Source organism: Pseudomonas boreofloridensis (assembly GCF_030580795.1).
In the GTDB taxonomy this organism is placed as follows: Bacteria; Pseudomonadota; Gammaproteobacteria; order Pseudomonadales; family Pseudomonadaceae; genus Aquipseudomonas; species Aquipseudomonas boreofloridensis.
In genome coordinates this window covers 1-56,089 of the sequence record NZ_JAUQOQ010000007.1, presented here as the reverse complement: position 1 = coordinate 56,089, position 56,089 = coordinate 1, and the positions used below count along the sequence as shown (strand labels likewise).

At 62.5% G+C, this 56,089-nt stretch carries 53 protein-coding genes, 1 rRNA gene and 1 pseudogene (1 of these 55 cut by a window edge); 29 read left to right on the top strand and 26 right to left on the bottom strand.

The genetic code is table 11. From position 1 onward, the window contains the following. Window positions 1-1,727: the 5' portion of a threonine--tRNA ligase gene (gene thrS, locus Q6A47_RS10535; protein WP_039576902.1), read on the bottom strand. It extends 196 nt beyond the left edge of the window; only the first 1,727 of its 1,923 coding nucleotides appear in the window; the start codon lies at window positions 1,725-1,727; its stop codon lies beyond the left edge, outside the window. A gap of 327 nt (window positions 1,728-2,054) precedes the next feature. Here thrS and Q6A47_RS10530 point away from each other — a divergent pair, with 327 nt between their 5' ends. Both Q6A47_RS10530 and Q6A47_RS10525 read left to right on the top strand, forming a co-directional pair. Next, entirely contained in the window at window positions 2,055-2,363 is a 309-nt protein-coding gene (locus Q6A47_RS10530) for a hypothetical protein (RefSeq protein ID WP_029613139.1), read from the top strand. A 159-nt stretch (window positions 2,364-2,522) separates the two neighbouring features. After that, window positions 2,523-2,735, top strand: coding sequence for a cold-shock protein (locus Q6A47_RS10525; RefSeq protein WP_012313861.1), 213 nt, complete (start codon window positions 2,523-2,525; stop codon window positions 2,733-2,735). Between the two features lie 61 nt (window positions 2,736-2,796). On the opposite strand, the gene Q6A47_RS10520 is transcribed toward Q6A47_RS10525, so the two are convergent. Continuing rightward, window positions 2,797-3,120 carry an I78 family peptidase inhibitor gene (locus Q6A47_RS10520; protein WP_304484281.1) on the bottom strand — a complete coding sequence of 108 codons (324 nt, stop codon included), beginning with the start codon at window positions 3,118-3,120 and terminating at the stop codon, window positions 2,797-2,799. A 268-nt stretch (window positions 3,121-3,388) separates the two neighbouring features. Here Q6A47_RS10520 and Q6A47_RS10515 point away from each other — a divergent pair, with 268 nt between their 5' ends. Then, complete coding sequence (locus Q6A47_RS10515; protein ID WP_039576887.1) at window positions 3,389-3,601, top strand: hypothetical protein; 213 nt, start codon at window positions 3,389-3,391, stop codon at window positions 3,599-3,601. On the opposite strand, the gene Q6A47_RS10510 is transcribed toward Q6A47_RS10515, so the two are convergent. From Q6A47_RS10510 to Q6A47_RS10480, 7 genes are all read right to left on the bottom strand, one after another. Further along, window positions 3,573-4,592: a nucleoside hydrolase gene (locus tag Q6A47_RS10510; protein WP_369811459.1), complete on the bottom strand. Its 1,020-nt coding sequence runs from the start codon at window positions 4,590-4,592 to the stop codon at window positions 3,573-3,575. The genes Q6A47_RS10515 and Q6A47_RS10510 overlap by 29 nt on opposite strands. Window positions 4,593-4,659: 67 nt before the next feature. Next, entirely contained in the window at window positions 4,660-5,064 is a 405-nt protein-coding gene (gene rbsD, locus Q6A47_RS10505; protein ID WP_304484279.1) for a D-ribose pyranase, read from the bottom strand. Next, entirely contained in the window at window positions 5,061-5,969 is a 909-nt protein-coding gene (gene rbsK / locus Q6A47_RS10500; RefSeq protein ID WP_304484278.1) for a ribokinase, read from the bottom strand. The genes rbsD and rbsK overlap by 4 nt, the downstream gene beginning before the upstream one ends. Window positions 5,970-5,978: 9 nt before the next feature. Further along, the gene (locus Q6A47_RS10495; protein ID WP_304484277.1) at window positions 5,979-7,001 is read right to left on the bottom strand and encodes a LacI family DNA-binding transcriptional regulator; all 1,023 of its coding nucleotides are present in this window, start codon (window positions 6,999-7,001) and stop codon (window positions 5,979-5,981) included. Between the two features lie 3 nt (window positions 7,002-7,004). Continuing rightward, window positions 7,005-8,000 carry an ABC transporter permease gene (locus Q6A47_RS10490; protein ID WP_039576874.1) on the bottom strand — a complete coding sequence of 332 codons (996 nt, stop codon included), beginning with the start codon at window positions 7,998-8,000 and terminating at the stop codon, window positions 7,005-7,007. Continuing rightward, the gene (locus tag Q6A47_RS10485) at window positions 7,997-9,550 is read right to left on the bottom strand and encodes a sugar ABC transporter ATP-binding protein (protein WP_304484276.1); all 1,554 of its coding nucleotides are present in this window, start codon (window positions 9,548-9,550) and stop codon (window positions 7,997-7,999) included. Before Q6A47_RS10485 ends, Q6A47_RS10490 begins: the two co-directional genes overlap by 4 nt. Window positions 9,551-9,601: 51 nt before the next feature. Then, window positions 9,602-10,555 carry a sugar ABC transporter substrate-binding protein gene (locus Q6A47_RS10480; RefSeq protein ID WP_039576869.1) on the bottom strand — a complete coding sequence of 318 codons (954 nt, stop codon included), beginning with the start codon at window positions 10,553-10,555 and terminating at the stop codon, window positions 9,602-9,604. Between the two features lie 318 nt (window positions 10,556-10,873). Between Q6A47_RS10480 and Q6A47_RS10475 the strand changes: the two genes are divergently transcribed. The 3 genes from Q6A47_RS10475 (at window position 10,874) to Q6A47_RS10465 (ending at window position 13,433) form a co-directional block, all read left to right on the top strand. Further along, the gene (locus tag Q6A47_RS10475) at window positions 10,874-11,965 is read left to right on the top strand and encodes an asparaginase (RefSeq protein ID WP_295487753.1); all 1,092 of its coding nucleotides are present in this window, start codon (window positions 10,874-10,876) and stop codon (window positions 11,963-11,965) included. Between the two features lie 199 nt (window positions 11,966-12,164). Further along, complete coding sequence (locus tag Q6A47_RS10470; RefSeq protein ID WP_295487755.1) at window positions 12,165-12,404, top strand: DUF1654 domain-containing protein; 240 nt, start codon at window positions 12,165-12,167, stop codon at window positions 12,402-12,404. Between the two features lie 57 nt (window positions 12,405-12,461). Then, a complete protein-coding gene (locus Q6A47_RS10465) occupies window positions 12,462-13,433 on the top strand; it encodes an endonuclease (RefSeq protein WP_304484275.1) in 972 nt (323 codons plus the stop codon). Between the two features lie 43 nt (window positions 13,434-13,476). On the opposite strand, the gene Q6A47_RS10460 is transcribed toward Q6A47_RS10465, so the two are convergent. Next, the gene (locus Q6A47_RS10460; protein ID WP_304484274.1) at window positions 13,477-15,327 is read right to left on the bottom strand and encodes a polyurethane esterase; all 1,851 of its coding nucleotides are present in this window, start codon (window positions 15,325-15,327) and stop codon (window positions 13,477-13,479) included. A 242-nt stretch (window positions 15,328-15,569) separates the two neighbouring features. Here Q6A47_RS10460 and Q6A47_RS10455 point away from each other — a divergent pair, with 242 nt between their 5' ends. The 4 genes from Q6A47_RS10455 (at window position 15,570) to Q6A47_RS10440 (ending at window position 20,206) form a co-directional block, all read left to right on the top strand. Beyond that, window positions 15,570-17,570, top strand: coding sequence for a DNA topoisomerase III (locus Q6A47_RS10455; protein WP_304484273.1), 2,001 nt, complete (start codon window positions 15,570-15,572; stop codon window positions 17,568-17,570). A 110-nt stretch (window positions 17,571-17,680) separates the two neighbouring features. Then, a complete protein-coding gene (gene glsB / locus Q6A47_RS10450; RefSeq protein WP_304484272.1) occupies window positions 17,681-18,616 on the top strand; it encodes a glutaminase B in 936 nt (311 codons plus the stop codon). Between the two features lie 85 nt (window positions 18,617-18,701). Continuing rightward, window positions 18,702-19,325 (top strand): glutathione S-transferase family protein, encoded by a 624-nt coding sequence (locus Q6A47_RS10445; protein WP_304484271.1) that lies wholly within the window; start codon window positions 18,702-18,704, stop codon window positions 19,323-19,325. A gap of 101 nt (window positions 19,326-19,426) precedes the next feature. Beyond that, window positions 19,427-20,206, top strand: a complete 780-nt coding sequence (locus tag Q6A47_RS10440) for a TSUP family transporter (protein WP_039576859.1) — start codon at window positions 19,427-19,429, stop codon at window positions 20,204-20,206. 31 nt (window positions 20,207-20,237) lie between these two features. Here Q6A47_RS10440 and nudC read toward each other — a convergent pair whose 3' ends face one another. Together nudC and Q6A47_RS10430 are read right to left on the bottom strand one after the other, a co-directional pair. Continuing rightward, complete coding sequence (gene nudC / locus Q6A47_RS10435) at window positions 20,238-21,068, bottom strand: NAD(+) diphosphatase (RefSeq protein WP_295487764.1); 831 nt, start codon at window positions 21,066-21,068, stop codon at window positions 20,238-20,240. Between the two features lie 34 nt (window positions 21,069-21,102). Then, the gene (locus Q6A47_RS10430; protein ID WP_304484270.1) at window positions 21,103-21,915 is read right to left on the bottom strand and encodes a crotonase/enoyl-CoA hydratase family protein; all 813 of its coding nucleotides are present in this window, start codon (window positions 21,913-21,915) and stop codon (window positions 21,103-21,105) included. A gap of 148 nt (window positions 21,916-22,063) precedes the next feature. On the opposite strand from Q6A47_RS10430, the gene Q6A47_RS10425 reads away from it, so the two are divergent. The 5 genes from Q6A47_RS10425 to sodC all read left to right on the top strand — a co-directional run bounded on the left by Q6A47_RS10425 (window position 22,064) and on the right by sodC (window position 27,082). Next, on the top strand, window positions 22,064-23,029 hold the full coding sequence (locus tag Q6A47_RS10425) for a ribonuclease Z (protein WP_304484269.1): 966 nt from the start codon (window positions 22,064-22,066) through the stop codon (window positions 23,027-23,029). Between the two features lie 103 nt (window positions 23,030-23,132). Further along, window positions 23,133-23,561 carry a DUF2231 domain-containing protein gene (locus Q6A47_RS10420; RefSeq protein ID WP_304484268.1) on the top strand — a complete coding sequence of 143 codons (429 nt, stop codon included), beginning with the start codon at window positions 23,133-23,135 and terminating at the stop codon, window positions 23,559-23,561. Next, window positions 23,558-24,850: a PQQ-dependent sugar dehydrogenase gene (locus Q6A47_RS10415; RefSeq protein ID WP_304484267.1), complete on the top strand. Its 1,293-nt coding sequence runs from the start codon at window positions 23,558-23,560 to the stop codon at window positions 24,848-24,850. The genes Q6A47_RS10420 and Q6A47_RS10415 overlap by 4 nt, the downstream gene beginning before the upstream one ends. Window positions 24,851-24,999: 149 nt before the next feature. Next, a complete protein-coding gene (gene glpT, locus Q6A47_RS10410) occupies window positions 25,000-26,340 on the top strand; it encodes a glycerol-3-phosphate transporter (protein ID WP_037027734.1) in 1,341 nt (446 codons plus the stop codon). Window positions 26,341-26,563: 223 nt separating this feature from the next. Continuing rightward, a complete protein-coding gene (gene sodC / locus Q6A47_RS10405) occupies window positions 26,564-27,082 on the top strand; it encodes a superoxide dismutase family protein (protein ID WP_039576844.1) in 519 nt (172 codons plus the stop codon). Between the two features lie 17 nt (window positions 27,083-27,099). Here sodC and Q6A47_RS10400 read toward each other — a convergent pair whose 3' ends face one another. The 3 genes from Q6A47_RS10400 to Q6A47_RS10390 all read right to left on the bottom strand — a co-directional run bounded on the left by Q6A47_RS10400 (window position 27,100) and on the right by Q6A47_RS10390 (window position 31,108). Next, window positions 27,100-28,116, bottom strand: a complete 1,017-nt coding sequence (locus tag Q6A47_RS10400) for a transporter (protein ID WP_304484266.1) — start codon at window positions 28,114-28,116, stop codon at window positions 27,100-27,102. A 181-nt stretch (window positions 28,117-28,297) separates the two neighbouring features. Further along, a complete protein-coding gene (locus tag Q6A47_RS10395) occupies window positions 28,298-29,581 on the bottom strand; it encodes a Zn-dependent hydrolase (RefSeq protein ID WP_304484265.1) in 1,284 nt (427 codons plus the stop codon). Between the two features lie 36 nt (window positions 29,582-29,617). Continuing rightward, entirely contained in the window at window positions 29,618-31,108 is a 1,491-nt protein-coding gene (locus Q6A47_RS10390; protein ID WP_039576836.1) for an NCS1 family nucleobase:cation symporter-1, read from the bottom strand. A gap of 614 nt (window positions 31,109-31,722) precedes the next feature. Between Q6A47_RS10390 and hydA the strand changes: the two genes are divergently transcribed. From hydA to preA, 3 genes are all read left to right on the top strand, one after another. Further along, window positions 31,723-33,162: a dihydropyrimidinase gene (gene hydA / locus Q6A47_RS10385; RefSeq protein ID WP_304484264.1), complete on the top strand. Its 1,440-nt coding sequence runs from the start codon at window positions 31,723-31,725 to the stop codon at window positions 33,160-33,162. 125 nt (window positions 33,163-33,287) lie between these two features. After that, window positions 33,288-34,655, top strand: a complete 1,368-nt coding sequence (locus tag Q6A47_RS10380) for an NAD(P)-dependent oxidoreductase (protein ID WP_304484263.1) — start codon at window positions 33,288-33,290, stop codon at window positions 34,653-34,655. Beyond that, window positions 34,656-35,930, top strand: a complete 1,275-nt coding sequence (preA, locus tag Q6A47_RS10375) for an NAD-dependent dihydropyrimidine dehydrogenase subunit PreA (protein WP_304484262.1) — start codon at window positions 34,656-34,658, stop codon at window positions 35,928-35,930. Between the two features lie 86 nt (window positions 35,931-36,016). On the opposite strand, the gene Q6A47_RS10370 is transcribed toward preA, so the two are convergent. Next, window positions 36,017-36,637 (bottom strand): TetR/AcrR family transcriptional regulator, encoded by a 621-nt coding sequence (locus Q6A47_RS10370; RefSeq protein WP_039576826.1) that lies wholly within the window; start codon window positions 36,635-36,637, stop codon window positions 36,017-36,019. Between the two features lie 135 nt (window positions 36,638-36,772). Here Q6A47_RS10370 and Q6A47_RS10365 point away from each other — a divergent pair, with 135 nt between their 5' ends. The 4 genes from Q6A47_RS10365 (at window position 36,773) to Q6A47_RS10350 (ending at window position 41,547) form a co-directional block, all read left to right on the top strand. After that, entirely contained in the window at window positions 36,773-38,821 is a 2,049-nt protein-coding gene (locus Q6A47_RS10365) for a TonB-dependent receptor family protein (RefSeq protein WP_304484261.1), read from the top strand. 369 nt (window positions 38,822-39,190) lie between these two features. After that, on the top strand, window positions 39,191-39,334 hold the full coding sequence (locus Q6A47_RS10360; RefSeq protein WP_155290516.1) for a hypothetical protein: 144 nt from the start codon (window positions 39,191-39,193) through the stop codon (window positions 39,332-39,334). A gap of 48 nt (window positions 39,335-39,382) precedes the next feature. Next, on the top strand, window positions 39,383-40,606 hold the full coding sequence (locus tag Q6A47_RS10355) for a YcaO-like family protein (RefSeq protein ID WP_304484260.1): 1,224 nt from the start codon (window positions 39,383-39,385) through the stop codon (window positions 40,604-40,606). A gap of 8 nt (window positions 40,607-40,614) precedes the next feature. Continuing rightward, window positions 40,615-41,547 carry a class I SAM-dependent methyltransferase gene (locus Q6A47_RS10350; RefSeq protein WP_304484259.1) on the top strand — a complete coding sequence of 311 codons (933 nt, stop codon included), beginning with the start codon at window positions 40,615-40,617 and terminating at the stop codon, window positions 41,545-41,547. A 6-nt stretch (window positions 41,548-41,553) separates the two neighbouring features. On the opposite strand, the gene Q6A47_RS10345 is transcribed toward Q6A47_RS10350, so the two are convergent. Next, entirely contained in the window at window positions 41,554-42,618 is a 1,065-nt protein-coding gene (locus Q6A47_RS10345; protein ID WP_295487793.1) for an AI-2E family transporter, read from the bottom strand. Window positions 42,619-42,748: 130 nt separating this feature from the next. Between Q6A47_RS10345 and trhP the strand changes: the two genes are divergently transcribed. From trhP to Q6A47_RS10325, 4 genes are all read left to right on the top strand, one after another. Further along, complete coding sequence (trhP, locus tag Q6A47_RS10340) at window positions 42,749-44,083, top strand: prephenate-dependent tRNA uridine(34) hydroxylase TrhP (RefSeq protein ID WP_304484258.1); 1,335 nt, start codon at window positions 42,749-42,751, stop codon at window positions 44,081-44,083. A 109-nt stretch (window positions 44,084-44,192) separates the two neighbouring features. Beyond that, window positions 44,193-44,621, top strand: coding sequence for a DUF411 domain-containing protein (locus Q6A47_RS10335; RefSeq protein ID WP_116887958.1), 429 nt, complete (start codon window positions 44,193-44,195; stop codon window positions 44,619-44,621). Beyond that, on the top strand, window positions 44,621-45,058 hold the full coding sequence (locus tag Q6A47_RS10330) for a YqaA family protein (RefSeq protein WP_039576808.1): 438 nt from the start codon (window positions 44,621-44,623) through the stop codon (window positions 45,056-45,058). The genes Q6A47_RS10335 and Q6A47_RS10330 overlap by 1 nt, the downstream gene beginning before the upstream one ends. A gap of 76 nt (window positions 45,059-45,134) precedes the next feature. After that, window positions 45,135-46,130: an alpha/beta fold hydrolase gene (locus Q6A47_RS10325; RefSeq protein ID WP_029613117.1), complete on the top strand. Its 996-nt coding sequence runs from the start codon at window positions 45,135-45,137 to the stop codon at window positions 46,128-46,130. Between the two features lie 4 nt (window positions 46,131-46,134). Here Q6A47_RS10325 and zapE read toward each other — a convergent pair whose 3' ends face one another. The 6 genes and pseudogenes from zapE to Q6A47_RS10295 all read right to left on the bottom strand — a co-directional run. Continuing rightward, window positions 46,135-47,235, bottom strand: a complete 1,101-nt coding sequence (gene zapE, locus Q6A47_RS10320) for a cell division protein ZapE (RefSeq protein WP_304484257.1) — start codon at window positions 47,233-47,235, stop codon at window positions 46,135-46,137. 61 nt (window positions 47,236-47,296) lie between these two features. After that, window positions 47,297-48,445 carry a PQQ-dependent sugar dehydrogenase gene (locus Q6A47_RS10315; RefSeq protein WP_304484256.1) on the bottom strand — a complete coding sequence of 383 codons (1,149 nt, stop codon included), beginning with the start codon at window positions 48,443-48,445 and terminating at the stop codon, window positions 47,297-47,299. 22 nt (window positions 48,446-48,467) lie between these two features. Continuing rightward, on the bottom strand, window positions 48,468-48,788 hold the full coding sequence (locus Q6A47_RS10310) for a hypothetical protein (protein WP_304484255.1): 321 nt from the start codon (window positions 48,786-48,788) through the stop codon (window positions 48,468-48,470). 161 nt (window positions 48,789-48,949) lie between these two features. Continuing rightward, complete coding sequence (locus Q6A47_RS10305) at window positions 48,950-51,364, bottom strand: TonB-dependent receptor (RefSeq protein ID WP_369811474.1); 2,415 nt, start codon at window positions 51,362-51,364, stop codon at window positions 48,950-48,952. A gap of 132 nt (window positions 51,365-51,496) precedes the next feature. Continuing rightward, window positions 51,497-52,381, bottom strand: a complete 885-nt coding sequence (locus Q6A47_RS10300) for a FecR family protein (RefSeq protein ID WP_304484254.1) — start codon at window positions 52,379-52,381, stop codon at window positions 51,497-51,499. After that, window positions 52,382-52,892, bottom strand: a pseudogene (locus Q6A47_RS10295) (RNA polymerase sigma factor); the annotation flags it as partial. A 124-nt stretch (window positions 52,893-53,016) separates the two neighbouring features. On the opposite strand from Q6A47_RS10295, the gene Q6A47_RS10290 reads away from it, so the two are divergent. Then, entirely contained in the window at window positions 53,017-53,505 is a 489-nt protein-coding gene (locus Q6A47_RS10290; protein WP_304484253.1) for an LEA/WHy family protein, read from the top strand. Between the two features lie 3 nt (window positions 53,506-53,508). Here the strand turns inward: Q6A47_RS10290 and Q6A47_RS10285 are convergent, their stop codons facing one another. After that, on the bottom strand, window positions 53,509-53,772 hold the full coding sequence (locus Q6A47_RS10285) for a hypothetical protein (RefSeq protein ID WP_304484252.1): 264 nt from the start codon (window positions 53,770-53,772) through the stop codon (window positions 53,509-53,511). Between the two features lie 128 nt (window positions 53,773-53,900). Between Q6A47_RS10285 and Q6A47_RS10280 the strand changes: the two genes are divergently transcribed. Next, window positions 53,901-54,221, top strand: coding sequence for an ElaB/YgaM/YqjD family protein (locus Q6A47_RS10280; RefSeq protein ID WP_029613111.1), 321 nt, complete (start codon window positions 53,901-53,903; stop codon window positions 54,219-54,221). 22 nt (window positions 54,222-54,243) lie between these two features. On the opposite strand, the gene Q6A47_RS10275 is transcribed toward Q6A47_RS10280, so the two are convergent. Then, window positions 54,244-54,861, bottom strand: a complete 618-nt coding sequence (locus tag Q6A47_RS10275; RefSeq protein WP_116890048.1) for a MiaE family protein — start codon at window positions 54,859-54,861, stop codon at window positions 54,244-54,246. Window positions 54,862-55,013: 152 nt separating this feature from the next. Here Q6A47_RS10275 and Q6A47_RS10270 point away from each other — a divergent pair, with 152 nt between their 5' ends. After that, window positions 55,014-55,877, top strand: a complete 864-nt coding sequence (locus Q6A47_RS10270) for a universal stress protein (protein ID WP_304484251.1) — start codon at window positions 55,014-55,016, stop codon at window positions 55,875-55,877. Window positions 55,878-55,988: 111 nt separating this feature from the next. Here Q6A47_RS10270 and rrf read toward each other — a convergent pair. Beyond that, window positions 55,989-56,089, bottom strand: a 5S ribosomal RNA gene (rrf, locus tag Q6A47_RS10265); the annotation flags it as partial.

The window sequence follows — 56,089 nt, the reverse complement described above, 5'->3', positions numbered from 1 at the left end:
TTCTCATTTCTCAAGTCGGACTTGGCACGGAAACCGCTACCGTTCAGGGATTTTTCCACTTCAAGGGCAAAATCAGCCTGTTTGTCGGTGATGTTCATGATCACCGCCTGGGTTGGCGCAAGCCAAGCCGGGAACACACCGGCATAGTGCTCGATGAGCATGCCGATGAAGCGCTCGAACGAGCCGAGGATGGCGCGGTGCAGCATCACCGGACGCTTGCGCGCATTGTCTTCGGCGATGTAGCTGGCGTCCAGGCGCTCCGGCAGGTTCGGGTCGTACTGCAGCGTACCGCACTGCCAGTTACGACCCAGGCAGTCGCGCAGGGTGAACTCGATCTTCGGACCGTAGAAGGCACCCTCGCCTGGCTGGTACTCCCACTCCAGACCGGATTCATTCAACGCGTCTGCCAGCGCACCTTCAGCGCGATCCCACAACTCTTCGGAACCGACGCGCTTGGCCGGACGAGTGGACAGCTTCATGGCGACATCGGTGAACCCAAAGTCTTTGTACACGTCCAGGGTCAGCTTGATGAAGTCGGCCGCCTCCTTCTTCACCTGCTCTTCGGTGCAGAAGATATGTGCATCGTCCTGCACGAAACCACGCACACGCATGATGCCGTGCAGCGCACCCGAGGGCTCATTGCGGTGGCACGCACCGAATTCCGCCAAGCGCAGCGGCAGGTCACGGTAGGACTTCAGGCCCTGGTTGAACACCTGCACATGGCAAGGGCAGTTCATCGGCTTCACCGCGTAGTCACGATTCTCCGACGACGTGGTGAACATGTTCTCGGCATAGTTGGACCAGTGCCCGGAACGCTCCCAAAGAATACGGTCGACCACTTGCGGGGTCTTGATTTCCTGGTAGCCGTTCTCACGCTGAACCTGACGCATGTACTGCTCGAGTACTTGGTACACCGTCCAGCCGTTGGCGTGCCAGAACACCATGCCTGGAGCCTCTTCCTGCAGGTGGAAGAGGTCGAGCTGCTTGCCAATCTTGCGGTGATCGCGCTTTTCAGCTTCTTCGATACGCTGGATATAGGCCGCCAATTGCTTCTTGTCAGCCCAGGCGGTGCCGTACACACGCTGCAACTGCTCATTCTTGGCATCGCCACGCCAGTAGGCGCCAGACAACTTGGTCAGCTTGAACGCTTTGAGGAAGCGCGTGTTCGGCACGTGCGGACCACGGCACATGTCGACGTATTCTTCGTGGTAGTACAGGCCCATGGCCTGTTCGTCCGGCATGTCTTCGACCAGACGCAGCTTGTAGTCTTCGCCGCGGGCAGTGAACACATCGATGACGTCGGCACGTGGAGTCATCTTCTTGACGACGTCGTAGTCTTTGTCGATCAGTTGATGCATGCGCTGTTCGATGGCGGCGAGATCCTCGGGCGTGAAAGGACGCTCGTAGGCGATGTCGTAATAGAAGCCCTCGTCGATCACCGGGCCGATCACCATCCTGGCGGTGGGGTACAGCTGCTTCACCGCGTGGCCAATGAGGTGGGCGCACGAGTGACGGATGATCTCCAGTCCCTCTTCGTCTTTGGGGGTGATGATCTGCAGGGTGGCATCGCGTTCGATCAGGTCGCACGCGTCGACCAGCTTGCCGTCTACCTTGCCGGCCAGGGTGGCCTTGGCCAGACCTGCGCCAATGGAGGCGGCGACTTCGGCTACGGTTACGGCCTTGTCGAATGAACGTTGACTGCCATCGGGAAGAGTAATGGTGGGCATGGCGCCTCCTCTCCTAGTGGTGACCCCTACCAAAGGTCACGTGGGTTGGGATGAGCCAGTACAAGATCCGACCTGACTTTCCCGTGGGAGAGCCTGCCTCACAGTGGCAGAAGCCTTTCGGCCTTTCAGGGACGAACCAGAGTGACTGGAAAAAAGTTGCGAGCTGCAAGGGTTGAGCTGCAAGCCGGGCATGCTAGCACGCAGGTTGCAGATATCGCAGAAATATTTGGAAATTACACGAGAGGGTGAACTTGTGGGGAAAAAATCCTATCAGACGGACTGAAGCATCCTACTCTTGATGAGACCTAAACCAAGGAGTGTCTGGTTATGCGAGTTCAGTCTCTTCTGGCCGCGTGCGCTGCGAGCGTCTTGCTGCTGCCGCTGGCTGCCCATGCAGGTAAATTTCCGCCAGGCGGGGAACAGGCGTATATGGCTCAATGCCAGCCGGCCGCCACCGCCCAGGGTTTGAGCGCTGCTGATGCCAAGCAGCACTGCGAATGCGGCGCCACCGCCCTCAAGGCCAAGCTCAGCGATAAAGAGATCAAGGATCTCGATAGCAAGGATGGCGTAGACGCACCCTTGATGCAGAAAGCACAGATGGTTGTGCAGGAAGCCTGCATGAAAGACAAGCAGTGACGTGGACACGCTGCCGATCACTCCTAGCTTGCGCTAGATCAGTATCGAGCTAAGGTAAACGGCGCTACATAAGCAGAATTAGACTATGATGTTGCCGGTGCTCTGTAGCCCCGGCCGCATTGCACTACTGAAAAACTAAATGTTCTGGAGATTCACCTCATGTCCAACCGCCAACAAGGCACCGTCAAATGGTTCAATGATGAAAAAGGCTACGGCTTCATCACTCCAGCTGGCGGCGGCGACGACCTGTTCGTTCACTTCAAGGCCATCGAGTCTGACGGCTTCAAGAGCCTGAAAGAAGGTCAAACTGTTTCCTTCGTCGCCGAAAAAGGCCAGAAGGGCATGCAGGCTGCTCAGGTTCGTCCGGAGTAATTCGGTCGCTGCAGTAAAAAACCCGCCTTCATCGGCGGGTTTTTTTGTGGGCGACTGTCACTCAGCCACAGTTGGCGCGTACCACTCTGCCCTGTTGATCGACATTCAGGTTCAGACGCTCGGAACGGTACTCAAGCGTAACCACGTCCTGCGGCTTGAGGATTCGCGCGATCTGCGCACCACTGGCTTTGCGTGCCTGCTCGAGCAGCTCTGGCGTGCCGGGCTTGCCAACAGTGAAGTCGGCGCCGCTGGCGCTGCAACGGCCATCGCCGCCTGCTGCGGCAACAGGGGCAGTACTGGCAGCATCAGACGAGCCACCGGTGCTGCAGCCAGCCAGTGCCGCTGCAACCAGCAGGGCTGCCAGGGAAACGCGAGTACGGAACATGAATCCTCCTAATCGATCTTGGGAACTGTCATATGCGACCGTGATGCTTACAGTTCGTTGCAAAACCGCCTAAGTCTGCCTCAGCCCATCAAGCGAAGCGAAATGCAATCGTGACGGGATTTTGCATCGCACCCTTGGTGGCAGCACGCAGGGGACTTATGCTTAGGTCGCAGCGCGCCGACAGCACAGGCATGGTCTACTGGCGCGCCGTGGAGTGCGTCAGCCTCCTCCCTCCGACCCAGGCTCCAGCAGCTTCGCGAGTACATCCATGAACAGCCACAGTATCGTCGCCGACATCAAGGTCAAATGGGCCGAGGGCCAAAGTGCCTACAGCCCAAGTACACCGGAGGAGCTGCTGTTGATCGCCGTCGACCTGCTGGTACGCGAACGCGGTGGGGAAGCGGCACGCGGCTTCATCGAACAGGTGTTCGAGCGCTACGCGCCGCAAACGATTATTTCAAACGAGCCAGGCGCGCGCTGAGCAGATCGAAGAAGCCCTGCGCGTTGCCCTCTTCGATCCAGGTCACGTTGGCCGGCTGCTCCAGCACGCCATACCAGTCGGCCACCGTCTGACCGAAGGTCGGCCCTTCACGGCTGTCGACGCTCATGTGGACCTGCCGCCCACTGAACAGCCCCGGCTCCAGCAGGTAAGCAATGACTGTGGCATCGTGCACCGGGCCGCCGGTCATGCCGTATTTGTCGATGTCGTACTGAATGTAGGCATTGAGAATGTCGATCACCTTGTGGCTGGCGTCGTTGCCAACGGCGGCCAGTTGCTTGAGCCGTGTATCGCTGGTGATGATCTTGTGGGTCACATCCAGCGGCAGGTACGTCAGCTTGACGCCACTGGCCAGCACCACCTCGGCCGCGTGCGGGTCGGCGTAAAGGTTGAACTCGGCCACCGGGGTGATGTTGCCGCCGTTGAAATGGGCGCCGCCCATCACCACCACTTCCTTGATGCCCTTGACGATCTCCGGCTTCTGGATCAATGCCAAGGCCAGGTTGGTCTGCGGGCCGAGCATGGCCAGGGTAATGCTGTGGGGCTCAGCCGCATCGAGGGTATCGATCAGGTATTGCACAGCATTGCCGTTGGCCAGCGGTTGACGCGGCTCATGCACGGCGACACCGGTCAGGCCCTCTTCGCCGTGGACGTTGGCCGCGTAGATCGGCGTGCGCACCAGTGGCCGCCCTGCCCCGGCATACACCGGAATGTCTTCGCGCCCGGCCCACTCGCGGGCCAGGCGGGCGTTGCGTGAAGTCTTGTCCAGGCGCACGTTGCCTGCGACAGTGGTGATAGCGCGGATTTTCAGTTCCTCTGGCGAGGCCATGGCCAGGAACAGCGCCACCACATCATCGGCACCGGGGTCGGTATCGATGATCAAATCGCGCGGGGCGGCGAAGGCACCGGTGGCGGCTATCGTGGACATCAGCACTGCTCCTTGTAGCAAACGTCTGATTTTTTCGATCGACATTCAGCTTGTCTCCTTCAGCTTGATTAACAACTCCGACCCGGCAAGCGGACCGCACGAACAATACGGTTCAAAAAGTCACACCGGCAATCAACGCGATGTTGCTGTAGGGCTTGCACTCACCACTGCGAATCACCGCCCGCGCCCCTCGGCTGAGCGCCTTGAATGCCTCGTGCGACAGACGCTCGCGCGCGCCCAACAACCCCAGCGCATGCTGCTCCTCGACCGCCACCAACCCCGGCGGCGAAGCCTGGAACATCTCATCAGCCAGCACATGCCGCTCCACCTGCATCTCACTGAGCACCACACGCAGCACGCTGGCAAAATCCGGAATGCCTGGCGTCAAGGCCAGATCGATCACCTCGACTCCCGGCGGCACGGGCAGACCGGCATCGCCGATCACCAGCACATCGCCGTGACCCAGTCCGGCGATGGTGCGCGACAAGGCGATATTGAGCAACGCGGTCTTTTTCATGGCGCCAGCTCCGCAAGATGCGGGATCGAAGGCTGCGCCCCCACGCGAGTGACCGACAACGCCGCCGCGCGCTGGCCGCGCACGATCGCTTCACCCTCCTCCAGGCCGCAGGCCAACCCGGCAGCGAATCCGCCGACGAAGGTGTCGCCGGCCGCCGTGGTATCCACAGCATTCACCCGATTCGCCGGGAAGTGCCGGTCACCTGCTGCGCTGACAAACAGCGCACCCTGAGCGCCGAGCGTCACGATGACCTTGCCCGCGCCCCACTCACGCAGGCGCTCGGCCGCACGACGGGCGCTATCCAGGTCCGTGACGGGCAGGCCGGTCAGTGCCTCGGCCTCGCTCTCGTTGGGAATCAGGTAGTCGATATGGGCGAACCAATCTGTCGGCAGTTGGCCGCTAGCCGGTGCAGGATTGAGAATCACCGTCTTGCCCAGTTCGCGGCCGCGGGCCAATGTCCAGGCGACCGTGGCCGGCGGCACCTCCAACTGGCAGACAACCACCTCGGCGTGCTGCAGCAGGGCGTCGAAGCGCTCTACCGATTCGGCGGTCAACTGACCGTTGCCACCGGCAATGATGACAATCGCATTCTGACTTGCAGCATCCACCACGATCAGCGCCAAACCGCTGGACACGCCTTCGCAGATGGCCACCGCCTGGCAGTCGACGCCTTCGTCCTGCAACGCTTGGCGCAGTTGCTGGCCATAGGCATCGTCTCCGACATTGCCGATCATCGCTACGCTGGCGCCCAGACGCGCCGCGGCCACGGCCTGATTGGCGCCCTTGCCACCGGGAGCGGTGAAGAAACTGTCGCCGGCGAGGGTTTCACCGCCTCGCGGCAAACGCTCGGCACGGGCCACCAGGTCCATGTTGAGGCTGCCGACCACTACGACCTTGGCATGCATGGGTGTTCCTTAACGGTAATCATTGAACAGATCCGGGCGCGGCCCAGTGGATTCGCGCAGCACGATGCGCGGCGCGACGATACGTTGCTCACCCGCCTCGCGGCGCGGGGTGACGATGCGCGACAACAGCAATTGCGCAGCACTGTCACCCAGCTCACGAATCGACTGGCCGACCGTGGTCAGCGGCGGATACACATAACGGCTCAGTTCGATGTCGTCGAAGCCGATGACCGACAGTTGACCCGGCACGTCGATGTTGCGCTCGGCCGCCGCCCGCAGCACGCCGAAGCCGATCATGTCGTTGCCGGCGAAGATCGCCGTGGGCCGCGCACCATCGAGCAACTGCGCGGCCGCTGCGTGACCACCAGGGCTGGTGAAGTCGCAATGCAGCACCTGCTGCTCGGCGACCGATAGCCCTGCCTCAGCCATGGCCCGGCGAAAACCGTTGACCCGCAATTGGCTAACCCCGGTATTGGCCGGACCGCCGATGCAGGCGATGTCGGCATGACCAAGTTCAAGCAGGTGCTGGGTGGCCAGATAGGCGCCCAGTTCGTGATCGATACGCACCACATCGGTGTCGACGCCCTCCAGCGCCCGGTCGACCATGACGATTGGCGTACGCACGGCAGCCAGGCTCTGGAGCAGGTCCAGATCCTCGCCCACCGAGGCGACGATCAAGCCGTCGATGCGCTTTTCCAGCAGTACACGCAGGTAATTACGCTGCTTCTTCGGGTCGTCGTCGGAATTGCACAGAATCACGCAGTAACCGTTGCGCTCGCAGCCGTCCTCGATGCCACGGGCCAGCTCGGCGAAATAGGGGTTGACGCTGCTTGGCACCAGCAGGCCGATGGTGGCCGTGCTGCGTGCCTTGAGCGAACGCGCCACAGCGCTGGGCACATAGTCCAGCTCGGCAATGGCGGCTTCGACCTTCAACCGTACCGGTTCGCTGACCGGACGGGTCTTGTTCAGCACATGGGACACGGTGGTGTAGGAAATCCCCGCCAGTGCCGCGACGTCTTTGATGGTAGCCATGGTTCAGTTCCGCCGAGTCGCGCGCCGGCTGCGGTAGGTGTCGAGGACCACGGCGATGACGATCACCGCACCGGTGATGATGCGCTTGGTCGGCTCGGAGGCGCCGATCTGCGCCAGGCCTGCGGCCAGCACGGAGATAATCAGCACGCCGAAGAAGGTGCTGATGATCGAGCCGCGTCCGCCCATCAGGCTGGTGCCACCGATCACCACGGCGGCGATCACCTGCAGCTCCAGACCGGAGCCAGCATTGGGGTCTGCCGCCTCCAGGCGGGAAATCTGGAACAACGCGGCGAGCCCGGCGAGCAGGCCCATCAAGGCGAACACCAGCACTTTATAGGGGCGCGGATCGATACCAGCCAGGCGCACCGCTTCTTCGTTGGTGCCGATACCGATCAGGTAGCGGCCGAATACGGTGCGAGTGAGCACCAGTTGTGCCAGCAGGATCACCAGCAAGGCAATGATGAACGCCGGCGAGATGCCGAACGCAATGGGGTCGGAGAACCAGGCGAAGGCATCGCCAATGTAGGCAGTGCGCGAGTCGGTGAACTGATAGGCCAGGCCCCGCGCCATTTCCAGCACGCCAAGCGAGACGATGAACGAGGGAATGCGCCAGGCCACGGTCACCGCGCCGGTGATGCTGCCGGCCAGGGCGGCGATGGCCATGCCCAGCAGCGCGGCGGGCACCACGCTCCAGCCCCAGCCGAGAATGGCGACACTGACGGTGGACGCCGCCAACGCCAGCACCGAGCCGACCGACAGGTCGATACCTCCGATGATCAGCACGAAAGTCATGCCGACCGCCAGCACCATCAGGTCGGGAATCTGATTGGCCAAGGTGCTGAATGTGGCGTAGGACAAGAAGTGGCTGCTGAGGAACGAGAACAGCACGATCATCGCCAGCAAGGCGCCCGCCAGCCCCAGGTAAGTGCCCAGGCCGAAGTAGGTGCCGGAGCGGCGAGCCGGCTTGCTGCCAGCGGAGTCGAGGGTGGGAGTTTTCATGCGTCCATCCTGGGAGCTGCCTCATGCAGCAGTGCGTCACGTTTCTGGTAACCGGCGAAGGCAGCGGCGAGGATCTGATCCTGGCTCCAGCCATCACGGTCGAAGGTCTCGATCAGGCGACCAGCCGAGAGCACGGCGATTCGGTCGCAAATCAGCATCAGTTCGCGCAGGTCGCTGGACACCACCACCAGCGCCTTGCCCTGACGCGCCAGCTCGGCCAACAGGCCATAAATGTCGAACTTGGCACCCACATCGATGCCGCGGGTCGGCTCGTCGAACATCAGCACCTGGCAGTCGCGCTCCAGCCAGCGACCAATCACCACCTTCTGCTGATTGCCCCCGGACAGCTCGCCCACCGCCTGGGCTGGGCTCGCGCTACGGATACGCATGGCGGCAATCTGTCGTTCGGCCAGTTCGCGCTCGGCCTGTGCGTCGAGCACTCCGCACCGGGACACGGCCCCCAGGTTGCCCAAGGCCACGTTGGCGCTGATCGAGTGCGGCAGTAGCAAACCTTCGCCCTTGCGGTCCTCGGTGATCAGGGCAATCCCCGCGCGCACGGCGGCCTTCGGCGAATCGATGGTCACTGGGCGCAGGGGCTGGCCAAGCTGGATACAGCCGCTGTCGGCACGATCAGCGCCATAGATCAGCCGCAGCAGTTCGGTGCGCCCGGCACCGATCAGACCGGAAATGCCGAAGATCTCCCCGGCGCGAACCTCGAACGAGACATCGCGCACTTTATCGGCACGATTCATGTGTTCGACCTTGAGCAGCGGCGCGCCGATCTCCCGGCGACCCAGGTCGATATGCTCGCCCACTTCGCGGCCGACCATCAGGTTGACCAGCTCGTTACTGCTGTAACGGGCGATCGGCTCGGCGCACACCAGCTTGCCATCGCGCAACACGGCGATGCGTTGCGAAACCCGCTGCAGCTCTTCCAATCGATGGGAGATGTAGACGATGGCCACGCCGCGCTGACGCAGACGCTCGATCTGGGTGAACAGCAGCTCAACTTCGCGAGCCGTGAGCATGGCCGTGGGCTCGTCGAAGATCAGTACGTGGCAATCGCCAATCAGGTTGCGGGCGATTTCGACCATTTGCTGATGGCCGATGCCCAGCTCGCCGACCGGAGTATCGGGATCGATGGCCTCCAGCCCCACCTGCGCCATGGCCGCCGTCGCCAACTGGCGCAGGCGCTTCTGGCTGATCCAGCCGGCGCGACTGGGCAAGTTGTCGAGGAACAGGTTCTCGGCGACGGTCAGGGTCGGCAGCAGGTTGAGCTCTTGCATCACCATGCGCACGCCGAGCCGCTCGGCCTCGCTGCGGCTAGCCGGGCTGTAGGGCTGGCCGCGGTAGCTCATGTGCCCGGTGGTCGGGTTTTCCAGGCCACTGATGAGCTTGGACAGGGTGCTCTTGCCGGCACCGTTCTCGCCGGTCAGGGCAAGCACCTCGCCGGCATGCAACTGCAAGGTGACATCGCCAAGCACGGGCTGGGCGTAAGTCTTGCCCAGCCCGCTGACGGCAAGCACCACTTCATTGGCCGATACGGACATGGCCACTTCTCTCCTGAATTGACTCTACGCGCCCCGCGAGGCGCGCAACGGTCACTCGGTGATCAATTTCACCGGGGTCTGGATCACATTGTCGGCATCGACATCGGGCTTCTCGCCCTTGACCATCTTCAGCGCCGCTTGAATACCGAACACCGCTTGCTGGCTGGCGGCCTGATCGAGGGTGGCGAGTACACGGCCATCCTTGAGCATCGGTTTGATCGCGTTGATGTTGTCGTACCCGACCACCTGCACTTTGCCGGCCTTGCCAGCCGCGCGCACGGCTGAAACCGCGCCCAACGCCATGCTGTCGTTGCCGGCCAGCAGCGCTTTGAGGTCGGGGTATTCATTGAGCATCGAGGCGGCGACCGCATTGCCCTTGTCGATTTCCCAGTTGCCGGACTGCACCGAGACGATCTTCATCTGCGCAGCGTCCATCGCATCCTTGAAGCCTGCGGTGCGCTGCTGAGCATTGGTGGTGGTCGATACCCCTTCGATGATGCCGACTTCATCGCCAGCCTTGAGTTTTTCCTTGACCAGGTACTCGCCGACCATACGTGCACCCTTGCGGTTGTCGGGGCCGACGAAGGGCACGCTGATACCCTTGCTCTTGAGCAGCTCAGGATCGAGGCGGTTGTCGATATTGATGACCACGACGCCGCGGTCCATGGCTTTCTTCACGGCCGATACCAGCGCTTTTGAATCGGCCGGCGCGATGACCAGCGCCTTGGCACCCGCATTGACCATCTGTTCGACGATGCGGATTTGCTCACCGGTGTCGGTTTCGTTCTTGATACCGTTGGCGATCAGCTCGAATTCGTCGGCATGGCTTTTCTGATAGTCCTTGGCGCCGTCTTCCATGGTGCGGAAGAACTCATTGGCCAGCGACTTCATGACCAGCGCCACTTTCGGTTTGTCTTCGGCGTGCGCCGCAGGCAGCGAGACGGCAAGCGAGAGTGTGGAGAGTACGGCAATGGCCAGCAGACGGCCGGGGAATGGCAATTTCATGGGATCAACTCCGAATCTTGTGTTTTTTATCGGATCGCAAACGTTTGCGTTGGCTCACTATGAGAACGGTGGTCTGTTTTGTCAAATGACATCGCGCCAGACGCTTGCCGCTGCATTCACGGAGTTTATCCGCCTGAAGAGTCGGAATGCCGAATAACTTTCAGCGAACCGTTCGGGACTTCGAACATAAACAGCAGCGGGTCTCACGGGTAATCACTGCCCCATCGCATTTGGGCTCACACTTCCCGCTTTGGTACGGAACATGCCTACATTGCAGCGCGAATAAAACAACCATCTCATTTGGAAGAGAGAAGAAAAATGCAGACCGCAGCACTCAAGACCCTCGCCCCAACTGCCCTCGCCCTGCTCCTGGCCCTGCCGCTGTCGGTCAGCGCGAAAGAAGCCGAGCAGCAGCAGAAGCTCGCCAACGTGGTCATCCTCGCCACCGGCGGTACCATCGCCGGTGCCGGCGCCAGCGCAGCCAACAGTGCCACATACCAAGCCGCCAAGATGGGCATCGACAAGCTGATCGCCGGCGTACCGGAACTGGCCGACATCGCCAACGTGCGCGGTGAGCAGGTGATGCAGATCGCTTCGGAAAGCATCAGCAACGACGACCTGCTCAAACTGGCCAAGCGCGTCGCCGAGTTGGCCGACAGCAGCGACGTCGATGGCATCGTCATCACCCACGGCACCGACACCCTGGAAGAAACGGCCTACTTCCTCAACTTGGTGGAAAAGACCGACAAGCCGATCGTGGTGGTGGGCTCCATGCGCCCGGGTACCGCGATGTCCGCCGATGGCATGCTCAACCTCTACAACGCCGTGGCCGTGGCAGGCGACAAGCAGTCGCGCGGCAAAGGCGTGCTGGTGACCCTGAACGACGAAATCCAGTCCGGTCGCGACGTGAGCAAAGCGGTCAACATCAAGACCGAGGCCTTCAAGAGCGCCTGGGGCCCGATGGGCATGGTGGTCGAGGGTAAATCGTACTGGTTCCGTCTGCCGGCCAAGCGCCACACCCTCAACTCCGAGTTCGACATCAAGCAGATCAGCAACCTGCCCCAAGTGGACATCGCCTATGGCTACGGCAACGTGACCGACACCGCCTACAAAGCCCTGGCCCAGAACGGCGCGAAGGCGCTGATCCATGCCGGTACGGGCAACGGCTCGGTCTCGTCGCGGGTCGTGCCGGCCTTGCAGGAACTGCGCAAGAATGGCGTGCAGATCATCCGCTCGTCCCACGTCAACCAAGGTGGTTTCGTGCTGCGCAACGCAGAACAACCCGATGACAAGAACGACTGGGTAGTCGCCCACGATCTGAATCCGCAAAAAGCGCGGATCCTGGCGATGGTCGCAATGACCAAGACCCAGGACAGCAAAGAGTTGCAGCGGATCTTCTGGGAATACTGATTGCCAATGGGCGCAAGGCTGGTGCATCGGGCACTGGCCTTCGCCTCATCGACCTGTCGAGTGGGCGAACCTACGCCAGCGCTCACCCTGCCCTCTACCATCAGCAGCTACAAAACCTGAGCTTATACCCGACACGCTGTTGCGAAAAAACTGACGGTGAAATACTGTACGCGCATACAGCAAAACAAGGAAAAGCTCCATGGCCAGTCCCGCCGCTGCGCTCAGCAGCTACGCGCAATTGGGCACCCGTATCCAGAAGATCATCAACAGCCCCATGGCCCAGCGCAGCCGCGCCGCGCTGATCTTCCGCCTGGAACATGAGTCGCCCGACGATTGGGAAACCCTGCTCGGAGAAATTGCCGAGAACGACAACGTCACCCTTGCCCACCGCGACGATGGTGGCATCCAGATCTTCTGGACCGTTCCCAAGGACGACTGATACTGCCTGCCTTACCCCACCTCCCCCGACTACCGAACGATGATGTTGCGTTGACCCATGAAAAGACTGTTGTCCGTTGTTGCCCTGCTCCTGTTCGTCACCACCCCCGCCCTCGCCGCCCCTCCAGCGACCTTCGCTGAAGCCAAGGTGGTCGCCAAACAAAAGATTTACCTCGACCAGGCCAGCAGTGCCATGGGTGACCTGTACTGCGGCTGCCAATGGACCTGGGTGGGCAAATCCGGCGGGCGCATCGATCCCACCTCCTGCGGCCTGCAGCCGCGCAAGCAAGCCAACCGCGCCGAGCGCACCGAGTGGGAGCACATCGTGCCCGCCTGGACCTTCGGCCATCAGCGCCAGTGCTGGAAGAGCGGTGGCCGCGAGCACTGCGTGGAGGACGATCCGGTGTTCCGCGCCATGGAGGCCGACCTGTTCAATCTGTATCCGGCCGTAGGCGAAGTGAATGGCGATCGCAGCAATTTCAACTACGGCATGGCTTCTGGGGTCGGGCCGCAGTACGGCCAGTGCAAGACCCGCGTGGACTTCAACCAACGGGCTGCCGAGCCGCGCGACGAGGTCAAGGGCTTGGTGGCGCGTACCACTTTCTACATGTTCGATCGCTACGGTTTGAACATGTCGCGCCAGCAACAGCAACTGCTGATGGCCTGGGACAAGCAGTACCCCGTCTCAGCGTGGGAGCGTGAACGCGACGGTCGTATCGCTGCGGTCATGGGCCATGGCAATCCGTTCGTCAGCGGCGAGCGACGCTGGGTCGCTGGCTACAAGACCGTCGGCGATGGCGTGGTCAGCCGGCTGCCGGACACCCCGGCCAAACCCTCGACCCCGACGCCGCAGCCCAAGGCAGGAACGGGGTCGGCTGGCATGATTGTCGGCAACCAGAACAGCCGGGTCTATCACCTGCCCACGGGTTGCCCGAGCTACGGCCAGGTATCGGCGAAGAACCTGGTGACGTTCGAATCCGAGTCCCAGGCCCAGTCGGCGGGTTATCGCAAGGCCGGCAACTGCCGCTGAGCGCTGGGAGCGATGATTCAAGGGCCGCTTGGCGGCCTTTGGATCAGGCGATGACGACCTGTCCCTCGGCCAGTCCCTGGCCGGCGACGCCCACCAAGGTCACGCTGTCGGCGCCGAAACTGAGCAGCAGATCATCGCCCGCCCGGCTCAGGTGATCGCGCCAGTCCGGCAGCGCAGTACCCCCCTCCACACCGATGAACACCAGTCGATCCTGCGCGCTGAAGTCCAGCACACGATCCTGGCCGAAATGCCCGCTGAACAGGAAGGTGTCGCGTCCAGCACCGCCACTGAGCACATCGTTGCCGGTGCCGCCGATCAGGACGTCGTCGCCGGCACCTCCTGCCAGCCGGTCATCCCCGGCCAAGCCGAACAACCAACTGCCCTGCGAACCGGCCTGCAGGTGATCGGCGCCCTGGCTGCCTTGCAGCGACAGCGCGTAGGGTTCGATTTTGCCGCTGCTCAGTAGCCCCTGCTCCGTCACCGCATGGGACACCTCCTTGCGCAGGAGCATCAGGCTGGCTTCCTTGCTGACCAGCGCCTCGACGTTGCGCACCAGGCTGATACCGCCGACGGCATCGCGCACGTAGAGCGTGCCCTGGCCATCGCGGGCAATTGCAACGCTGGCCAGCGCATTGTCGAGCTGCAAGGTGTCATGACCCGAACCACCATCGATCATGTTGAAGCCGCCGCCATCGCGGAAGGTATCGTTACCCGCGCCGCCGTCCAGGTAATCGTTGCCGCGTCCGCCCTGGATCAGGTCATCCTGGCTGGAGCCGACGATGAAGGTGCTGCCAGTGTGAGGCTCGGCATTGCGATTCAGATCCTGGACCCAGGTCGAGCCGCGGGTGACGTCGGACAAGTTACTGACCACGACGGTCGAATCGCGGCTGGTCCATTGATAGAACGGCGAATCGACGACCCTGCTCAGGCCGTCGGTATAGGCACCCGGCAGGTGCGAAAGCCAGGTGGCGATGTTACCGATGGAGAACGGCAGCAGATTCCAGGCGTCGGAAGCGTAGTGATCGTTGAAATTGACGAGGTTATCGGTGGTCGAGGGCTTGGCGGCATCGTGCACGCCCAGCGTGGCCCAGGTCACCGAGGTGCCGTCGAGCACGCGGAACACCGGATCGTTCTCGTAGCCGATGTTGAGCACTTGGCTGGCATCGGCAGCCTGGGTCGGCGAGGCAAAGGCCAGATAGCGGGCCTGCTGATAGAAGCCGTCCCACCGGCTGGCGCTCAGGTCGGCCAGACTGTTGACCGCCAGCCCGCCCAGGCTGTGTCCGGTGACGGTGATGTCCGCGCCGGTGAGGCCATGGGCACGGGCCAACGTGGCGACATCGCCGAGCAGGCGATCGAAGGCGTTGCCGGCATAATTACGCGCATAGTCGGCCGGGCCAATGGCAGCCAGCAGGTCGTTGATGGCATCGCCGAGGGTATCGCCGATCAGGTTTTCCCGCGGGCCGCTGGTGCCGCGAAAGGCGATACCGATGGCACTGAGTTGACCCTCGGCGCCGTAGCGACCCAGCACCTCCACCTGCGCGCTGGTATAGCCCGCCGCCTCGCCATGGAACGTGCCACGGGCATCGGTCTTGCCCTGATAGCCCAGTTGCGCGGCGCTGATCGGCGTCCATCCGGCGGCTTTGACCTGCGCCAGGGCGCGGGCTTCGGCATCGGGGTTCCAGGGGATGCCAGGGATCACGCCTTGGCTGTCGGTACCACCGATCAGCGCCTTGACCAACGTCGCTGGCAAACCCAGGCCGAAGCCGTGTTTCTCGTAGCCGGCAATGAAGCCATCATCGATGGCGTGATACGCGTAACTGGCCAGCAGCAAGGCGTCTTTGAACAGCGCAGATGAAGTCGCGGAGTCGAGTTGACGGTAATCGAACAGTGGCATGGGTGACGTCCTTGTAATGAGACAGAAGGGCCCGGTGACATCGTCCAATGACACATCCGGGGCATCTGGTAACGCTGGCACGAGACCGGTGAGTCAACCAACCCCGCGGCACTGACGTTCATGCCAAATCCAAGGACATATTCGCTGACTGCAAAACTGTACATACATACAGATAAAGCTTGCGTGAGCGCGTTGGCTTGCCCATCCTAGCGTCCATCGTTTCTGATCAAGCGTTCACCGCCATGCGTCTTTTTCTCTGTGAAAAGCCTTCCCAAGCCAAGGATATCGCCAAGGTACTGGGCGCCAACCGCAAGGCCGACGGTTGCTGGCAGGGCACCGATGTGTGCGTGACCTGGTGCATCGGCCACCTGCTGGAAACCGCACCGCCAGACAGCTACGACGCCCGCTATAAACGCTGGACGCTGGACGACCTGCCGATCATCCCCGAACGCTGGAAGATGCTGGTCAAGCCCAAGACCGCCAGCCAGTTCAAGGCGGTCAAGCGCTTGCTGGGCGAAGCCCGCGAGTTGGTGATCGCCACCGACGCCGACCGTGAAGGGGAAATGATCGCCCGTGAATTGGTCGAGCACTGTCGTTATCGCGGCCCGGTCCAGCGCCTCTGGCTGTCGGCACTGGACGACGCCTCGATCCGCAAGGCCCTGGGCCAGTTACGCCCAGGCAGCGACACGTTCAGCCTCTACCATTGCGCGTTGGGCCGCTCCCGGGCGGACTGGCTGATCGGCATGAACATGAGCCGCTTGTTCACGCTGCTCGGGCGTCAGTCGGGCTATCAAGGCGTGCTGCCAGTGGGCAGGGTACAGACCCCGACGCTGCGCTTGGTCGTGGACCGTGATCGCAGCATCGCCGACTTCGTACCCGTGGCCTATTGGGCCATCGAAGCGCAGCTTTCCCATGCCGACAGTCTGTTCAGCGCGCACTGGCGCGCGCCGCAAGAGGCTTGCGACGACCAGGGCCGCTGCCTGAACCAGGCGCTGGCCCAGCTCGCGGCGAGCCAGATGCAGGCCGCTGGCAGCGCCCGGGTACTCAAGGTGCAGACCGAGCGCGTACGCGAGGCGGCGCCGCTGCCCTTCGACCTCGGCACGCTGCAGGAGCTGTGCTCGAAGAAGTTCGGCCTGGGTGCACAGGAAACCCTGGATATTGCCCAGGCGCTGTATGAAACCCACAAGCTGATCACCTACCCGCGCAGCGACTGCGGCTACCTGCCTGTCAGCCAGCACGCGGAGGCGCCCGCCATTCTCGCGGCGCTGCAACGTGCCGACTCAAGCCTGGCCCCCCTGCAGCCGTACCTGCAGTCAGAGCGGCGCTCGCGCGCCTGGAACGACGCCAAGGTCAGCGCCCACCACGGCATCATCCCGACCGTCGCAGTCAGCGATCCGGCGCGCCTGCCGCCCAAGCACAAGTCGGTCTACACGCTCATCCGTGCACGCTACCTGGCGCAGTTCCTGCCCCACCACGAGTACGACCGTACTCAAGCCGAGCTCGAGTGCGCTGGCCATGCGTTGCGCGCAATCGGCAAGCACATCGTCGAACCCGGATGGCGCCGCGCCTTGCCCGAGGCCCTGAGCTCGACGACCAAGTCCTCCTCGGCCACCGCCACCAAGGGTCGCGAAGCCCCGCCAGTTCAGGTGCTGCCCTCACTGAAACAAGGTGACGACTGCCCACTTCAGGCGCTGCAACTCAAGGACCTGTGGACCCAGCCGCCCAAGCCCTTCACCGAAGGCGACCTGATCAAGGCGATGAAAAACGTCGCCAAGCTGGTGGACGACCCCAAGCTCAAGCAAAAGCTCAAGGAAACCACCGGTATCGGTACCGAAGCCACCCGCGCCAGTATCATTCAAGGCCTGCTTGATCGTGGCTACCTGATCAAGCACGGCAAGGCCCTGTCGGCCACTCCCGCCGCGTTCAGCCTGATCGACGCGGTGCCCAAGGCGATTGCCGACCCTGGCACGACGGCCATCTGGGAGCAAGCGCTGGACATGGTGCAGAACGGTGAAATGAGCCTGGACGAATTCGTCACGCGCCAGTCGGCCTGGATGGGCAAGTTGGTGCAACGCTACGCGGGCATGCGCTTGACCATAAACGGGCCACCCGCGCCCGCCGCCGGCAAGGGCGCGCCATGGAAGAAGAAACGCCGCAGCTCAGGCAAACGCAAGACCACGACAGGCACCGCCGATACTGGCAAGAGCAAGAGCACCGGACGCCGTACCCTCAAGCCGCGCTGAGCCACTGGCACGTGCCGACAATCGCCAGTCACGGGTGTGTCGTCGGCAAGCCGCGGCGCGTCTTGTAGACCAGTTCCCCAGCTCCTTTCCAATCGCTTTCGCAGGCCCCCATGCAAGCACTACTGCAAGAGATCCTCGATCAAGTCCGCCCACTGCTCAGCCAGGGCCAGGTCGCCCAATACATCCCCGCCCTCGCTCAGGTCGACCCCAACCAACTGGGCATCGCCGTGCAGAGCCTGGACGGCCAGTTGCACTGCGCAGGCGATGCGCGAACGCCCTTCTCGATCCAGAGCATCTCCAAGGTGTTCAGCCTGGTACAGGCGATCAACCACAGCGGCGAGGCCATCTGGTCGCGACTGGGCTACGAGCCCTCCGGGCAGGCGTTCAACTCGCTGGTCCAGTTGGAGGTGGAGAAAGGCCGCCCGCGTAATCCGTTCATCAACGCTGGAGCGCTGGTGATCTGCGATATCAATCAATCGCGTTATGCCACACCGACGCTGTCGATGCGTGACTTCGTCCGGCGCCTGGCGGCCAATCCGCGTATCGTCAGCGACGCAGTGGTCGCCGAATCCGAGTATCAACACCGCGCCCGCAACGCTGCCATGGCCTACCTGATGCAGGCGTTCGGTAATTTCCACAACGATGTCGATGCCGTGCTGCGCAGTTACTTCCACCATTGCGCGCTGTCGATGAGCTGCGTAGACGTGGCCCGAGGCTTCGCCTTCCTGGCCAACAGCGGCTACTGCCCACACAGTGGCGAGCAGATACTGAGCCCGCGTCAGGCACAGCAGGTCAACGCGATCATGGCCACCAGTGGTTTGTACGACGAGGCTGGCAACTTCGCCTACCGGGTTGGCCTGCCAGGCAAGAGCGGCGTAGGCGGCGGTATCGTCGCCGTGGTGCCAGGGCGCTACAGCATCTGCGTGTGGTCACCTGCGCTCAACGCCTCGGGCAACTCACTGGCCGGCATGCGCGTGCTGGAACTGCTCAGCGAGCGAATGACCGGCTCGGTGTTTTCCGCCGTGGCGCAGGAGCTGGCGCGCTGAGGCTGTGCTCTTGCTTCGAGTAACCGGTTATCGGGTAAGCTCAGCGCTACCTGTGCCACACGCCAACTCGAACAAGGACGATCACATGCTGCGAATACTGGGCAGGGCAAGCTCGATCAACGTACGCAAGGTACTGTGGACCTGCGCCGAGATAGGCCTGCCCTTCGAGCGCGAAGACTGGGGCTCAGGCTTTCAGCCGACTGCTACAGCCGAATTCCTCGCTTTGAATCCCAATGCCATGGTGCCCGTCATTCAAGACGGCGACGTGACCCTGTGGGAGTCGAATACCATCATTCGCTACCTGGCCAACCGCTACGGTCACTCCACGCTCTATCCCGACACCGCGATTGAGCGGGCGCGGGTGGATCAGTGGATCGACTGGCAAGCGAGCGACCTCAATCGCGCCTGGAGCTATGCGTTCATGGCGCTGGTCAGGCAATCCCCAGCGCATCAGAACTCCCAAGCGCTGGCAGCCAGTATCGGCGAGTGGTCGCGCTACATGCAGATACTTGAACGGCAACTGACAGCCACCGGTGCCTACGTCGCCGGGCAGACCTTCTCACTGGCGGACATTCCTATTGGCCTGTCGGTCAACCGATGGTTGGAAACGCCTTTGGAGCATCCTGCGCTGCCGGCCGTGGCGGATTACGCGGCACGTTTGGGTGAACGGGAAGGCTACCGACTGTTCGGCCGCAATGGCCAGCCCTGATATCGCCGCCCTTGACTGGCAACCGCGCGTCTCGGCCAGTACCATGGCCGCTCGCGCGCGACGTTTTGTCGCGCTCTTGCCCGCTGCCTGAAAGCCGTCCCATGCCCTTCGAACTCACCGTAGAACCGCTCACCCTGCTGATCCTCACTGCAGTCGCCTTCGTCGCCGGTTTCATCGATGCCATCGCCGGCGGCGGCGGGCTGCTCACCACGCCCGCCCTACTCACCGCCGGCATGCCGCCACATCTGGTGCTGGGTACCAATAAGCTGAGCTCGACTTTCGGCTCGGCCACTGCAAGCTTCACCTACTACCGCCGTAAGCTGTTCCATCCCGCCCAATGGCGTCGGGCAATTCTCGGCACACTGGTCGGTGCCTTGATCGGCGCGGTGGTTGCCCACTACATGCCTGCCGAGTGGCTGAACAAGATGCTGCCGGTGATCGTTTTCGCCTGTGGCCTGTACTTGCTGTTCGGCGGCACGCCCAAGGCCCCCCTGGACGCTGAAGCCCCGATCAAGCGGACCTGGCAGTTCCCACAAGGCTTCGGCCTGGGGTTCTACGACGGTGTCGCCGGTCCTGGTACCGGCGCGTTCTGGACCGTGAGCACGCTACTGCTCTACCCCATCGACCTGGTCCGCGCCAGCGGTGTGGCGCGCAGCATGAACTTCGTCAGCAACATTGCAGCGCTGACGGTGTTCATGGTTTCCGGGCAGGTGGATTACATCGTCGGCCTGGCCATGGGCCTGGCGGTGATGGTCGGCGCGTTCTTCGGCGCTCGAACTGCGATCAGCGGCGGCAGCAAGTTCATCCGTCCGGTCTTCATCGCCGTGGTACTGGCGTTGACCGTGCGCCTGGCCTGGCAGCACTGGTTCGGCCAGGCCTGACTCAAAGGCGACGGCAACAGCCGCCGCGGCCTCAGTTGGGCAGCGTCGGCTCGGGCAAGCCCAAACGCCGCGCGACATACAGGTCGATCAAGTAGCGCGCGATGGAACGATTGGCCGGCAGCGGCGGCAGGTCATGCACGTTGAACCAGCGCGCATCTTCGATTTCGTCCGGCTGCATGACGATCTCGCCGCCGGCATACTCGGCGTGGAACCCCAGCATCATCGAATGCGGGAACGGCCAGCACTGGCTGCCCACATAGTGAATGTTACCGACCTCCACCGCGACCTCCTCGCGGACCTCGCGCACCAGACAATCTTCCGCCGACTCGCCCGGCTCGGCAAATCCGGCCAAGGTGCTGTATACCCCGCTGACGAAACGCGGCGAGCGCGCCAACAGCACCTCGTCGCCTCGTGTCACCAACACGATCATGCTCGGCGAGATGCGCGGATAACTGCGCAGGTCGCAGGCCAGGCAGTGCATCGCCCGTTCCCAGCGGATCTGCGTCATCGGCTGGCCGCAGCTGCCACAGAAGCGGTGCTCGCGGGCCCAGGTGCCGATCTGCGCGGCATAGCCAAGCAGCTTGTAGGTCTCGAAGTCGCCTTCGAGCATGAATGGACGCAGGCCGCGCCAGGTCATGCCAGGCACGTCGGTGGCGCTGCGCAGTTCGAGGAGGAAGACTGGCTCGCCGTCGAAATGGCCGATGCCGTGCTCGCAGAGCACGTCCAGCCCTTGGCGCTTGAGCCAGTCGCGTGGAAACAAGGCACCGTTGTCATCCACCAGGAACCCCGCCGGGCTGCGGGCGACGGCCCAGCCACCGGCGATCTGCGGGTCGAGTACTGCGGTAGTCCAGCGTGCTGACATGATCATGGTCCTTCAGGCACGTACGTCGAACGGCTCAGTCGGCGAACGTCGGTTTCTGTTTGTTCATGTGGGCCGCCACCGCGACCCGCAAGTCCTGCGATTGCAGCATGGCAGCATTCCAGGTGGCGATGTACTGCAGGCCATCGTCGATGCTGTGGTGACGCATGTAGCTGATCATCTCCTTGGTGCCTGCCACTGCCAGCGGCGACTTTCCGGCTATGTCCCGGGCAATGTCGAATACCGCTTCAAGCAGGGCCGAGGCCTCTTCGTGCACCCGATTCACCAGGCCGATGCGCAGTGCCTCCTGGGCATCGATCATGCGGCCGGTGTAGGCCAGCTCGCGCATCATGCCGTCACCGATGATACGCGGCAAACGTTGCAGAGTGCCGACATCGGCCGCCATGCCCATGTCCACTTCCTTGATCGAGAACTGCGCATCGGCGCTGCAATAGCGCATGTCGCAAGCCGACACCAGATCGATGGCGCCGCCGATGCAATACCCCTGGATCGCCGCCAGTACCGGCTTGCGGCAGCGGTCGACGGCATTGAACGAGGCTTGCAGACGCAAGATGGTGCGACGCAGCAGGCGCGCATTGCGGCCCACATCCGGGCCCATCTCGCCGGCCAACGAGGCCAGCATCATCAAGTCGATACCCGAGGAGAAATGCTTGCCCGCCCCGCTGATGACCACTGCCCGTACCGATTCGGTGTCGTCGATCCACTGGAAGATCCTCACCAGCTCGTCCCAGAACGCCGCGTTCATCGCGTTGACCTTGTCCGGGCGGTTGATCTGCACATGGGCGATGTGGTCGGTCAGTTCGACCTTGAAGGCGGTGTACTCGGTCACGGACAGCACTCCTGTGAAGGTGAGGATGGTGCGCCGGACTATAGCGCAGCGCCCCGGGGGACGTGTGCCAAAAGCCGGACTCCCGCCCGCCTGTGCACATCTGCCATCGCCCCCTAGAATAGCCCCACACTTCAAGGAAGGATCCAGCATGGACCTGTTGTTCCTCGGCACCAGCGCCGGCATTCCCACCAAGGCGCGCAACGTCAGTGCCACAGCTGTCATCGAGGCGACCGGCAGCGGCTGGTACCTGGTCGACTGCGGCGAAGCCACTCAGCACCAACTGCTGCACACCCCGCTATCGGTACGCGACCTGCGCGCGATCTTCATCACCCATGTGCATGGCGATCACTGCTTCGGCCTGCCCGGCCTGCTGGCCAGCGCGGGGATGTCCGGGCGCCGCGAACCGCTCGATGTGATCCTGCCGACCGCGTTGCACGATTGGGTGCGTCTGGGATTGGCAGCGAGCGACACCTACCTGCCCTTCGAGCTGCGTCTACTCGCGGTGGAAGATTTCGTCGGTTGGCGCTCGGCCAGCGTGCAGGTCAGCGCAGTGCAACTGTCGCACCGGGTGCCCAGTCGGGGCTATGTGTTCACCGAGGTCAACCCGGAACCGCGCCTGGATACGGCACGATTGGAGACCGAGCACATCCCGCGCGGCCCGCTGTGGGGGCAACTGGCGCAGGGCATCGCCGTAGCGCACCAAGGCCGTACCCTCGACCCTCAAGACTATCTGCGTGCCTCCCGCGCCCCGCGCAAGATCATCGTCTGCGGCGACAACGACCGCCCCGAGTTGCTCGCCGAAGTGGCCAAGGACGCGGACGTGCTGGTGCACGAGGCGACCTTCACCCAAGCGCTGATCGAGCGCACCGGCGCCAGCTTCGGCCACAGCAGCGCCGCCGCGATTGCGCAATTCGCCCAGGACGCAGGCGTGCGCAACCTGGTCTTGACTCACTTCAGCGCACGCTATCAGGGCGATCCACGGCGCAGCCCGAACATCGATGACATCCGCAATGAAGCCCGCGCTCACTATGACGGTCACCTGATTCTGGCGCAGGATCTGCACCGTTATCACCTCGACCGCAGCGCGCGCCTGGTGCCCGAGGCGAATGTTTGAGCGCGAAATTACGCTGAACTAACGCCTTTACCCGACGATCCTTGACTAGGCGCAGCCAGCGCAAAACGCGCTGGCCAGTACCGCCGAACGACAAGGAGCCGCCATGACCACGACCGTCCATGACCCCTACCGCTGCCGACCCGGGCCGCTGCACGCGACACTGCTGGCCGGCACCGTGCCGTTGTTCCTGGGGGCATTGATCAGCGACATCGCCTACTACCAGAGCATGCAGATTCAATGGAGCAACTTCGCCGCCTGGCTGATCGCCGGCGGCCTGCTGTTCTGCGGTTTGGCGTTCCTGTTCGCGCTGGCCAACCTGGTGCGCGCCGAGCGCAAGGCCGGACGGCCGGTGCTCTACGTGTTGCTGTTGCTGGTGACCTGGGTACTGGGGCTGATCAACGCCTTCGAACACGCCAAGGACGCCTGGGCGATGATGCCTTCGGGGTTGGTGCTGTCGGTGATCGTCAGCGTGCTGGCGTGCATCGCGACTTGGGTCGGCCTGACCAACCTGCGTTCCGGAGGTGCTGCATGAAAACGCCACTGACGTTGTCCGTTCTGAGCATGAGCCTGCTGCTGACCGCCTGTGGCGGCGACGGCGATGCCACCCAGGCACGCGGTCCCGATCCGAAGCTGCCTGCCCCGGAACGTGGCTTGCTGCCCAGCATGAAGATCGCCGAGCCCACTCAGTGGGGCGAGCAGAAGCCCACCGTACCCCAGGGCTTCAGCATCACCGCCATCGCCAGTGACCTGAAGATTCCGCGCCAGACACTGGTGCTGCCCAACGGTGACATCCTGGTTGCCGAGGGTCGCGGCGGCAATGCGGCCAAGCTCAAGCCCAAGGACGTGATCGCCAGCCAGATCAAGGCCAAGGGCAACACCCAGGTCAAGGGCGGTAATCGCCTCACGCTGCTGCGCGACGCCGACGGTGACGGCCGCTACGAAGTGCAGACGGTGTTCGCCGAGAACCTCAACGCGCCCTATGGCCTGGCCTATGCCGACGGCAAGCTGTATGTGGCCAATCAGGATGCGCTGGTGCGTTTCGATTATCAGGACGGCCAAACCCAGGCCTCTGGCACACCCACCACGGTCACCGAACTGCCCTCGGCGATCAACCACCACTGGACCAAGGCGCTCACCATCAGCCCCGACGGCCGCTACCTTTACGTGGGCATTGGCTCGAACAGCAACATCACCGAGCGTGGCATGGAGGTCGAGGTCGATCGGGCGATGGTCTGGCAGATCGACGCCCAGACCGGCGCGCACAAGCCCTATGCCACCGGCCTGCGCAACCCGACCGCGCTGACCATCCAGCCCGACTCCGGTCAACTCTGGGCAGTGGTCAACGAGCGCGACGAACTGGGGCCGGACCTGGTGCCGGACTACCTCACCTCGGTCCGTGAAGGCGCCTTCTACGGCTGGCCCTGGAGCTACTGGGGGCAGAACGTGGACACCCGCGCTCAGCCGCAGAACCCAGCGAAAGTCGCCGCCGCGATCAAACCGGACTACAGCCTTGGCTCGCATGTGGCGGCACTGGGCGTCGACTTCTCGGTGGCGGCCATGGGCGAGCAGTTCGCCAATGGCGTTTTCGTCGGCGAACACGGCAGTTGGAACCGGCCCAACCCGGTGGGCTACAAGGTGATCTTCGTGCCGTTCAGCGATGGCAAGCCGGCGGGCGAGCCGATCGACTTCGCCACCGGCTTTCGTGGCGAAGACGGCAAGACCCGAGGACGCCCAGTCGGGGTGACCGTCGATCCGAAAGGTGCGTTGATCATCGCCGACGATCTGGCCAACACCGTATGGCGAGTCAGCCGTAACCCGTGAGCCTCAGCGGGGGCGGCGGCATGCCGCTCCTGCTTCTTCAGTAGGAAATCTCCCTGCCCCACAGGTTATGCCAGCGCCGCAGTACTGTTTTCTGTAACGAAAATGTAATATTCGTTTTCGCAGATAAAACAACAACGCTGGAGCTTCCCATGCTTGCCTTCTTCCGCCCTGCTGCACACCGGGCACCACTGCCCGCCGATCAAGTCGACAGTACTTACCGCCGCCTGCGCTGGCAGATCTTCGCCGGTATCTTCATCGGTTACGCCGGTTACTACCTGCTGCGCAAGAACTTCTCCCTGGCCATGCCCTACCTGATCGAAGAGCAGGGCTATACCCGTGGTCAATTGGGTGTGGCGATCTCCGCCATCGCCATCGCCTATGGCCTTTCCAAATTCCTCATGGGGCTGGTGTCCGACCGCTCCAACCCACGCTATTTCCTGCCCTTCGGCCTGCTGGTGTCGGCCGCGGTGATGTTCGTGTTCGGTTTCGCACACTGGGCCACCTCCAGCGTGACCATCATGTTCGTGCTGCTGTTCATCAACGGCTGGGCCCAAGGCATGGGTTGGCCGCCCAGTGGCCGCACCATGGTTCACTGGTGGTCGCAAAAGGAGCGTGGCGGTGTGGTGTCGGTGTGGAACGTGGCGCACAACGTCGGCGGCGGCCTGATCGGTCCACTGTTCATCCTGGGCCTGGGCTGGACCAACGACTGGCATGCGGCCTTCTACGTACCCGCGGCCGTCGCCGTGCTGGTGGCCGTGTTCGCCTTTGCCACCATGCGCGACACGCCGCAGTCGGTGGGCCTGCCGCCGATCGAGGAATACAAGAACGATTACCCCGAAGGCTACGATGCCAGCCACGAGCAGGAATTCAGCGCCAAGCAGATCTTCGTCAAGTACGTGCTGCGCAACAAGATGCTCTGGTACATCGCCCTGGCCAACGTGTTCGTCTACCTGCTGCGCTACGGCGTGCTCGACTGGGCGCCGACCTACCTCAAGGAAGCCAAGCACTTCACCGTCGACAAGACCTCCTGGGCCTACTTCTTCTACGAATGGGCAGGCATTCCGGGCACCCTCCTGTGCGGCTGGATGTCGGACAAGATCTTCCGGGGCAACCGTGGCCTGACCGGTATCGTGTTCATGGCGCTGGTGACCGTGGCCACCCTGGTGTACTGGCTCAATCCACCGGGCAATCCCACCGTCGACATGATCGCGCTGGTATCCATCGGTTTCCTGATCTACGGCCCGGTCATGCTCATCGGCCTGCAAGCGCTGGAACTGGCGCCGAAGAAAGCCGCCGGCACCGCCGCCGGCTTCACCGGCCTGTTCGGCTATCTGGGCGGCTCGGTCGCCGCCAGCGCAGCGATGGGCTACACCGTCGATCACTTCGGTTGGGACGGTGGCTTCGTGCTGCTGATCGGGGCATGCATCCTGGCCATTGCGTTTCTGTTGCCAACCTTGCGTCATACCCGTGTGGCAAGCAGCAGCCGATAAGGCGACGCTTCGATACGCCGAGCCGCCGTTGAGCGACATGCTTTGAAACACTTGCTGACAGGCCCGCCCGTCCCGGGCCTGTCAGCCCACTTCCTCAGATTTTCTCTCGTTCGAACGACGTTGGCTTCGTCCTACCCAATAGAGTCGCGGAAACGACTAGGCTGTTACGGCGGTCTTAGCTTGCAGTCGCCTTCTTTTAAACGAGCCACAAGAGAGAAACGCCATGAAACGCACGCTGCTCCTCGGTCTACTCGCCAGCCTCTCCCTTGGCGCCCATGCCGCCTCCGTGGAGGTGCCGATCAACCTGGTGAGCGCTGACGGTGCGCCCCAGCCGATCGGCCAGGTGACCATCAGCGAATCGGCCTACGGCCTGATTTTCACGCCTCAACTGAGCAAGCTGCCCGCTGGCATCCACGGCTTCCACGTGCACGAGAACGGCAGTTGCGATGCTGGGGTCAAGGATGGCAAGAAGGTCGCCGCACTGGCCGCTGGCGGGCACTTCGATCCGGCCAAGACCGGCAAGCACCTGGGCCCCTACGGCGACGGCCACCTCGGCGATCTGCCGGCGCTGTACGTGACCACCGATGGCAACGCCACCTATCCGGTGTTGGCCCCGCGCATCAAGAAAATTTCCGAGATCAAAGGCAAGGCCCTGATGGTCCATGCTGGCGGCGACAACCATGCCGACATGCCCATGCCCTTGGGCGGTGGCGGCGACCGCATGGCCTGCGGCGTGATCTGAACCCGTGTGGCCGGGCGTCAGTAATCGCCACGCTTGCGAAATGCCCAGCGCCCGGCCAGCACCGTGAAAGTGAACACCAGCGCCACCAGCACCCAGAATCCATTGGGATCGTCGGCCAGCGGAATGCCGCCGACGTTCATACCGAAGAAGCCGGCGATGATGTTGATCGGCAGCGCCAGCACGGTTACCACCGTCAAGGTGAACAGCGTGCGGTTGTTGTCCTCGGTCAGCTTGGCGGCGATTTCTTCCTGCAACAGCTTGATGCGCTCCACCAGCGCGGTGAGGTCGTTGATGATCACCGCAAACTCCTCGGTGGCCGCACGCAACTGCCGCATGTCCTGCTCGCGCAACCACTCCGGCGGCCGGTTGAGCAGCCGCAGCAATGAGCCGGGTTCGAGCGCCAGCAGCCGCTGCAACCGCACCAGCGCCCGACGCAGGGTACTGAGCTCGGCGCGGTTGACACCCAGGCGCTGGGACAGCAACTGATCCTCGATACGGTCCACATGCAAGGTGGTTTCACGCACCACCTGGGTGAGCAGGTCGCCCTGATCGCCCAACAAGTGAATCAGCAACTCGACGGTCGAGTCGAAACGCTCGCCGCGCTTGACCGACGAGCGCAAGGTATCCACCGACTGCAGCGGATGCAGGCGCGCACTGACCAACAGACGGCGACGCGCGCAGGCCCACAATGTCGACACCTCCGAGGACACCCGCCCGAAGCTGAATACCACGTCGTTGACCACGGCTAGCAAGGCCGCATCGGTATGCTCGATGCGCGTGGAGCGAGAGCCCTCGCGCAAAGTCTCGAAGAAGGTTTCCGGCAACATGAGATTGCTGCGCATCCAGCGTTCGCACGAGGCGTGGGCAAGATTCAGGTGCAGCCAGAGAAAATGCTCGGAGTCGTCGTCCTCCTGCATCAGATGCACGGCCTGATTGGCGTCGATCTCGCGTCCTGGCTCGCCGGGACGGAACACGAAACCGCAAAGCAGGCCATGCAGCTCGGTTTCCTGGGCACCGTGTGCGGCGCCTGCCAATGGGCGAGTTTTGTCGGATGAGGATGAATGATGTGTGGGCAAGGTGAGGCCCTGGCGCGGTGGAGGATGGCGCGATCATAGGTAAGCCAATATGACGATCTTGTGACCATGTACTGATCTTCATCCAGCCGCCCACACCGTCATTCTGGGGCCGCTGGGCGACCCCATCCTCCGGGAGGCCTCAGGCTGCCTTGCGCCCCTGGGCGATCGCCTGCGACGCTGCCAGCATCGCCCGCAGCAGCACGGCGCAACCGGCTGCCAGATCTTCGGGCGCAGCGTTCTCGATCTCGTTGTGGCTGATGCCGTTCTCGCACGGCACGAAGATCATCCCCGCCGGGCCGACTTCGGCCAGGAAGATCGCGTCGTGCCCTGCCCCGCTGACGATATCCATGTGCGACAGGCCCAGGCTTTTCGCCGACTCACGCACCGCATCGACACAGCCCTTGTCGAAATACAGCGCCGGGAAGTCGGCGGTCGGCGTCAGCTCGAAGCTCAGCCCGTGTTTCTCGCACGTGCGCTCGATGACTTCGCGCACCTCAACGATCATCGCGTCCAGCCGCTCGCCCTGCAGATGACGGAAGTCCAAGGTCATGCGCACTTCACCCGGAATCACGTTGCGCGAGCCTGGGTAGGCTTGCAGACAGCCGACCGTGCCACAGGCATGCGGCTGGTGACCCAGGGCGGCGCGGTTGACGGCCTCGACCACTGCCGCCGCCCCCACCAATGCATCCTTGCGCAGGTGCATCGGCGTCGGCCCGGCATGCGCCTCGACGCCGCGCAGGCTCAGGTCGAACCACTTCTGCCCCAGGGCGCCGAGCACCACACCGAGGGTCTTGTGCTCGTCTTCCAGAATCGGGCCCTGCTCGATATGCGCCTCGAAGTAGGCGCCCACCGGATGCCCCAGCACCGCACGCGATCCGGCGTAGCCGATCGCCTGCAACGCCTCGCCGACGCTGACACCCTCGACATCGCGTTTGGCCAGCGTTTCCTGCAGGGTGAACTTGCCGGCGAAGACCCCCGAACCCATCATGCAGGGCGCGAAGCGCGAGCCCTCTTCGTTGGTCCAGACCACCACCTCCAGAGGCGCCTCGGTTTCCACGCCCAAGTCGTTCAAGGTACGGATGACCTCCAGGCCGGCCATCACACCGAAGCAGCCATCGAACTTGCCGCCGGTGGGTTGGGTATCGATGTGACTGCCGGTCATCACCGGCGGCAGGTCGGGGTTACGCCCGGGACGCCGGGCGAATACGTTGCCCACCGCATCGACGCTGACGCTGCAGCCGGCGGCTTCGCACCACTGCACGAACAGGTCACGGGCCTGGCGGTCGAGGTCGGTCAGCGCCAGCCGACAGACCCCGCCCTTGGGCGTTGCGCCCAGGCGTGCAAGGTCCATCAGCGACTGCCACAAACGGGCGCTGTCGACATGGCGGTCGGTGGAATTCAGCACATGCTCGATCGGTTTCATCGCAAGTCTCCTCAGGCGTTTTCTTGTTCTCAGGGTTCAAGGCAGTGGCTTGACCAGCGGCGCCGGCCCGCGCACCGCGACTCGGCCCAGGGCGTAGTACAGGCCGGCACCGAGCAGCGATCCGGTGAACCAGCCGTAGTCGTAGAACCAACTGAAGCGGCTGTTGCCGATCGACATCAGGGTCAGCGCCACAGGCACCGCGAAGGCCAGGAAGCCGGCACGGTTCCATGCGGGGTACACGTCATCGCGGTACAGTCCAGCCAGGTCCAGGCGTTGCCGACGCACCAGGAAGTAGTCCACCACCATGATGCCGGCGATAGGCCCGAGCAGGCTCGAATAACCCAGCAGCCAGTTGGAATAGACCGTCTCCAAGCTGATATCGGAGACGATCCAGCCCAGCTTCTTGAACAGTTCGTGGGCCATCAGCGCCAGGCCGATCAACCCGGTGAGCCAGACCGCGCGGCTACGACCGATCAGGCGCGGAGCAATGTTCTGAAAGTCGTTGGTGGGCGACACCACGTTGGCAGCGGTGTTGGTGGCCAGGGTCGCCAGCACGATCAGGGTCATGGCCACCGCCACCCAACCAGGGCTTTGGATCTTACCGATCAGGGTCACCGGGTCGGACACCGTCTCCCCCACCAAGGAAGCGGAGGCGGCGGTCATGATCACCCCCAGCGAGGCGAACAGGAACATCGTCAGCGGCAGGCCGAAGATCTGCCCCAGCACTTGGTCTTTCTGGCTGCGGGCGTAGCGGCTGAAGTCGGGGATGTTCAGTGACAAGGTGGCCCAGAAGCCGACCATGGCGGTGAGTCCGGCGCAGAAGTATCCCACCACGCTGGCGCCCTCCGGACGCTTCGGCGGCTGGGCCAGCAGTTCGCTCATGGACATGTGCGGCAAGGCCCACACCAGCAGCCCCACCCCTACGGCAACCAACAGCGGTGCCGCCAGGGTTTCGAGCAGCTTGATCGACTCGGCACCGCGCAGCACCACCCACAGGTTCAGCGACCAGAACAGCATGAACCCGATCACCTCACCCGTGCCGCCCAGGCTCTTCCAGCCCTCGAACAGCGAGCCAAGCAGCAGGTGGATGGCCAGGCCACCGAACAAGGTCTGGATGCCGAACCAGCCGCAGGCCACCACCGCCCGAATCAGGCACGGCACGTTGGAGCCGAGGATGCCGAACGAAGAACGTAACAGCACCGGAAACGGAATGCCGTACTTGGTTCCGGGAAACGCATTGAGCGTCAGCGGAATCAGCACGATGAGGTTGGCCAGCAGGATTGCCAGCAACGCCTCGCCAACGCTCAGACCGAAATAGGCCGTCAGCACCCCACCCAGGGTGTAGGTCGGGACGCAGATGGACATGCCGACCCACAGGGCGGTGATGTGCCATTTGTTCCAGGTGCGCTGGTGCACCTGGGTCGGTGCGATGTCGTGGTTATAACGGGGGCTGTCGAGTACATCGCTACCGGCTGCCAGTTCGTACAGCCCGTGATGTTCGATCACCTGCGATCTGCTCTGTTGCATGGGGCCTTCTCCAGAATTGTTCTAGTTATTTGCTCATCGGCTGATTCGATGGCCGGAGTAAACACATCACCAGTACTGCACCTCCGGTCCGGCCTGGCGGTGGGGCCGCAGTCAAGATGCGTGCCGACAGGCGGGGGCACCACGCTCGGCCACTGCCAACTGGAGGTAATTCACTGATCTGCAAGGCATTGATCGACAACGCTCGACGACACCGGGGTTACCGGGTTCTGTCGATACGCTCGTCTCGGGCCGGCCCTGGCCCCTGCACCCGTATCACCCTGGTGCAGCCTGGTTTTTTTCGGTGTGGTTCGCACCGACTCGCCAGGTTTCAAACGGCTGATTTCGCATGGAAAATCTTGACCAGATTTCGATCTTGTCAAGTGCGTCAAAATGGTGAGAACGTGCCCCAGATTGGGGATTTATGCTTTTTATTGTTGTTTTTCAATAAGTTATAAACCGAATAAACTTATGAATTATTTTCTTGATCAAACGACGATCAGCATCTAGATTCCAATCTTGTCATGCGTGACAGGATTGCCCTGCACCCTCGAAACGCTGGCACTCACAATTTCAAGAACCGGCAAAACGACCGGTCAGCCTGCGAGGAAGACGGCATGTCCCTGTTGATCCGTGGCGCCACCGTGGTCACCCACGAAGAAAGCTTTCGCGCTGATGTCCTGTGTGCAGATGGTCTGATCCGCGCCGTCGGCCAAGACCTCGAAGCCCCCGGCGGTTGCCAGATTCTCGACGGCAGCGGCCAGTACCTGATGCCCGGCGGCATCGACCCCCACACCCACATGCAATTGCCGTTCATGGGCACCGTGGCCAGTGAAGATTTCTTCAGCGGCACCGCCGCAGGCTTGGCTGGCGGCACCACCTCGATCATCGACTTCGTCATCCCCAACCCACAGCAATCGCTGCTCGAGGCCTTCCACACGTGGCGCGGCTGGGCGCAAAAGTCGGCCAGCGACTACGGTTTCCACGTCGCGATCACTTGGTGGAGCGAGCAGGTCGCCGAAGAAATGGGTGAACTGGTCGCTCGGCATGGCGTGAACAGCTTCAAGCACTTCATGGCCTACAAGAACGCCATCATGGCCGCCGACGACACCCTGGTGGCCAGCTTCGAGCGCTGTCTGCAACTGGGCGCCGTGCCGACTGTGCATGCAGAGAACGGCGAATTGGTGTTCCATCTGCAGAACAAGCTGCTGGCCCAAGGCATCACCGGCCCCGAGGCGCACCCGCTGTCACGTCCGGCGCAGGTGGAGGGCGAAGCGGCCAGCCGCGCGATCCGCATCGCCGAGACCTTGGGCACGCCGCTGTACCTGGTGCACATCTCCAGCCAGGAGGCGCTGGACGAAATCGCCTATGCCCGCGCCAAGGGTCAGCCGGTGTACGGCGAAGTGCTGCCGGGCCACTTGCTGATCGACGACAGCGTCTACCGTGACCCTGATTGGCACACAGCCGCCGGCTATGTGATGAGCCCACCCTTCCGCCCCCGCGAACATCAGGAAGCACTGTGGCGCGGCTTGCAGTCGGGCAACCTGCATACCACCGCCACCGACCACTGCTGCTTCTGTGCCGAGCAGAAAGCCATGGGCCGCGACGACTTCAGTCGCATCCCCAACGGTACCGCGGGTATCGAGGACCGCATGGCGGTGTTGTGGGATGCCGGGGTCAACAGCGGTCGTCTGTCGATGCACGAGTTCGTCGCCCTCACCTCCACCAATACGGCGAAGATCTTCAACCTGTTCCCGCGCAAAGGCGCGATCCGCGTTGGCGCCGACGCCGATCTGGTGCTGTGGGATCCTGAGGGCACCCGTACCATTTCGGCCACTACCCACCACCAGAAGGTCGACCTCAACATCTTCGAAGGCCGCACCGTGCGCGGCATCCCCAGCCACACCATCAGCCAGGGCCGGGTGCTCTGGGCCGACGGCGATCTGCGCGCCGAACCAGGTGCGGGCCGCTACGTGGAACGACCGGCCTACCCCTCGGTGTACGAGGTACTGGGTCGGCGAGCCGAACAACGGCGGCCGACGCCGGTTCAGCGCTGAAGCCGCAGGGCTGACCTGCAGCGTCCGACAATAACGACTCAGAAACACCTGTTGACTGCCATCCCCTGAACGGACGGGCGAGTAACCGCCGCCTGTACCCATAAAAAAAGAGAGAGGCTACAACCGTGATCGACACCCTGAACCACCTACCACGTCCCAGAGCCGGCGCCGACCAGCTCGACACCGCCTTCAGCGACCTCGCCCCGCCCCTGACTGCGCGCCAGGCCGCCGTGGAAAGCGCGCGCTGCCTGTACTGCTACGACGCACCGTGCGTCAACGCTTGCCCGAGCGAGATCGACATTCCGTCGTTCATCCACCGTATCAGCGACGACAACCTCCAGGGCGCCGCCGAGCGAATTCTCTCGGCCAACATTCTCGGCGGCAGTTGCGCGCGGGTTTGCCCTACGGAAATCCTGTGTCAGCAGGCTTGCGTGCGCAACAACGCCCAGGAGTGCGCCCCCGTGTTGATCGGCCAGTTGCAACGCTATGCACTGGACAACGCCCACTTCGCCGCCCACCCGTTCCAGCGCTCGCCGGCCACCGGCAAACGCATCGCCGTGGTCGGCGCCGGTCCTGCAGGACTGTCCTGCGCGCATCGTCTGGCGCTGCACGGGCATGAGGTCGTGGTGTTCGAGGCCCGCGAAAAAGCCGGTGGGCTGAATGAGTACGGCATCGCCCGCTACAAGCTGGTCGATGACTACGCCCAGCGCGAAGTGCAGTTCCTGCTTGGCGTAGGCGGTATAGAAATCCGCCACGGGCAGCGTCTCGGGGACAACCTGAACCTGGGCGAATTACGCGAGCAATACGACGCGGTATTCCTCGGCCTCGGCCTGAACGCCGTGCGCGAACTTGGCCTGGCCGATGAAGATGCGCCGGGCATGCTCGCCGCCACCGACTACATTCGTGAACTGCGTCAGACCGACGATCTCAGCCAACTGCCTCTGGCCGAGCGCTGTCTGGTGATCGGCGCCGGTAACACCGCCATCGACATGGCCGTACAGATGAGCCGGCTGGGCGCGCGCGACGTCAACCTGGTATACCGCCGCGGCGTCGCCGACATGGGGGCCACCGACCACGAACAGGCCATTGCCAAGGCCGATCAAGTACGACTGCACACCTGGGCGCGTCCCGAGGCCGTGCTGCTCGACGAACAGGGCCGGGTCCGGGGCATGTGTTTCGTTCGCACCGCGGTGGTCGAAGGCCGTCTGACCGACACCGACGAGACCTTCGAGTTGGCCGCAGATGCGATCTTCAAAGCCATCGGCCAAGGATTCGACCACGCCGGCCTGGCCGACCCGACTGCCGCGCAACTGGCACGCGACGGCGAGCGCATTCGCGTCGACGCGCAGATGTGCACCAGCCTGCCTGGCGTCTATGCCGGCGGCGACTGCACCGCGCTGGGCCAGGACCTCACCGTCCAGGCGGTGCAACATGGCAAGCTGGCCGCCGAAGCCATCCATGCCCAACTCATGCTCAACGTGGAGGCTGCGTAAATGGCCGACTTGTCCATCGAATTCGCCGGCATCAAGGCACCCAACCCGTTCTGGCTGGCCTCCGCGCCGCCCACCGACAAAGCCTACAACGTGATCCGCGCCTTCGAGGCCGGTTGGGGCGGCGTAGTGTGGAAGACCCTGGGCGAAGACCCCGCTGCAGTCAACGTGTCGTCGCGCTACTCCGCGCACTTCGGCGCCAACCGTCTGGTGCAGGGCATCAACAACATCGAGCTGATCACCGACCGTTCGCTGGAGGTCAACCTGCGTGAGATCACCCAGGTGAAGAAGGACTGGCCGGACCGTGCGCTGGTCGTCTCGCTGATGGTGCCGTGCGAGGAAGAGCGCTGGAAGTTCATCCTGCCGCTGGTGGAAGCGACCGGCGCCGACGGCATCGAGCTGAATTTCGGCTGCCCCCATGGCATGCCCGAGCGCGGCATGGGCGCGGCGGTCGGCCAGGTGCCGGAGTATGTGGAAATGGTCACACGCTGGTGCAAGACCTATTGCTCACTGCCGGTGATCGTCAAGCTCACCCCCAACATCACCGACATTCGTCAGTCGGCGCGGGCGGCCCATCGCGGGGGCGCGGATGCGGTGTCGCTGATCAACACCATCAATTCGATCACCAGCGTTGACCTGGAACGCATGGTCGCTCACCCCATCGTCGGCGATCAGAGCACTCACGGCGGCTACTGTGGTTCGGCGGTCAAGCCGATCGCGCTGAACATGGTCGCCGAAATCGCCCGCGACCCCGAAACCCGTGGCCTGCCCATCTGTGGTATCGGTGGCATCGGCACTTGGCGAGACGCCGCCGAGTTCATCGCCCTGGGCAGCGGCGCGGTGCAGGTGTGCACGGCCGCGATGCTGCATGGCTTTCGTATCGTCGAAGACCTGCAGGACGGTCTGGCGCGCTGGATGGACCAGCAGGGACACCGCAATTTGGAGGCCTTCCGGGGTCAGGCGGTGGCCCACACCACCGACTGGAAGTTCCTGGACATCAACTACAAGTCGGTGGCGCACATCGATCAGTCGGCCTGCATCGGCTGCGGACGCTGTCATATAGCCTGCGAAGACACTTCGCACCAAGCCATCGCCAGTACCCTGCAGGCTGACGGTACTCACACCTACAGCGTGATCGAGGAAGAATGCGTCGGCTGCAACCTGTGCCAGATCACTTGCCCGGTGCAGGACTGCATCGAGATGGTCGCCCAGGACACCGGCAAACCGTACTTGAACTGGACCCAGGATCCACGCAACCCCTACCGTGAAGCGAGCTGACATCGCTCACCCTGCAAATGAGCCCGCTCCGTCGAGTTACAGGGGCGGGCCGCCCAGTGCAGGTGCGACTTCAGTGACCTTCACCGCTAGGGCTCCAGGCCGATCCCTCGCAGAATCACGCCAGTCACCGTTTGCACGGACCGCTCGAAGGCCATGTCCGAGAGCGGCTCGCCGTCGTTGAGCAACGCCACCTGATAGCCGAAGTCGGCGTAATGCTGAGTCGAGGCCCAGATCATGTAGAGCAACGCCGACGGCTCCACCGGCAGAATGAGCCCCTGCTCCACCCATCGGCGAATCTTGGCTTGCTTGAGCTGTGCCCACGGCACCAGCGACTCGCCCAGGCTGTCACCTAGCAGCGGCGCCCCATGCAGGATTTCCTCGGCCCAGACTTTCGAACCCAGCGGACGCGAACGCGAGTGGCCCATCTTGGCGCGGATGTAGCTGGTCAGCACCACGCGCGGGTCGTCGAAACGCTCGAAGCACAACGCATCCTGCTTCCACACCTCCAGCAAGTCCTGCAGCACCGCGCGGTACAGCTCGTCCTTGGTATTGAAGTAGTAGTGCAGATTCGAGCGCGGCAACTGCGCACGCTCGGCAATATCGGCCATGGACGTGACGCCGTAGCCTTGCTCGGCGAATACCTGCTCGGCGGCCTGGAGAATCTTCTCGATGTTGCGACGGCGGATCTCGATCTTGTGGTTGGCCATGGGGCGTCCGAAACGGCTTTAACCGGCCAAGGCTACCACGCAGGTTCATGTGGCGCGCCCTGCAGATCGCCGACTGTGCTTCGTCCTCCAGTTGCAGCGTCACAACCCCGCCTTCGTTCTGGAATCCCCTTGCCCATGCGTCAGACTCTTCCCCTTTCCCTGCTGGCCCTGTGGGTCAGCGCCACCGCCCAGGCCGCGGAGCCCATCGAGCTGGGCCAGGTGCTGATCCAGGACCAGGAGCACGCCGAGCTGCAGGATGCCGCCGCACGCCTGCACGAGATCCCCGGTGCCAGCAACCTGGTGGACATGGACAGGGTCGACCAGGGGCGCGTGGCCAGCAACCAGGATGTGCTGGCCTATCAACCGGGCGTGTTCGCCCAGTCGGCCGGCAACGATGGCATCAAGCTGTCGATTCGCGGCTCCGGCATCAATCGCGCACCGGGCGCCCACGGCTCTGGGGTCTACACGATGTTCGACGGCTTGCCGCTCACAGGGCCAGGCGGTACGCCCTATGAGCTGTTCGAGCCGCTGTGGCTCAGCCGTGCCGAAGTCCTGCGCGGGGCCAACGGTTTTGATCGAGGCGCCCTGGCCTTGGGCGGAGCGATCGATTACGTCACCCACACCGGGCAGGATGCCGCGCCTCTGCAGGTCCGCTACGAGGCCGGCAGCCGGGGCTATCAGCGCCGGCACATCAGTTCCGGACAGGTGCTGGGCGATCTGGACTACTACGTAGCCCTGACTGACGCCGACTACGATGGCTATCAACGCCACAGCAGCGGCAGCGCCAAAGGCATCGCCGCCAATATCGGCTACCGCTTCAACCCGAACCTGCAGACCCGCTTCTACCTGCGCTACCGGGAGACCGAAAACCAGCTGGCCGGACGCCTGACCAAGGCGCAGATCAAGCACGACCCGCGCGCCGCCAATCCGGGCTATCTGGCACGCGACGATAGTCGACCTCAGCCGGGTAGCACCTGGGTCGGCAATAAAACCACCTTCTTCCTCGACGACGACTCACGCCTGGAAGCGGGGCTGGTCTACCACGACTATCCCATGGACCTGCGCGAAGGCCCGATGCGCCTGAAGGTGGCCTACACCGACGTCAGCGGTACGCTCAACTACATGCGCCGCGACACACTGTTCGGCCTCGACAGCAAAACCACCGTCGGTTGGCGCACCACCAAGCATCTGCCCAACAGCGGCGCGTCGCAGTTCGTGCGTAACGGCGATGTCTTCGGCCCACGCAGTCGCGATTTCAGCTACCAAGGCTCGGATACCGTCCTGCATGCAGGCAACGACCTGGAACTGCTGCCCGACCTGTGGCTGACCACCGGTCTGGCGATGATCTACACCCGCCGGGAGAGCGCGGTCAGCTACCCGGCCAATGGCGGCAAGGTCAGCCAACACGACTGGGACTACGCGCCACGCGTGGGCCTGCGCTACGACATCGATCCACAGACCCAGGTCTACGGCAACCTCAGCCGCTCGGTAGAGCCACCGCACCCCTGGTCGCTGATCTGGAGTTCGACGGTACCGACTCAGCCAATCACGCTGCAGAACCAGACCGCCACCACCCTCGAACTCGGCGCGCGCGGCGATGCGGCGCTGGGGCACTGGGAGCTGGCCTGGTACTACTCGCAGGTCCGCCATGAACTGCTGGCGGTGGAAATCGTCCCAGGTCAGCCGTTCAAAGAGTTCAACGCCAGCGCCACAGTGCATCAGGGGATCGAGGCCGGGCTGGACAGCCTGCTCTGGCAGCGGCCTGGGGCCGGTCAGTTGTCGCTGCGTCAGGCCTACACCTTCAGCGATTTCCACTACCGCGACGACGACCGCTTCGGCGACAACCGCCTGCCCGGGATCCCCATGCACGCCTACCAGGCCGAACTGCGCTACGACTGGCCGAACGGCTTCAATGTCGGCGTCAATACGCAGATCGCCTCCAAAACACAGGTGGACTATGCCAACAGCTACCACGCCGATGCCTACGCGCTGCTCGGCGCGCGGCTGGGGTGGGACTCACCCAAACGCGATTGGCAGACCTGGCTCGACCTGCGCAACCTCACCGGACAGCGCTACGCCGCCACCGTGACACCTGGCTTCGATGACCGCGGCAACGACATGGCGCGCTCGACGCCAGGCGAGGGGCTGGCCGCTTACGTGGGTGTTTCTTACACCTTGAAATAAGAAGCGGACACTTGCCAACACTTCATGCAGCCGTTGATTGCTGGGAACAGGCCTCAAAGGCTGTATGAACAACGGCAAAATTTCCAATTTCGACGGCTTATACGGAAGAGCCCTACGAACATCGAATGAAAGCTCTTTCCGCTGATTGTCCGTTAACGACCGGCACAGGCCTTTGAAACGGCCGACGTCTGCCCACCTAAACGCGTGCGCTTGAAAAACCGTCGTCAAGCGCTGCAATTGTGACCCCTGGTGTCATCACGCAGCCGCCCCGCCCGTTGCCGTCTATGAGCACAGCACATGACTGGGGAACACTGTGTCTGCGGGCCATCCGGCACCGCCAAAGACACTCACTGTTCTAGGAGTTTCATCATGGGATATCTCTTTCGTGGTCTAAGCAACAAGCTGAACGAGCAGGACGCCGAGCGCGTCGAGCAACCTGTCGAACAGGCCACAGAGCAGCGCGAAGCCCTGCAACTGGCCGAGCATGAGCAGGTTGAGCTCAAAGGCGAATAACCTTGCCTGCAAGGCGGCCCTCCAGCCGCCTTGCCCCCAGGAGTCGCCATGGATATCACACAAGTCGCTGAGCGGGAGTTGCCTCTCGCCTTGGCCAGCCAGCGCATAGACGAGCAAATGCGGCAGTTGTCGCTCAGCGTCAATGAGCAATGGAGCGGCACCAACGTGGGCTCGGCGCGCGTCACCCTAAGTCGTCACTGCGGCGCCAGTAGCCAGGGTTGCGGCAAAGGTCTAGAGGCAGAAGCGCGGGTTGGCGCACGCTTCGAAGCGCTGGAACACTTCCTCGAGCAGCACCACGTACGCGCGACCCACCTCAGCGTGGCTGCCCGTTTGGCGCGCATGCCAGCACTGCAGCAGGACATACTCCAGCCCTGGCTGGCCGAGCAGCCGGAAAAAACACTGGCTTGCCAGGCCTACCATGATCTGGACGGGGAATGGCTGTTCGACTATCCGCTTGCCCTCAGCCTGCCTGATCATGCCGACCACCCTCTCTCCGGCGAGACCTTCGACTACCGCGGCCTGCGACGCTACAGCAGTAACGACGGTGCAGCCATCGGCGCGACCTACCTGGAGGCGGTGCTACACGCGCTGAACCAAAGCATCGAGCGCGACGCGCTGTCACTGTTTTTTCTACGTCACTATTTCTATCGGCAGCCCTCGCTGCTGCGCTGGGTCAGCAAACCAGACCCCAGCTGCGCCCTTGGCCACCTGTGGCGGCAAGCCGAGCAGTGCCTTGACGCGCAGATTCGAGTGCTGGACATCAGCAGCGAATTTGCCAGCCGCACCTACCTCGCACTTCGCATCACAACGGAGACGACGTTGCATGGCGCCTTGTTTGGTGCCGGTGCATCGCTAGACCCCTGGCATGCAGTGCGCCGAGCAGTCACAGAGCTGGTTCAGGTCCAGCTCAACAGCCAGGTTGCAGAGGCCCAAGCCGAGCTGACGCTGGCTGAGCAACAGCTACGCCCGTTCCCGCGCTTGCACGCGTGCCTGCAACTCGACCTCGGCACAGTGCATCAAGCAGCCGGCGAAGTCGTGCCGCTACCTCCAGCGCCCCCATTCACGACGGTCCGTGAGCAGGTAGCACAGCTGTGGGCGGACCTGCGAAGGCATGGCCAACACGCCGGGGTTTGCGAGGTCTTTCGAGGCCAGAACGGCATAAGCCTGGTCAACGTGGCCATTCCCGGCCTTGAGCGTTTTCACCTCGTGTGCAGCGGAAATGTGGTCTGTCCCGGCCCCAGAGGCCGTTCTCTACAAAACCGAACACGGTGAGTCCCGTCATGCAAAAGCACTACGCCGAACGCGAATGCTGGATAGCTCGTCACCTACCGGCCTTCACTCACGAGCCAGGCACCGTAGCATTCTTCGAAGAGCCTATGGGGCACGGCCTGAATAACCTGTTCGTGCTTCAGCTGGAAGGCGTCAACTACCTCGGTCGCAAGCTGTTGGACGAAACAGGCGCGCTGGGTAGCCTCCTCAGCCCAAGGATGCTGTTAGGCCCCTTACTCAAGGCCAGACACACCCACCATTGCCTACGCCTGCACTACACCGCCCTGAGTCTGGAAGAAAAGCACCGTGTCTTCGTCCAGGCTTCATGCAGTCCCGACGCAACGGTCCACTTCCCCTTCCCTGTGCTCGACGAACACGGCAATGAGCAGGTGGCACCCTTGTCGTTCTGGGATGACACGCGACGGCTGGCTCGCCACCTGGATCCCCAGGAGACGCATTTCCGGCAGCACTGCCTCGGGTTACTGTCGAAGCGCCTTGCACCGGGGGCAGTAGTCTACGATCCGGCGTGCTCGACCGGCACGTTCATCGCCAGTCTCGCGGCAGGCTTGCCGCACGTGCAGTGTCTGGGAAGCGATATCTCGGCTGCCATGATCGACCATGCACGCGTCCAGCACGTGCATCCTAATCTGCGCTTCGCACTGACCGATGCAGTCACCCCGGCAATTGCACCCGGGCGATGCGATGTCCTGGTCCTGCGTTTTCTCAATGCCGAAGTCATGCGCCAGCATGAAGCTGTGCACTTGTTCGAACGCCTGATTCCACTAGTTCGGTACGGCGGGCTGGTGATTGTGTTCGGACATACGCCCGTGCTGATTCCCATGAAAGCCGAAGCCAGGCGCCTGGGTCTGAACATGACAGGCGCCCTCGCCCGATGCCCCCATACCCAGGCGCTGTTCCAGCTCTTTACGCTGGAACGGTCCTGATTCGGCTCACGACGGCAACTGTACCTGTGGCGTGGTCTCGGTGAAGATGGTCCAACTGGCGATGAACAGGGCAGCGATCAGTGGCCCGATCACGAAACCATTGAGCCCGAATACCGCCAGCCCACCGAGGGTCGATACCAGGATCAGGTAGTCAGGCATACGGGTGTCCTTGCCCACCAGGATCGGCCGCAGCACGTTGTCCACCAGCCCAATGACCAGCGTGCCGAATGCGGCCAGTACGACCCCTTGCCAGATGGCGCCCGTGAGCAGGAAGTACACCGCAACCGGCCCCCAGACGATGCCAGCCCCCACCGCAGGCAGCAGCGAAAGGAATGCCATCAACACCGCCCAGACCAGCGCACTGGGAATGTCCAGCGCCCAGAAGATGAAACCACCCAGGGCGCCCTGGGTGATCGCCACCAGCAGGTTGCCTTTGACGGTCGCACGCACTACACGGTTGAACTTCAGTTGCAGGCGGCGCTTCTGCTGCTCGGGCAGAGGTACAGCCTGACGCACCTTGCGCGCCAACTCCGGCCCCTCGCGCAGGAAGAAGAACAGCAGGTAGAGCATGATGCCGAAGCTGACCAGGAAATCGAAGGTGCCCTGACCAAAGCTGAAGGCCTGGCTGGCGAGGAACCGGCTGCCCTGGGTCGCCCATTGGGTGATCTTCTCGCGCAGACCGTCGAGGTTGCCGACACCCAGGCGATCTAGCCCATTCTGCGCGAAGTGCGGCAGCATGTCGCGACCGCGCTCGACGTAACCGGCGATGTCCAACTGGCCACTTTCGATGCGCTGGTACAGCGTCGCGCCCTCCTGCACCAACAAGGCGCTGATGACGATAACGGGCAGAACCGCGATCAGCAAACAGGTGGCAAGCGTCGCGCACGCGGCCAGATTACGCCGACGGTTGAAGCGAATAAGCAGATTGCGCTGCAGGGGCGCGAACAGAATGCCGAGGATCACGCCCCAGAAAATGGCGCCATAGTAAGGCAACAGAATCCACACGAAGGCGATGGTCACCAGCGCCAGCAAGACGGCCAGTGCCCGATTTTGTAGAGCGGTTTGATTCATGGGGATTCCTCGGTTGTCCTGGACCTTAGTGCGCAGCGCGCAGGCAAAAGTGCCATCAGGCGCTTGATTCAGATCAACACGCCACGGGCGCCCTATCGCTAGCATTCGCGCCTTTTGTCCCGGTGCGTCCATGAACTCTCTTGCCAAGCCTGAATTGCTCGCCCCTGCCGGCTCGCTCAAGACGTTGCGCTATGCCTTCGCCTACGGTGCAGACGCGGTCTATGCCGGCCAGCCGCGCTACAGCCTGCGGGTGCGCAACAACGAATTCGATCATGCCAACCTGGCCGTGGGCATCCAGGAAGCGCATGCCCTGGGCAAGCGGTTCTACGTGGTAGTCAACATCGCGCCGCACAATGCCAAGCTCAAAACCTTCCTCAAGGATCTCGAGCCGGTGATCCAAATGGCACCCGACGCGCTGATCATGTCCGATCCCGGCCTGATCATGCTGGTGCGTGAACACTTCCCGCAGATGCCGGTGCACCTTTCGGTGCAAGCCAACACCGTGAACTGGGCCAGTGTCGTGTTCTGGCAGCAAATGGGGCTGAGTCGTGTGATTCTGTCGCGTGAGCTGTCGCTGGAGGAGATCGAGGAAATACGGCGGCAGGTGCCTGACATGGAGCTGGAAGTCTTCGTGCATGGTGCGCTGTGCATGGCTTACTCCGGTCGCTGCCTGTTGTCGGGCTACCTGAACAAGCGCGACGCCAACCAAGGCACGTGTACCAATGCGTGCCGCTGGAAGTACCAGGCCACCGAAGCCTGCGAAAACGTCACCGGCGAGATCGTGCGTACGGTCGAGCCTACGCTGGGCGTTGGCGCGCCCAGCGATCAAGTCTTCCTGCTCCAGGAACACAACCGGCCAGATGAGCAGATGCCGGCATTCGAGGACGAGCACGGTACCTACATCATGAACGCCAAGGACCTGCGCGCCGTTCAGCACGTCGAACGCCTGACGCAGATGGGCGTGCACTCGCTGAAGATCGAGGGCCGCACCAAATCGCATTTCTATTGCGCGCGTGCCGTTCAGGCTTACCGAAAGGCCATCGACGATGCGGCGGACGGACGGCCATTCGACCGCGGTTTGATGGACGATCTAGAATCGCTTGCCCAGCGCGGCTACACCGAAGGGTTCTTGCGCCGACACGTGCACGATGAATATCAGAACTATCAACGCGGCCATTCGGTTTCAGAACGCCAGCAGTTTGTCGGTGAGTTGACTGGGCAGCGCGTCGACGGACTGGCTGAGGTCAAGGTCAAGAACCGTTTCGCAGTGGGCGACACGCTCGAGCTCATGACCCCTCGCGGCAACTATCATTTCGACCTCGATCGCCTGAGCGATCGTCAGGGCAATGCCATCGATGTCGCCCCAGGGGACGGGCATGTGGTGTACCTGCCGGTGCCCGAGCAGGTGCCGCTGGAATTCGGACTGCTGATGCGCGACTTAGGCGAAGCACAAGAACACGCCTGACAAAACTGTCATCTGCGCTTCAGGCTAAGGTCAGACAAGGCGCTGCATGCTCGACCGTTACGTGACGCTGGCGCGCGCAATGCAGGCGCATTGATCGAGGAGTGTTTTCATGCTGAACAAGCACCTATTGGCATTCGTACTGCTGGCCTGCGGCGGCCTGGCCCAGGCCTCCGAGGTCGTCGATGTCTACCGCGACCCGAACTGCGGTTGCTGCAAACAGTGGATCGCCCACCTGCGCGACAACGGTTTCACGGTCAATGACCATGTCGAGCCGAACATGAGCGCGGTGAAACAGCGCCTTGGCGTCGCACCCAGACTCGCCTCGTGCCATACCGCAGTGATCGACGGCAAATTCGTCGAGGGCCATGTGCCCGCCGAGCAGGTCCGCCTGCTGGCTCAGCGAGACGATCTGGTGGGTGTGGCAGTGCCGGGAATGCCGATCGGCTCCCCGGGGATGGAGATGGGCGCGCGTAAAGACGCTTACCAGGTGATCGGCCTCACGCGCGAGGGTCGGGACACCGTGGTCGCCGAGTACTGATGATCAGTTTAGGGGCCCTGTTTCTCAGCGCCTTCGGTGCTGCCACGCTGCTGCCGCTGCAGTCCGAGGCCGTGCTGGTCGGCTTGCTGCTGCGCGATCCTGACGCCTGGCTGCTCCTGCTGCTGGTGGCCACCTTCGGCAATGTGCTCGGCTCGGTGGTCAATTGGCTGCTGGGCCGGGCAATCGAACGCCTGCGTGATCGACGCTGGTTCCCGTTCAGCGCCACTCAGTTGCAACGCGCACAATGCCACTACCAGCGCTGGGGACAGTGGTCGCTTTTACTGAGCTGGGTACCGGTGATCGGCGATCCACTGACGCTGGTTGCGGGAATCCTTCGCGAGCCGTTCTGGCGCTTTGTGTTACTGGTGACCCTGGCCAAGGCTGGTCGCTACTGGGTTCTGATACTGATTACCCTGGGCTGGTTTCACACCGGGTGACACCTTTGTCCGCTGCGCAGGTCAACCGACTGCTACAGTCGCTGCTTCCTATATGACCGAACTCGGAGTCTTCGCCATGCTGCGCATAACCGCATTGACCTTGGCATGCCTGGCCGGCGCTCCGGCCCTGGCCGCTGAATCCGTCACCTACGGCAAGCAGCTCGAAGGCTTCGCCTACCCTCATCCATTGCAACATTTCAACTTCAGCTCACAAGGCCAGACCGTGCAGATGGGCTACATGGATGTACCCGCCCGAGGTCGTGCCAATGGTCGCAGCGTGCTACTGATGCATGGCAAGAATTTTTGCGCCGCCACCTGGGAGTCCTCGATCGACGCTTTGAGCAAGGCCGGCTATCGGGTCATCGTTCCCGACCAAATCGGTTTCTGCACCTCCAGCAAACCCGCGTACTACCAGTACAGCTTCCAACAACTGGCGGATAACACCCATGCGTTGCTCGAACGCTTGGGGATCGACAAGATCAGCCTGGTGGGCCACTCCACGGGGGGGATGCTAGCCACCCGCTATGCCCTGATGTACCCCCAGCAGGTCGAGCGCCTGGCCATGGTCAACCCCATCGGCCTGGAAGACTGGAAAGCCCTGGGTGCGCCTTACCGCACGGTGGATCAATGGTACGAACGCGAGCTCAAGCTCAATGCCGAGGGCGTGCGCAATTATGAACGCACCACCTATTACGCCGGGCGCTGGAAGCCCGAATACGAGCGCTGGGTAGATATGTTGGTGGGCCTGAACCAAGGACCAGGACATGAAGCGGTGGCGTGGAACTCTGCGCTGATCTACGACATGATTTTCACGCAGCCGGTGGTCTACGAGTTCAAGAACCTGCAGATGCCGACGCTGCTGATGATCGGCGACCAGGACACCACTGCCATCGGCAGCGACATCGCACCGCCCGAGATCAAAGCCAAACTGGGCCACTATGCGGTACTGGGCCCTCAGGTGGAAAAACTGATACCCCAAGGCAAACTGGTGACCTTCAAAGGCTTGGGTCACGCGCCGCAAATCGAGGCGCCCGAGCGCTTTCACGACGCGCTGATCGACTGGCTGCGATAGGTCCTCAGGCGAAGCGCTGCAACTGCATTTCCTGCAAGCGACTCAAGGTTCGGCGGAAGGCAAATGACAGGTAACCTTCGGTATACAGCGCCTCGAGCGGCACGGCAGCTTCCAGGTACAAGGCGATTCGCCGGTCGTAACATTCGTCGACCAGTGCGATGAAGCGCCGCACACTGTCATCACGCGGTGACAGCGCCGGCAGCTCGCGGTCGCCAGCGATCACGCGCTGCGCGGCATCTTCCGTCCCTCGGGCGATACGCCCGGCGCGCTGTTGGCCACCCAGTGCGGGCACGGCTCTGACCAGAATCGCGCTATAGCGATCGCACAAGGCCATGAAGTCCGTCGCCGCCAAGGCTTGATCGCACAAGTGCGTGAAGTCGCACCAGATCACCCGCTCACTGCGACGCATGACCTTGACGTGCCGGGTGCCGATCTGCAGCGGTAGTTCAGTCGCCGTTTCGCCGGCGCTCAGTTGACAGAACACGGCCGCCAACGCAGAGGCGGTGCCTGCCTCGCTCACCCAGTAACGCTGCAACTGCGCGCCGGGATGCAGCCGATGGTCCTGATCGCCAGCCACCGCCACCCGTTGCATATGCTGCTCGATCGCCGCAATCGCCGGCAGGAAGCGCTCGCGGTTGAAGCCATCGGCATAGAGCTGATCAGGCGGTTGATTGGAGGTCGCGACCAGCACGACACCTTGTTCGAATAGCGCCTGGAACAGGCGTCCGAGGATGATCGCATCCCCGATATCGGTGACGAACAGCTCGTCGAAGCACAACACACGAATGTCCTGCGCCAACGCCTGAGCCAGGGCCTGTAGAGGATCGGCGGTGCCCACGAGCTGGAACAGCCGCTGGTGCACCCAGGCCATGAAGTGATGGAAATGCTGACGCCGCGACGGCACTTCAAGGCAGCGATGGAACAGGTCCATGAGCCAGGTCTTGCCACGCCCCACCGGCCCCCACAGATAGACGCCTTGGACAGCACGTCCTTGCTGGACGGCCTCGAAACAGCGCTCAAGGGCACTGACCGCCGAGGCCTGCGCGGCATCGGCGACGAAACCCTCGCGTTGCAAGGCTTGTAGGTAGAGAGCAGCGGGCGTCATGGCGGCATGCCTGGGCAAAACCGCCATGATAGTGCAAGCAGCATTGGTGTGGGGCCGCCGATCAATCCTTGCTCAAGCCCACCTTGAGTAGCGCGCCATCTTGGGCATCGGTCAGCACATAGAGATAGCCATCAGGGCCAACCCGCACGTCACGAATTCGCGCCTTGAGCTCGCCAAGCAAGCGCTCTTCGTGGACCACGTTGTCGCCGTCGAGCTGGAGACGGATCAACTCCTCAGTGGCCAAGGCCCCTATGAACAGATTGTGATCCCAGGCCTTGAAGGTGGGGCTGTCGTAGAAGGCCATCCCACTGATGCCGGGTGATTTCTCCCAGACGTGGTGTGGGTCTTCCATGCCGTCGACATGCTTGCCCTTGGCCTCGGGAATCGGCAACAGGGAATAATCGATGCCGTAGGTGGCAATCGGCCAGCCATAGTTCTTGCCCGGTTGAGGAATATTGATTTCGTCGCCACCGCGCGGCCCATGCTCATGTGTCCAGAGCTGGCCCGTCCAAGGATTGAGCGCCGCGCCCTGCTGGTTGCGGTGGCCGAACGACCAGATTTCCGGCCGCACATCTTTCTGACCAACGAAGGGGTTGTCCTTGGGTACTTCGCCATCGGGCAGGATTCGCACCAACTTGCCTTGCAGCTTGTCCAGGTCCTGTGCAGTGGAGCGCTGATTGTTCTCGCCCAGGGCGATGAACAAGTAGCCGTCACGGTCGAACACCAACCGGGAGCCGAAGTGATTACCCACCGAGAGCTTCGGTTGCTGGCGGAAAATCACGTTGAAGTTCTCCAGGCGCGATCGATCCTGGGACAACTGCCCCCGACCAACCGCCGTACCGGCCTTGCCGTCCGCGCCCTCCTCGGCATAGGACAGGTACACCGTCCGGTCTTTGGCGAACTCAGGTGAGAGGGCCACATCCAACAGGCCGCCCTGCCCTTGCGCCCAGACCTTCGGCACGCCCGACAACGGTGGGCCGACCTTGCCTTCGGCATTGACGATGCGCAGATTGCCTGGCTGCTCGGTGATCAGCATGTCCTTGCCACCAGGCAGGAAGGCCAGCGCCCAAGGGTGGTTGAGGCCGTCGGCGACAGTGCTGACCGTCAACTCGCCTTCTTCACTGGGCAAGCGCTGTTCGGCAGCGGCCTGCGCCAGCAATGGAAACAGTGCAGCAGCCGCCAGTGTGGTCATCCAGATACGTGGGGTCATAGGGGATTCCTTCCAGGGGGATTCAAGGCGTGCGTTGCGAGTCGCGTGGAGGCCGACGGGGCTCCAGGTTCGGTGTCTGCTGCTGACGACGCAGGTTGTCACCATTGCCGATGCCGCGGTTTTCCAGCGTCGGGGGACGTTCAACAGGTGCCGTCGAGGGCCCCCGTACCGGGGGCGTAGCCGGCACGCTGCCCTGGCGACTGTTGGGGTTGGCGCGCTGGATCGGACTGTTGTAGGGGTTGTTCGAGTCACTGGCGGCCAGCAGGGGGAGCTGCACTGGGGCAGCCTGTACCGGCAGACACAGGAGCAGGCTGGTAGCCAAGAGCGGCAGTGTAGGTTTCATGCTTCACCTCCGGTACGAAAATTCGCGACCAAGCGTTGGATAGCCTAAGTCTCGACAGGTTCGCCAAAAAAGCATGAAGCCGTATTGAGTTGATTCGCGATGTTTCAGCTAGGCAGGTGGGCACCGCGAGCCCCCTGCCTTGACCAGACGCGTGCAGCCGGTCAGTACGCCAGACTCCAGGTCAGGCTGTAAGTACGGCCCCTGCCTTGGTAATCGTACAAGTAGGCAGGGCCGTAGGTCGGCGAGTAGAACAGCGTCGCCCGTTGGCCCCATACCGTGCTGTATTGCTTGTCGAACAGGTTCTGGATACCCGCACTGAAGGTCCCGAAGCCGGTTTCCTGGCTGCCCAGCAAATCGAAGGTGGTGTAGCCGTTGATCTGATGGTCGGCATCGTCCTTGAGCGTGAAGGCCCTGTTGGCCTGCAGACGCGCGCTGCGCCCATCGCCCTTCCAACCGACGAACGCCGTAGATTTGGAGAGCGAGGCGTAACGCGCATCACGCTTGTTCCAGCCGCCGTTGGCCGCCTCCTCCTCCGAACGTACCAGGTGCAAGGTGCCGCCAACCTCCCAGCCGGTGTCGAAGTGCCGGGTCAAGGCACCTTCGAAGCCGAAGTCGCGACTTTTCTGCTCATCGACATTGATGGTCAAGGTCTGCTGGTCGACGTTGATGATCTTGTCCGACCAGATGTAATACAGCGCCGCCTGGGCATCCCATTGCAGATCGCTGTAGCGCCAGCCCATCTCGACCTGGCGACTCTTGATGCCAGCCAGAGGGTTGTCGGCCACGGACAGCCCTGGCTTGCCGTAGTACTTGGCCGGGTCTGGCAGATCGAACCCTTCGCCGTAATTGGTCCAGATCTGGTGACCGTTCTTGAAATCGTAGATCGCGCCCAGGTTGTACAGATTGACCTGATAGTCGTTGCTACCGCCCGGCACTCGTTTGAAGTCCCCCACGTCCACGTCCATCTGCTGACGCCGAGCGCCGCCGGATAGCGTGAGGTTATCGGTGAGGCGCCAATCGGCCTGGGCATAGAGCGAAACACCGTCGACCCGATAACTGGGATAGCGCGCCGCCTTGCTGGCCTTGTCCAGGTCGAGACCGCCGCTGTTCGATGAAGTCAGGGCATCGAAGGTGGTCTGCTCGGCGCTGAAGCGCTCGCGATCGACATCGACGCCGTAGGTCAGCTTCAAGCGATCCCATTGCTTGGAGAACAGCGCCTTGAGGCTGCTGACCTCGAAATTCTGCTGCGAGGCTGCGAAGTACACGCCGCGCGATCCACGCGGCGAGCCGGCGTTGTAATACGGGAACGGGTAGAAGTTGTCGTTTTCCTTGCGATACGAGGCCTGCAGGTAGAAGTCCTGGCCAAGCACGTCGCTATGGTGATAGTTGGCGTTGAGCAGCAGGCGCCGGGTACGCGGTTGCAAGTCGGAGGAATAGCCACCGCGCAATTGCGCGTCTTCCAGATCCGACGGCGCGTTGTGCTTGAGGTTGGGGAAGAAAATGCCCGTGCTGCCTGTGTTACCGGAGTCGTAGTACTGGGCAAGAAACTCCAGGCTCTGTTCGTCGTTCAGTTGCAGGCCGAGTGTGCCCAGCAGGTCGAGGGTGCGGTTGTACTGCAGATCGGTCTGCGTGTTGTCGATGAAGATCTGCTTGCCCGCGCCGTCATAGAAGGCCTGGTTCTGCTCACCGGAGATACCCAGACGGGCGCTGATCCGCTCGTTACCGCCACTGATCGACTGAGCGATGCGGGTCGCCAAGTCGTCGCTGTTGTTGAAACCGCTGCTGGCACCGATCTGCGTCTCGAACCGCGCCGGCCCCGGCTCCCCCTTCTTGGTCACGATATTGATGATTCCACCGGTGGCACCGCCGCCATAGAGGGCGCTGGCGCCGGAGAGCACCTCGACGCGCTCGACATTGAATGGCGAAATGCTGTCAAACTGACGCGAGAGGCCACGCGAGCTGTTCTGACTGACACCGTCGATCATCACCAGCACATTGCGCCCACGCATGTTCTGGCCGTAATTGGTGCGGCCTTCCGGCGCCAAGTCCAGGCCAGGGACGAGCTTGCCAATCGCCTCCTTGAGGCTCACGCCGCTGTCGATCTGCTCGCGCAGTTGCTGTTGATCCACCACCCAGACAGTACCGGGGATTTCACTGATCGCAGTGCTGGTGCGCGAGGCGACACTGACCTCGATGGGCTTGAGGTTGATGCTCTGCGGCGCTACGTCGGCCCTGCGCAGTGTGACGGTGCGGGCATCGTTGAACTGCCAGTCGATACCCGTACTGGCCAGCAGCATCTGGAGCGCTTGGTTGATGGTGTAGCTACCCTGCAGAGGTGGTGCGTCCAAACCAGCGACATCGGCCGTGGTGTAGAGCACATGCAAACCCGCCTGGTCGGCAAATGCGGTCAGTGAGCGATCCAGCGGTTGCGCGGGCAGATCGAGCCGAACTTGGCGTGGCTGCACCTGGGCACTGTCGAGGGACTCGGCAGCCAGCAGCGGCAGCGGGCCTGCCAGCGACAGCACGGCGCTGCAGGATGCCAGGACATATTTGAAACCACCGCCGCAGCGGTTCAGGGAATTGAGCGTGGCCTTCACAAGTGAGCTTCCAGGCGAGTCGAGGGGGGTGTACGGATCAGTCCCCCTACGACGATCTGGCCAGCGGAAACTTGCAGCAGGAAATGAAAAATATTTCGATTATCTTCTCGATCAACGCACCACTGCCAGAAGCGGCAGATAGGTCACTGTCAAACCGTAGCGCTGCTCCAGGGTACGAAGCAAGGCGTCCGGCTGGTCGAGATCGAACACCCCGCTCACTTCGAGGCCTGCCAGGCGGGCATCGGAAATGAAGATACGCCCATGACGGTATCGCTCCAGTTCGGCGAGTACCTGGCCAAGCGGCTTGCCATTGAAGATCAGCTTGCCGCGCTGCCAGGCGGTCCGGGCCTCGGCATCAGGGGTGAGTGCAAGCTGTCGCCCACCGAGTTGCGCTTCACCCCGGGTCAACACCACTTCAGCGCCGGACGCCTGGCGTCTCACGCTGAACAAGGCATGGCGGCCCTCGACCGGTTCGCCTCCGGCATCGACCACGAACGGACGCGGATCGCTGGCGGTATCGAACAATGCTTCACCTGCCTGCAGCACGACCTCACGCCGTGTATCGCTGAATGACACCGACAATGCGCTACTGCCGTTCAGAGTGACACGTGTGCCGTCGGCCAGAGTGAAAGTCTGACGCTGGTTCATTGCGGTGTGATAGTCAGAAAACCACATCGGTGCTTGCTGCCATCCGGTGCAAGCGATGGTGGCCATCATTATCGATGCGGCCAGTGCGCGTGGCCAGCGCCGCCGAGAACGCGATAGCGGCTTTGTGTGCAACGTCCGTGCAGCCTGGGTCTGCCCGAGATCGCCCCACAGCGCCTCGGCCTCACGAGCGGCACGCGCATGGGCCGGACTGGACGCACACCAGCGCTGGTAACGCTCATGGTCATCGGCACCGGCATTACCGGAGTGGAGCACGACCTGCCAGTCGAGGGCATCGTCGCAGAGGTCGTTGTGGGGAGGTCGCGGGGTCATCGCAGGCCGCTCAGTCATGGTTTTGCTCGAGCCAGTCACGACAGTGGCGCAGGGCCTGGCCGATGTATTTTGCCACCATGCTCGGGGAAACGCCCAGGCGCTGAGCGATCTGCGCCTGAGTCAGGCCCTCGACCCGGTTCAGCAGCAGGGCCTGACGGGCGTTGCTCGGTAACTGCAGCAAGGCGTCATCCAAGATTTGCAGGCGCTCGCGAGCTAACAGCGTAGCTTCCGGGGCAGGTGAGGGACACGGGATTTCGCCCCTACCCTCCTCCGGTTCATGATTCGACGCTCGGCGTCGCTCGTGCCGCAGCGCGTCGATGGCCAGGTTGCCGGCGACGCGGAAGATGAAACTGCGTGGGTGCGCGACCGCGATGGCCTGTGCTTCGATACGCACCAAGCGCAGGTATGTTTCCTGCGCAACGTCGGCGGCGCGCTGTCGGTCTTGCATACGACGCGTGAGGAACGACAACAAGTCGTCGTAGTGCTCCTGGAAGCTTGCCAGCAGGCTGGACACGGGAGACGTCAGCATGGAGAGATGATGCCAGTAGGATTGGTGTTAATGCGAAAGAGTATCTTTCATATCCACTGTCACTTTCAACGACACGCCGCATTTGCCACACTACGCGCTCGTCCACACGCCAAGGCGCCTGCTCATGACTGTCCGCTTTCGCTCAAGACCAGGCCTGTGCATGGTGCTGATGCTGGCCCTGCTGCTCAACGCCTGCGCGCTGTTGCAACCACGAGATCCTCTGAACATCAGCGTCATCGGTATCGAACCTCTTGCGGGGCAAGATCTAGAGTTACGCATGGCAGTCAAGATCCGCATTCAGAACCCCAACGAAACGCCTGTGGATTTCAACGGCGTTGCCTTGAATCTGGAGGTGAACGATCAACCCTTGGCGGCTGGTGTCAGCGATCAACGCGGCCACATCGGGCGTTACGAGGAGACGGTCATCGTAGTACCGGTGAGCATTACCGCGTTTTCCTTTCTACGCCAAGCCTACGGCCTGAGCCGTGCACAGTCGCTACAGGGTCTGCCCTACATACTACGTGGCAAGTTGGCCGGGGGTCCGTTGGGAACGATCCGTTTCACCGACAAGGGCAAACTCGATCTGCCCCAGCCAGGTACTTTCGGCTGGTAGCCCTCAACGATTGGCGCTGGCGGCGGCCATCATCTTGTTGATTTCGCTGCGAATCATGTTAGCGAATTCAGGGGGCGATATGCCGTCCAGCTCCGCACGCACCCAGTCCGCCCACTTGCCCTTGCGCCGCGACTTTTCGGCAATCATCCTGGCCGCCTCGGCTTTGGCCTTGCCCAGGTTGTTCTGCCACAGCTCGAACAAGCGCGCCTTTTCCGACTCGATCTGCGCACGCTCGGCGAAGTCTCTATTGGCCAGATTGAAACTCATGGTCTTTCCTGCCGCTTGAAAATGAGCGATATCTTACACGCTTGCGATGCACCATCGCCAAGCCAGTGCAACTTTCGCCGACCACTGCTTTCCACTGTTTACACCAACACACCTACAAGGAGGCATCCATGGCCAGGAAATCCAACGCGACCAGCGAAACCGAGCAGATCAAGGATCAGGTCTTCAGCGAGTTGCAGGCGCTTATCGAGGAGTCGGAAAAACTTCTAGACAGCAGCGCGTCTCTGGTGGGCGAGGAAGCGGATACACTGCGCGCCCAGCTCGGTCTGAAGCTACGCCAGGCGCGTCAGGCCACCAGCCGTCTGGGGCAAAAAGCGCAGCCGGTGGTCGAGGCGACCGAAGAGCTGATCGGCATTCATCCTTGGCAGACTGTGGCGATTTCCGCTGGCATCGGTCTGGTGGTAGGCCTGCTACTCGGCCGTAGACAGTAAGTTAAGCAACCTTCTGGCCCACTCAGGCTGGCTGGGCCATTGGGATGCCGCTGTGAAAGCGCATTTCCCCATCGGCGGAACTTATCAGTTCCGCCTCTACCTCCCGAACCTTCTGCACCACCTGCGCGATATCTGACGCCTCTCCATACTCATACGCCAGTTTCAAATAGCCTTGATAGTGGCGCGCCTCGCTTTTGAGCAAGCCGTGGTAGAACGTACCCAGTTCTTCGTCCAGGTGTGGGACCAAGGCCGCGAAGCGCTCGCAACTGCGGGCCTCGATGAAAGCGCCGACCACCAGGGTATCGACCAGCTTCACCGGCTCATGGGCACGCACCACTCGCCGCAGTCCAGAGGCATAACGCCCGGCTGAAACGGGGCGCAACGGTACACCCCGACGCTTCATCAAGCGCAACACTTGTTCGTGATGCACCAGTTCCTCACGCGCCAGGCGCGACATCATATTGATCAGTTCCAAATGCGTGTTGTACTTGGCGATCAAACTGAGTGCGGTACTGGCGGCCTTGAACTCGCAGTTCTTATGGTCGATCAGCAAGGTGTGCTCATCGGCCAACGCAGCCTCGATCCAGGCGTCGGGTGTGGGGCAGCCAAGGAAGGCATCGATTTCAGGAGTCAGGGACATAAATTCACGGAGGTTGGCAACGCAGGAGCGCGGGATTATACCGACGGTGACAGCCATCGCCAGCGCTTGCGCTTGATACAGGTCAAACGGCATCGCCGCATCGGCCAACTATAGTCAGGTGTGAGCCCTCGCGATCCAAGGAGTTTCATGCCATGCAAGCCGTTCGCAGCATCCTCGTCGTGCTCGACCCTGAACACGCCCACAGTCGCGCGCTGACTCGCGCCAAGCTGATTGCCGGGGTTACCGGTGCACGCCTGCATCTGCTGATGTGTGACAAGAAGCGCGACCATCACGCATTGCTGAGCGTGCTCGCCAGTCAGTTGCATGACGATGGCTACGATAGCGTCAGCCACGAACAGGCCTGGCAGGACAGCCTGCATGAGTCAATCATCGCTGTGCAGCAGGCCGAAGGCTGCGAATTGGTCATCAAAGAGCATCACCCGGATAACCCCCTGCGCAAAGCCCTGCTGACGCCTAGCGACTGGAAACTGTTGCGCAACTGTCCGTGTGCCGTACTGATGGTCAAGAGCGAGCGGCCTTGGACCGGCGGCGCCATCCTGGCGGCAGTGGATGTGGGCAATCAGGATGAAGATCACCGCCGCCTGCATGCCAGTATCATTGACCATGGCTACGCTATCGCCAGCTTGGCCAAAGGTGAACTGCACGTGATCAGCGCTCACCCTTCGCCCATGTTGGCTGCCTCCGATCCGGTGTATCAGCTCAGCGAGACCATCGAAAAGCGCTACCGTGAGGCGTGTTCAGCTTTCCAGGCGGAGTTCGACATCAGCGATCAGCGGCTGCATGTCGCCGAAGGACCAGCGGATGTGCTGATTCCTTACACCGAAAAGAAAATCGATGCGGTGGTGACCATTATCGGAACAGTTGGGCGCACAGGTATCTCCGGGGCCCTGATTGGCAACACTGCTGAGGTGGTGCTCGACGCACTTGAAGGCGATGTGCTTGTACTCAAGAGTGATCAGGCTGTAAGCGCCCTCACACGACCGGTCAAGGTGTGAGAGTTCTGTTGGGGTTACAAGCTGCCTCCCAAGAAGGCAGCGCTGATTTTGAAAACACCAAAAAGACAAAACCCCTACCTGCTCGCGCAGATAGGGGTTTTGCGAAATGAATCTTGACGATGACCTACTCTCACATGGGGAAACCCCACACTACCATCGGCGATGCATCGTTTCACTGCTGAGTTCGGGATGGGATCAGGTGGTTCCAATGC

Excerpts from the sequence above, each read along its gene's own strand:
- glsB (WP_304484272.1), top strand. The coding sequence starts at position 17,681 with ATGCAAGCACTACTGCAAGAGATCCTCGATCAAGTCCGCCCACTGCTC.
- Q6A47_RS10395 (WP_304484265.1), bottom strand. The coding sequence starts at position 29,581 with ATGAAACCGATCGAGCATGTGCTGAATTCCACCGACCGCCATGTCGAC.
- Q6A47_RS10475 (WP_295487753.1), top strand. The coding sequence starts at position 10,874 with ATGCAGACCGCAGCACTCAAGACCCTCGCCCCAACTGCCCTCGCCCTG.
- Q6A47_RS10330 (WP_039576808.1), top strand. The coding sequence starts at position 44,621 with ATGATCAGTTTAGGGGCCCTGTTTCTCAGCGCCTTCGGTGCTGCCACG.
- Q6A47_RS10445 (WP_304484271.1), top strand. The coding sequence starts at position 18,702 with ATGCTGCGAATACTGGGCAGGGCAAGCTCGATCAACGTACGCAAGGTA.
- Q6A47_RS10470 (WP_295487755.1), top strand. The coding sequence starts at position 12,165 with ATGGCCAGTCCCGCCGCTGCGCTCAGCAGCTACGCGCAATTGGGCACC.
- Q6A47_RS10335 (WP_116887958.1), top strand. The coding sequence starts at position 44,193 with ATGCTGAACAAGCACCTATTGGCATTCGTACTGCTGGCCTGCGGCGGC.
- Q6A47_RS10465 (WP_304484275.1), top strand. The coding sequence starts at position 12,462 with ATGAAAAGACTGTTGTCCGTTGTTGCCCTGCTCCTGTTCGTCACCACC.
- Q6A47_RS10315 (WP_304484256.1), bottom strand. The coding sequence starts at position 48,445 with ATGACCCCACGTATCTGGATGACCACACTGGCGGCTGCTGCACTGTTT.
- Q6A47_RS10350 (WP_304484259.1), top strand. The coding sequence starts at position 40,615 with ATGCAAAAGCACTACGCCGAACGCGAATGCTGGATAGCTCGTCACCTA.
- Q6A47_RS10390 (WP_039576836.1), bottom strand. The coding sequence starts at position 31,108 with ATGCAACAGAGCAGATCGCAGGTGATCGAACATCACGGGCTGTACGAA.
- Q6A47_RS10530 (WP_029613139.1), top strand. The coding sequence starts at position 2,055 with ATGCGAGTTCAGTCTCTTCTGGCCGCGTGCGCTGCGAGCGTCTTGCTG.
- Q6A47_RS10420 (WP_304484268.1), top strand. The coding sequence starts at position 23,133 with ATGACCACGACCGTCCATGACCCCTACCGCTGCCGACCCGGGCCGCTG.
- Q6A47_RS10485 (WP_304484276.1), bottom strand. The coding sequence starts at position 9,550 with ATGTCCGTATCGGCCAATGAAGTGGTGCTTGCCGTCAGCGGGCTGGGC.
- Q6A47_RS10490 (WP_039576874.1), bottom strand. The coding sequence starts at position 8,000 with ATGAAAACTCCCACCCTCGACTCCGCTGGCAGCAAGCCGGCTCGCCGC.
- Q6A47_RS10440 (WP_039576859.1), top strand. The coding sequence starts at position 19,427 with ATGCCCTTCGAACTCACCGTAGAACCGCTCACCCTGCTGATCCTCACT.
- Q6A47_RS10290 (WP_304484253.1), top strand. The coding sequence starts at position 53,017 with ATGACTGTCCGCTTTCGCTCAAGACCAGGCCTGTGCATGGTGCTGATG.
- Q6A47_RS10360 (WP_155290516.1), top strand. The coding sequence starts at position 39,191 with ATGGGATATCTCTTTCGTGGTCTAAGCAACAAGCTGAACGAGCAGGAC.
- Q6A47_RS10415 (WP_304484267.1), top strand. The coding sequence starts at position 23,558 with ATGAAAACGCCACTGACGTTGTCCGTTCTGAGCATGAGCCTGCTGCTG.
- Q6A47_RS10280 (WP_029613111.1), top strand. The coding sequence starts at position 53,901 with ATGGCCAGGAAATCCAACGCGACCAGCGAAACCGAGCAGATCAAGGAT.
- hydA (WP_304484264.1), top strand. The coding sequence starts at position 31,723 with ATGTCCCTGTTGATCCGTGGCGCCACCGTGGTCACCCACGAAGAAAGC.
- Q6A47_RS10515 (WP_039576887.1), top strand. The coding sequence starts at position 3,389 with ATGAACAGCCACAGTATCGTCGCCGACATCAAGGTCAAATGGGCCGAG.
- Q6A47_RS10455 (WP_304484273.1), top strand. The coding sequence starts at position 15,570 with ATGCGTCTTTTTCTCTGTGAAAAGCCTTCCCAAGCCAAGGATATCGCC.
- Q6A47_RS10460 (WP_304484274.1), bottom strand. The coding sequence starts at position 15,327 with ATGCCACTGTTCGATTACCGTCAACTCGACTCCGCGACTTCATCTGCG.
- preA (WP_304484262.1), top strand. The coding sequence starts at position 34,656 with ATGGCCGACTTGTCCATCGAATTCGCCGGCATCAAGGCACCCAACCCG.
- trhP (WP_304484258.1), top strand. The coding sequence starts at position 42,749 with ATGAACTCTCTTGCCAAGCCTGAATTGCTCGCCCCTGCCGGCTCGCTC.
- zapE (WP_304484257.1), bottom strand. The coding sequence starts at position 47,235 with ATGACGCCCGCTGCTCTCTACCTACAAGCCTTGCAACGCGAGGGTTTC.
- Q6A47_RS10285 (WP_304484252.1), bottom strand. The coding sequence starts at position 53,772 with ATGAGTTTCAATCTGGCCAATAGAGACTTCGCCGAGCGTGCGCAGATC.
- sodC (WP_039576844.1), top strand. The coding sequence starts at position 26,564 with ATGAAACGCACGCTGCTCCTCGGTCTACTCGCCAGCCTCTCCCTTGGC.
- glpT (WP_037027734.1), top strand. The coding sequence starts at position 25,000 with ATGCTTGCCTTCTTCCGCCCTGCTGCACACCGGGCACCACTGCCCGCC.
- Q6A47_RS10495 (WP_304484277.1), bottom strand. The coding sequence starts at position 7,001 with ATGGCTACCATCAAAGACGTCGCGGCACTGGCGGGGATTTCCTACACC.
- Q6A47_RS10480 (WP_039576869.1), bottom strand. The coding sequence starts at position 10,555 with ATGAAATTGCCATTCCCCGGCCGTCTGCTGGCCATTGCCGTACTCTCC.
- Q6A47_RS10355 (WP_304484260.1), top strand. The coding sequence starts at position 39,383 with ATGGATATCACACAAGTCGCTGAGCGGGAGTTGCCTCTCGCCTTGGCC.
- Q6A47_RS10310 (WP_304484255.1), bottom strand. The coding sequence starts at position 48,788 with ATGAAACCTACACTGCCGCTCTTGGCTACCAGCCTGCTCCTGTGTCTG.
- Q6A47_RS10300 (WP_304484254.1), bottom strand. The coding sequence starts at position 52,381 with ATGACTGAGCGGCCTGCGATGACCCCGCGACCTCCCCACAACGACCTC.
- Q6A47_RS10520 (WP_304484281.1), bottom strand. The coding sequence starts at position 3,120 with ATGTTCCGTACTCGCGTTTCCCTGGCAGCCCTGCTGGTTGCAGCGGCA.
- Q6A47_RS10370 (WP_039576826.1), bottom strand. The coding sequence starts at position 36,637 with ATGGCCAACCACAAGATCGAGATCCGCCGTCGCAACATCGAGAAGATT.
- Q6A47_RS10525 (WP_012313861.1), top strand. The coding sequence starts at position 2,523 with ATGTCCAACCGCCAACAAGGCACCGTCAAATGGTTCAATGATGAAAAA.
- Q6A47_RS10325 (WP_029613117.1), top strand. The coding sequence starts at position 45,135 with ATGCTGCGCATAACCGCATTGACCTTGGCATGCCTGGCCGGCGCTCCG.
- Q6A47_RS10275 (WP_116890048.1), bottom strand. The coding sequence starts at position 54,861 with ATGTCCCTGACTCCTGAAATCGATGCCTTCCTTGGCTGCCCCACACCC.
- Q6A47_RS10510 (WP_369811459.1), bottom strand. The coding sequence starts at position 4,592 with ATGTCGATCGAAAAAATCAGACGTTTGCTACAAGGAGCAGTGCTGATG.
- rbsD (WP_304484279.1), bottom strand. The coding sequence starts at position 5,064 with ATGAAAAAGACCGCGTTGCTCAATATCGCCTTGTCGCGCACCATCGCC.
- nudC (WP_295487764.1), bottom strand. The coding sequence starts at position 21,068 with ATGTCAGCACGCTGGACTACCGCAGTACTCGACCCGCAGATCGCCGGT.
- Q6A47_RS10345 (WP_295487793.1), bottom strand. The coding sequence starts at position 42,618 with ATGAATCAAACCGCTCTACAAAATCGGGCACTGGCCGTCTTGCTGGCG.
- Q6A47_RS10425 (WP_304484269.1), top strand. The coding sequence starts at position 22,064 with ATGGACCTGTTGTTCCTCGGCACCAGCGCCGGCATTCCCACCAAGGCG.
- Q6A47_RS10365 (WP_304484261.1), top strand. The coding sequence starts at position 36,773 with ATGCGTCAGACTCTTCCCCTTTCCCTGCTGGCCCTGTGGGTCAGCGCC.
- rbsK (WP_304484278.1), bottom strand. The coding sequence starts at position 5,969 with ATGCATGCCAAGGTCGTAGTGGTCGGCAGCCTCAACATGGACCTGGTG.
- Q6A47_RS10270 (WP_304484251.1), top strand. The coding sequence starts at position 55,014 with ATGCAAGCCGTTCGCAGCATCCTCGTCGTGCTCGACCCTGAACACGCC.